Annotated in this window: 52 protein-coding genes and 1 riboswitch (2 of these 53 only partly in view); of the genes, 29 read left to right on the top strand and 23 right to left on the bottom strand. The window is 72.5% G+C overall.

The window, feature by feature from the left end:
- Positions 1-642, top strand: the 3' portion of a protein-coding gene (locus ABT369_RS41000; protein ID WP_350620875.1) for an ATP-dependent DNA ligase. The gene continues 897 nt to the left of window position 1, outside the view; only the last 642 of its 1,539 coding nucleotides appear in the window; its start codon lies off the left edge, out of view; the stop codon is at positions 640-642.
- Between the two features lie 20 nt (positions 643-662).
- On the opposite strand, the gene ABT369_RS40995 is transcribed toward ABT369_RS41000, so the two are convergent.
- Positions 663-1,472 carry an SURF1 family cytochrome oxidase biogenesis protein gene (locus tag ABT369_RS40995; protein ID WP_350620873.1) on the bottom strand — a complete coding sequence of 270 codons (810 nt, stop codon included), beginning with the start codon at positions 1,470-1,472 and terminating at the stop codon, positions 663-665.
- A 96-nt stretch (positions 1,473-1,568) separates the two neighbouring features.
- Between ABT369_RS40995 and ABT369_RS40990 the strand changes: the two genes are divergently transcribed.
- Entirely contained in the window at positions 1,569-4,874 is a 3,306-nt protein-coding gene (locus ABT369_RS40990; protein WP_350620871.1) for a cobyrinic acid a,c-diamide synthase CobB, read from the top strand.
- A 14-nt stretch (positions 4,875-4,888) separates the two neighbouring features.
- A complete protein-coding gene (locus ABT369_RS40985; RefSeq protein WP_350620869.1) occupies positions 4,889-5,449 on the top strand; it encodes a GNAT family N-acetyltransferase in 561 nt (186 codons plus the stop codon).
- Between the two features lie 353 nt (positions 5,450-5,802).
- Here ABT369_RS40985 and ABT369_RS40980 read toward each other — a convergent pair whose 3' ends face one another.
- On the bottom strand, positions 5,803-8,004 hold the full coding sequence (locus ABT369_RS40980) for a transglycosylase domain-containing protein (RefSeq protein ID WP_502891883.1): 2,202 nt from the start codon (positions 8,002-8,004) through the stop codon (positions 5,803-5,805).
- A gap of 47 nt (positions 8,005-8,051) precedes the next feature.
- On the opposite strand from ABT369_RS40980, the gene cobC reads away from it, so the two are divergent.
- From cobC to ABT369_RS40955, 5 genes are read left to right on the top strand one after another with little or no spacing between them, the layout of a single operon-like run.
- Positions 8,052-9,068 (top strand): Rv2231c family histidinol phosphate aminotransferase CobC, encoded by a 1,017-nt coding sequence (gene cobC, locus ABT369_RS40975; protein ID WP_350620867.1) that lies wholly within the window; start codon positions 8,052-8,054, stop codon positions 9,066-9,068.
- A 2-nt stretch (positions 9,069-9,070) separates the two neighbouring features.
- The gene (gene cobT / locus ABT369_RS40970; RefSeq protein WP_350620865.1) at positions 9,071-10,114 is read left to right on the top strand and encodes a nicotinate-nucleotide--dimethylbenzimidazole phosphoribosyltransferase; all 1,044 of its coding nucleotides are present in this window, start codon (positions 9,071-9,073) and stop codon (positions 10,112-10,114) included.
- Positions 10,111-11,325, top strand: coding sequence for a uroporphyrinogen-III C-methyltransferase (cobA, locus tag ABT369_RS40965; RefSeq protein ID WP_350620863.1), 1,215 nt, complete (start codon positions 10,111-10,113; stop codon positions 11,323-11,325). The genes cobT and cobA overlap by 4 nt, the downstream gene beginning before the upstream one ends.
- A 51-nt stretch (positions 11,326-11,376) precedes the next feature.
- On the top strand, positions 11,377-11,643 hold the full coding sequence (locus ABT369_RS40960; RefSeq protein WP_350620861.1) for a type II toxin-antitoxin system TacA family antitoxin: 267 nt from the start codon (positions 11,377-11,379) through the stop codon (positions 11,641-11,643).
- A complete protein-coding gene (locus ABT369_RS40955; protein WP_350620859.1) occupies positions 11,640-12,365 on the top strand; it encodes a hypothetical protein in 726 nt (241 codons plus the stop codon). The genes ABT369_RS40960 and ABT369_RS40955 overlap by 4 nt, the downstream gene beginning before the upstream one ends.
- A gap of 65 nt (positions 12,366-12,430) precedes the next feature.
- Here ABT369_RS40955 and otsB read toward each other — a convergent pair whose 3' ends face one another.
- Both otsB and ABT369_RS40945 read right to left on the bottom strand, forming a co-directional pair.
- Positions 12,431-14,989: a trehalose-phosphatase gene (otsB, locus tag ABT369_RS40950; RefSeq protein ID WP_350620857.1), complete on the bottom strand. Its 2,559-nt coding sequence runs from the start codon at positions 14,987-14,989 to the stop codon at positions 12,431-12,433.
- Positions 14,990-15,103: 114 nt separating this feature from the next.
- Positions 15,104-16,504: an alpha,alpha-trehalose-phosphate synthase (UDP-forming) gene (locus ABT369_RS40945; RefSeq protein WP_350620855.1), complete on the bottom strand. Its 1,401-nt coding sequence runs from the start codon at positions 16,502-16,504 to the stop codon at positions 15,104-15,106.
- 272 nt (positions 16,505-16,776) lie between these two features.
- On the opposite strand from ABT369_RS40945, the gene ABT369_RS40940 reads away from it, so the two are divergent.
- The 8 genes from ABT369_RS40940 (at position 16,777) to ABT369_RS40905 (ending at position 23,830) form a co-directional block, all read left to right on the top strand.
- Complete coding sequence (locus ABT369_RS40940) at positions 16,777-17,187, top strand: hypothetical protein (protein ID WP_350620853.1); 411 nt, start codon at positions 16,777-16,779, stop codon at positions 17,185-17,187.
- Between the two features lie 83 nt (positions 17,188-17,270).
- Positions 17,271-18,950 (top strand): energy-dependent translational throttle protein EttA, encoded by a 1,680-nt coding sequence (gene ettA, locus ABT369_RS40935; protein WP_350620851.1) that lies wholly within the window; start codon positions 17,271-17,273, stop codon positions 18,948-18,950.
- 15 nt (positions 18,951-18,965) lie between these two features.
- Entirely contained in the window at positions 18,966-19,367 is a 402-nt protein-coding gene (locus ABT369_RS40930) for an acyl-CoA thioesterase (protein ID WP_350620849.1), read from the top strand.
- A complete protein-coding gene (locus ABT369_RS40925; protein ID WP_350620847.1) occupies positions 19,367-19,987 on the top strand; it encodes a DUF8185 domain-containing protein in 621 nt (206 codons plus the stop codon). Before ABT369_RS40930 ends, ABT369_RS40925 begins: the two co-directional genes overlap by 1 nt.
- A 169-nt stretch (positions 19,988-20,156) precedes the next feature.
- A complete protein-coding gene (locus ABT369_RS40920; RefSeq protein ID WP_350620845.1) occupies positions 20,157-20,711 on the top strand; it encodes a type III secretion system chaperone family protein in 555 nt (184 codons plus the stop codon).
- Between the two features lie 361 nt (positions 20,712-21,072).
- Positions 21,073-22,950, top strand: coding sequence for a translation elongation factor 4 (gene lepA / locus ABT369_RS40915; protein ID WP_350620843.1), 1,878 nt, complete (start codon positions 21,073-21,075; stop codon positions 22,948-22,950).
- Between the two features lie 14 nt (positions 22,951-22,964).
- Positions 22,965-23,480, top strand: a complete 516-nt coding sequence (locus tag ABT369_RS40910; protein WP_350620841.1) for an NUDIX domain-containing protein — start codon at positions 22,965-22,967, stop codon at positions 23,478-23,480.
- Positions 23,481-23,551: 71 nt separating this feature from the next.
- The gene (locus ABT369_RS40905; RefSeq protein ID WP_350620839.1) at positions 23,552-23,830 is read left to right on the top strand and encodes a GlsB/YeaQ/YmgE family stress response membrane protein; all 279 of its coding nucleotides are present in this window, start codon (positions 23,552-23,554) and stop codon (positions 23,828-23,830) included.
- 76 nt (positions 23,831-23,906) lie between these two features.
- On the opposite strand, the gene ABT369_RS40900 is transcribed toward ABT369_RS40905, so the two are convergent.
- The 3 genes from ABT369_RS40900 to ABT369_RS40890 form a co-directional block, all read right to left on the bottom strand.
- Entirely contained in the window at positions 23,907-24,827 is a 921-nt protein-coding gene (locus ABT369_RS40900; protein ID WP_350620837.1) for a phytanoyl-CoA dioxygenase family protein, read from the bottom strand.
- Positions 24,828-24,974: 147 nt separating this feature from the next.
- Positions 24,975-25,868, bottom strand: coding sequence for a VldE C-terminal domain-containing protein (locus ABT369_RS40895; RefSeq protein ID WP_350620835.1), 894 nt, complete (start codon positions 25,866-25,868; stop codon positions 24,975-24,977).
- 57 nt (positions 25,869-25,925) lie between these two features.
- On the bottom strand, positions 25,926-26,702 hold the full coding sequence (locus ABT369_RS40890) for an enoyl-CoA hydratase-related protein (protein WP_350620833.1): 777 nt from the start codon (positions 26,700-26,702) through the stop codon (positions 25,926-25,928).
- Positions 26,703-26,719: 17 nt separating this feature from the next.
- Between ABT369_RS40890 and hemW the strand changes: the two genes are divergently transcribed.
- The gene (gene hemW, locus ABT369_RS40885) at positions 26,720-27,916 is read left to right on the top strand and encodes a radical SAM family heme chaperone HemW (protein ID WP_350620831.1); all 1,197 of its coding nucleotides are present in this window, start codon (positions 26,720-26,722) and stop codon (positions 27,914-27,916) included.
- A gap of 43 nt (positions 27,917-27,959) precedes the next feature.
- On the opposite strand, the gene ABT369_RS40880 is transcribed toward hemW, so the two are convergent.
- The gene (locus tag ABT369_RS40880) at positions 27,960-28,589 is read right to left on the bottom strand and encodes a DUF4870 domain-containing protein (RefSeq protein ID WP_350620829.1); all 630 of its coding nucleotides are present in this window, start codon (positions 28,587-28,589) and stop codon (positions 27,960-27,962) included.
- Between the two features lie 184 nt (positions 28,590-28,773).
- Here ABT369_RS40880 and hrcA point away from each other — a divergent pair, with 184 nt between their 5' ends.
- From hrcA to ABT369_RS40865, 3 genes are all read left to right on the top strand, one after another.
- Positions 28,774-29,796, top strand: a complete 1,023-nt coding sequence (hrcA, locus tag ABT369_RS40875; protein WP_350620827.1) for a heat-inducible transcriptional repressor HrcA — start codon at positions 28,774-28,776, stop codon at positions 29,794-29,796.
- A gap of 26 nt (positions 29,797-29,822) precedes the next feature.
- Positions 29,823-30,947: a molecular chaperone DnaJ gene (gene dnaJ / locus ABT369_RS40870; RefSeq protein WP_350620825.1), complete on the top strand. Its 1,125-nt coding sequence runs from the start codon at positions 29,823-29,825 to the stop codon at positions 30,945-30,947.
- 163 nt (positions 30,948-31,110) lie between these two features.
- Entirely contained in the window at positions 31,111-31,809 is a 699-nt protein-coding gene (locus ABT369_RS40865) for a 16S rRNA (uracil(1498)-N(3))-methyltransferase (RefSeq protein WP_350620823.1), read from the top strand.
- Positions 31,810-31,870: 61 nt separating this feature from the next.
- Here ABT369_RS40865 and ABT369_RS40860 read toward each other — a convergent pair whose 3' ends face one another.
- Complete coding sequence (locus ABT369_RS40860) at positions 31,871-32,596, bottom strand: SDR family NAD(P)-dependent oxidoreductase (protein WP_350620821.1); 726 nt, start codon at positions 32,594-32,596, stop codon at positions 31,871-31,873.
- A 187-nt stretch (positions 32,597-32,783) separates the two neighbouring features.
- Between ABT369_RS40860 and ABT369_RS40855 the strand changes: the two genes are divergently transcribed.
- Positions 32,784-33,137 carry a histidine triad nucleotide-binding protein gene (locus tag ABT369_RS40855; RefSeq protein WP_350620923.1) on the top strand — a complete coding sequence of 118 codons (354 nt, stop codon included), beginning with the start codon at positions 32,784-32,786 and terminating at the stop codon, positions 33,135-33,137.
- Positions 33,134-34,483 (top strand): serine hydrolase domain-containing protein, encoded by a 1,350-nt coding sequence (locus tag ABT369_RS40850; RefSeq protein WP_350620819.1) that lies wholly within the window; start codon positions 33,134-33,136, stop codon positions 34,481-34,483. Before ABT369_RS40855 ends, ABT369_RS40850 begins: the two co-directional genes overlap by 4 nt.
- A 1-nt stretch (position 34,484) precedes the next feature.
- Here the strand turns inward: ABT369_RS40850 and ABT369_RS40845 are convergent, their stop codons facing one another.
- Positions 34,485-35,270, bottom strand: coding sequence for a VOC family protein (locus ABT369_RS40845; protein ID WP_350620817.1), 786 nt, complete (start codon positions 35,268-35,270; stop codon positions 34,485-34,487).
- Positions 35,271-35,510: 240 nt separating this feature from the next.
- Here ABT369_RS40845 and ABT369_RS40840 point away from each other — a divergent pair, with 240 nt between their 5' ends.
- From ABT369_RS40840 to ABT369_RS40825, 4 genes are read left to right on the top strand one after another with little or no spacing between them, the layout of a single operon-like run.
- The gene (locus tag ABT369_RS40840; RefSeq protein WP_350620815.1) at positions 35,511-36,584 is read left to right on the top strand and encodes a PhoH family protein; all 1,074 of its coding nucleotides are present in this window, start codon (positions 35,511-35,513) and stop codon (positions 36,582-36,584) included.
- Positions 36,585-36,598: 14 nt separating this feature from the next.
- Positions 36,599-37,054 carry an rRNA maturation RNase YbeY gene (gene ybeY / locus ABT369_RS40835; protein WP_350620813.1) on the top strand — a complete coding sequence of 152 codons (456 nt, stop codon included), beginning with the start codon at positions 36,599-36,601 and terminating at the stop codon, positions 37,052-37,054.
- Positions 37,055-37,058: 4 nt separating this feature from the next.
- A complete protein-coding gene (locus tag ABT369_RS40830) occupies positions 37,059-38,381 on the top strand; it encodes a hemolysin family protein (protein WP_350620811.1) in 1,323 nt (440 codons plus the stop codon).
- 47 nt (positions 38,382-38,428) lie between these two features.
- Complete coding sequence (locus ABT369_RS40825) at positions 38,429-38,767, top strand: cytidine deaminase-like protein (protein ID WP_350620809.1); 339 nt, start codon at positions 38,429-38,431, stop codon at positions 38,765-38,767.
- Between the two features lie 390 nt (positions 38,768-39,157).
- Here the strand turns inward: ABT369_RS40825 and ABT369_RS40820 are convergent, their stop codons facing one another.
- From ABT369_RS40820 to ABT369_RS40805, 4 genes are all read right to left on the bottom strand, one after another.
- Positions 39,158-39,955, bottom strand: coding sequence for an isoprenyl transferase (locus ABT369_RS40820; protein ID WP_350620807.1), 798 nt, complete (start codon positions 39,953-39,955; stop codon positions 39,158-39,160).
- Complete coding sequence (gene recO, locus ABT369_RS40815; RefSeq protein WP_350620805.1) at positions 39,952-40,869, bottom strand: DNA repair protein RecO; 918 nt, start codon at positions 40,867-40,869, stop codon at positions 39,952-39,954. Before recO ends, ABT369_RS40820 begins: the two co-directional genes overlap by 4 nt.
- A gap of 181 nt (positions 40,870-41,050) precedes the next feature.
- A complete protein-coding gene (gene era, locus ABT369_RS40810; protein ID WP_350620803.1) occupies positions 41,051-41,944 on the bottom strand; it encodes a GTPase Era in 894 nt (297 codons plus the stop codon).
- Positions 41,945-41,959: 15 nt separating this feature from the next.
- Complete coding sequence (locus ABT369_RS40805) at positions 41,960-45,313, bottom strand: type VII secretion EssC family protein (RefSeq protein ID WP_350620801.1); 3,354 nt, start codon at positions 45,311-45,313, stop codon at positions 41,960-41,962.
- Positions 45,314-45,512: 199 nt separating this feature from the next.
- Here ABT369_RS40805 and ABT369_RS40800 point away from each other — a divergent pair, with 199 nt between their 5' ends.
- On the top strand, positions 45,513-46,229 hold the full coding sequence (locus ABT369_RS40800; protein WP_350620799.1) for a sulfotransferase-like domain-containing protein: 717 nt from the start codon (positions 45,513-45,515) through the stop codon (positions 46,227-46,229).
- Here ABT369_RS40800 and ABT369_RS40795 read toward each other — a convergent pair.
- The 8 genes from ABT369_RS40795 to ABT369_RS40760 all read right to left on the bottom strand — a co-directional run bounded on the left by ABT369_RS40795 (position 46,195) and on the right by ABT369_RS40760 (position 53,301).
- Positions 46,195-47,031, bottom strand: a complete 837-nt coding sequence (locus tag ABT369_RS40795) for a sigma-70 family RNA polymerase sigma factor (RefSeq protein WP_350620797.1) — start codon at positions 47,029-47,031, stop codon at positions 46,195-46,197. The two genes, ABT369_RS40800 and ABT369_RS40795, sit on opposite strands and share 35 nt — an antisense overlap.
- Positions 47,015-47,902 carry an aminotransferase class IV gene (locus ABT369_RS40790; protein WP_350620795.1) on the bottom strand — a complete coding sequence of 296 codons (888 nt, stop codon included), beginning with the start codon at positions 47,900-47,902 and terminating at the stop codon, positions 47,015-47,017. Before ABT369_RS40790 ends, ABT369_RS40795 begins: the two co-directional genes overlap by 17 nt.
- Positions 47,903-47,904: 2 nt before the next feature.
- The gene (locus tag ABT369_RS40785; RefSeq protein WP_350620793.1) at positions 47,905-48,408 is read right to left on the bottom strand and encodes a MarR family winged helix-turn-helix transcriptional regulator; all 504 of its coding nucleotides are present in this window, start codon (positions 48,406-48,408) and stop codon (positions 47,905-47,907) included.
- A 52-nt stretch (positions 48,409-48,460) separates the two neighbouring features.
- Entirely contained in the window at positions 48,461-48,844 is a 384-nt protein-coding gene (locus tag ABT369_RS40780) for a hypothetical protein (RefSeq protein WP_350620791.1), read from the bottom strand.
- Positions 48,844-50,574 (bottom strand): PHP domain-containing protein, encoded by a 1,731-nt coding sequence (locus ABT369_RS40775; protein WP_350620789.1) that lies wholly within the window; start codon positions 50,572-50,574, stop codon positions 48,844-48,846. Before ABT369_RS40775 ends, ABT369_RS40780 begins: the two co-directional genes overlap by 1 nt.
- 79 nt (positions 50,575-50,653) lie before the next feature.
- Positions 50,654-51,367 carry an energy-coupling factor transporter transmembrane component T family protein gene (locus ABT369_RS40770; protein ID WP_350620787.1) on the bottom strand — a complete coding sequence of 238 codons (714 nt, stop codon included), beginning with the start codon at positions 51,365-51,367 and terminating at the stop codon, positions 50,654-50,656.
- A gap of 32 nt (positions 51,368-51,399) precedes the next feature.
- The gene (locus ABT369_RS40765; RefSeq protein WP_350620785.1) at positions 51,400-52,728 is read right to left on the bottom strand and encodes an ABC transporter ATP-binding protein; all 1,329 of its coding nucleotides are present in this window, start codon (positions 52,726-52,728) and stop codon (positions 51,400-51,402) included.
- A 3-nt stretch (positions 52,729-52,731) separates the two neighbouring features.
- Entirely contained in the window at positions 52,732-53,301 is a 570-nt protein-coding gene (locus ABT369_RS40760; RefSeq protein WP_350620783.1) for an ECF transporter S component, read from the bottom strand.
- A 78-nt stretch (positions 53,302-53,379) separates the two neighbouring features.
- Positions 53,380-53,494: riboswitch (TPP riboswitch) on the bottom strand.
- 52 nt (positions 53,495-53,546) lie between these two features.
- Between ABT369_RS40760 and ABT369_RS40755 the strand changes: the two genes are divergently transcribed.
- Complete coding sequence (locus ABT369_RS40755) at positions 53,547-54,371, top strand: alpha/beta fold hydrolase (RefSeq protein ID WP_350620781.1); 825 nt, start codon at positions 53,547-53,549, stop codon at positions 54,369-54,371.
- Between the two features lie 38 nt (positions 54,372-54,409).
- A complete protein-coding gene (locus ABT369_RS40750) occupies positions 54,410-56,314 on the top strand; it encodes an acyl-CoA dehydrogenase family protein (protein ID WP_350620779.1) in 1,905 nt (634 codons plus the stop codon).
- Between the two features lie 61 nt (positions 56,315-56,375).
- On the opposite strand, the gene ABT369_RS40745 is transcribed toward ABT369_RS40750, so the two are convergent.
- A protein-coding gene (locus ABT369_RS40745) for a hypothetical protein (protein WP_350620777.1) crosses the window boundary here: on the bottom strand, positions 56,376-56,691 show its 3' portion. 281 nt of this gene lie beyond the right edge of the window; the window shows 316 of its 597 coding nt (coding positions 282-597); its start codon lies off the right edge, out of view; its stop codon occupies positions 56,376-56,378.

The raw sequence follows: 56,691 nt of genomic DNA, 5'->3' as shown, positions 1-56,691 counted from the left end.
GACGTGCTCCACCTCGACGGCGAGGACCTGCTCGACCGGCCGGCCGGGGAGCGCTGGGCGGCGCTCGAACGGGTCGTCCCCGAGCCGCTGCGGGCCGGGCGCACCGTGATCGACACGCCCGAGGCGGCAGAGGCGGCGTTCGCCGCGGCGGTCGCGGCCGGGCACGAGGGGCTCGTGATCAAGTCGGCCGCGGCCCCCTACGACGTCGGGCGGCGCGGCTCGGCCTGGGTCAAGGTCAAGCCCCGGCACACGCTCGACCTGGTGGTGCTGGCCGTCGAGCGCGGTCACGGCCGCCGCCGCGGGTGGCTGTCCAACCTGCATCTGGGCGCGCGGGACCCGGAGACGGGCGGGTTCGTGATGCTCGGCAAGACGTTCAAGGGCATGACCGACGAGATGCTGCGGTGGCAGACCGAGAGGCTGCGGGCGCTGGCCGTCGAGGAGGCCGAGGAGTCCGAGTGGGTCGTGAAGGTGCGGCCCGAGCTGGTCGTGGAGATCGCGTTCGACGGGGTGCAGACCTCGCCGCGCTACCCGGGCGGGATGGCGCTGCGGTTCGCGCGCGTGCTGCGCTACCGGGAGGACAAGCGCCCCGACGAGGCCGACACCATCGACACGGTGCGGGCGATCCACCGGGGCGGCTCGTGAACGCGCTGCTCGCGGACGGTTCACAAGGGGGCTTTGTGCACCTGCTGAGCGTCGGTCTCCTCGTCGTCGTCCAGCAGGTTGTCCGGGCGCGGACCCCTCGCCTCGCGGCGGGCCAGGTAGCCGAAGCCGTAGAGGGTCATCGCGGCGAAGAGCCACCATTGCAGGACGTAGCCGGCGTTCTGCAGCGCGTTCTGCTTCTCGGCCGGCACGGCGGTGAACCCGGGCGCGGGCTCGTCCGCGCTCACGTAGGCGTCGAAGAGGGCGTAGGGCACGGCCGGGGCGATCGCCGAGGGCGTGATGCGGCGGATCTCCGCATGGCCGGAGACCTCCTGGGGCCGCCCGCCCCGGCTCTCCGACGGGCGCAGCCGGCCGGAGACGGTCACGTTGCCGGAGGGGGCCACGGGCACATCGGGCGTGGTCATGGCGCCGGCCGCGGCCGGGCGCACCCAGCCCCGGTCGACGAGGACCGCGGTGCCGTCGCGCAGCACGAGCGGGGTGAGCACCTCGAAGCCGACGGCGCCCTCGACCGTGCGGCCGCGCACGAGGATCTCGTGGGCCGGGTCGTAGGTGCCGGTCACGGTCACCCGCGTCCACTCCGTGTGCTCCGCCGGCGCCGGTCCGACCGTCCCGGCGCCCCCGTCCGGCGCGCCGACGATGTCCGTCAGCGGCACCGGCGTCGCCGAGGTGCCGGCGTCGATCCGGGCGTTGATCTCCGCCCGCTGGTCGTAGCGGTCGAACTGCCACAGGCCGAGCAGCACCATGACCGTCGCCGCGGCCAAGGTCAGCGCGGCGTAGCCGAGCCACCGGGGCGTCGCGAGAAACCGGTACACAACCATGCACGGTAGCCCGTCCCCTTCCGGACGGTCATGGTGGCGCCCGTTCGGTATCGTCCGGGACACACGTATGCCTCAGCGCCGGAGGAGCACATGAGCACGATCCCGCGGCTGGTGATCAGCGCCCCGTCGTCCGGTCACGGCAAGACGGCCGTGTCGGTCGGGCTGCTCGCCGCGCTGTCCGCCCGCGGCTACCGCGCCGCCGGCTTCAAGATCGGGCCGGACCACGTCGACGCCGCCTACCTCGGGCTGGCCGGGGGGCGTCCGGGCCGCAACCTCGATCCGCGCATGGTCGGCGCGAAGCGGATGGGGCCCCTGTTCGCGCACGGGGCCGCGTCGCTGGACATCGCCGTGGTCGAGGGCACGATGGGCCTCTTCGACGGGCTCGCCGGGCGCACCGACAGCGAGTCGACCGCGCAGATCTCCGGCCTGCTGCGCGCGCCGGTGATCCTGGTCGTCGACGTCGGCGCCATGGGCCAGTCGGTGGCCGCCCTGGTGCACGGGTTCCGGGCCTACGACGAGCTGCTCTGGCTCGGCGGCGTGATCCTCAACCGGGTCGCCTCGACCCGCCACGAGCAGCTGCTGCGGGAGGCGCTCGACGACATCGGGGTGCCGGTCCTGGGCGCCCTGCGCCGCCACGCGCTCACCGACGCCGGCGAGGCCGGGGCCCCGCTGCCCTCTCGCCACCACGGGGTCGCCCCGGTGGTGCACAACAACCTCGACGCCGTGCGGGCCGTGCGCCGCCTCGGCGAGGTCATCGCCGGTGCCGTCGACATCGACCGCACGATGGCCCTGGCCCGCTCCGCGCCCCGCCTGACCTCCGACCCGTGGAGCGCCGAGGCCGAGATCGCCGCGGCCGCCGAGAGCCAGTCCTCGATCGCCGCCACGCGCATCGGCCGCCGCCCGATCATCGGCGTCGCCTTCGCCTACCCGGAGACCGCCGAGCTGCTCACCGCGGCCGGCGCCGAGGTCGTCCCGTTCGACCCGCTGCGCGACGAGGTCCTCCCGTCCGGCGTCGACGGCCTGGTCATCGGGTCCGCGCTGCCGGAGTCCTACGCCGAGGAGCTGACCTTCAACGGCCGGCTGCGCACCGCCGTCGCCGCCCACGCCGCGGCCGGCAAGCCGATCGCCGCCGAGGGCACCGGCCTGGTGTGGCTCTGCCGCGACTACAACGGCCGCCCGATGTGCGGAGTCGTGGACGCCTCCGCGCGCGAGACCGACCTCGTCGTGCTCGGCTACCGCGAGGCCACCGCCCGCTCCTCCTCGGTCCTGCTGCCGGTCGGCGCCCAGGTCATCGGGCACAAGATGCACCGCACGAGCATCAGCCCGCGCGCCGGCCTGCAGGCCGCCTGGACCTGGGCCGGCGGCCCGGCCGAGGGCTTCGTCCAGCGCGGCGTGCACGCGTCCTACCTCGGGCTGCACTGGGCCGGCACGCCCGCGATCGCGTCCCGCTTCGTGGCGGCCGCGGGGGCCACGGCGGCACCGGCGCCGGGGCAGTGGAGCACGCCGTCGACCAGCCCCTACGGCCGGCCCTCCGTTCCCGTCATGAACTTCCCGACCGCGCCGGTGCTGCCCGCCTCGCCGGTGACGGCCGTGCCGGCGGCCCCCGTGACCGCCCCGCCGGCCGCTCTGGCCCCGTCGGCCGCCTTGGCCCCGTCGGCCCCGCCGGCCGCTTTGGCCCCGCCGGCCGCTCCGGTCACCGGGTCGCCTTCGCCCGCCGTGCCCGTCATGCCCGTCATGCCTGCCGCTGCGGTGCACGCACCCTTTGCGCCCTCGAACGACGAGGCGCTCAGCTACGTGTCTGACTACACGACGCCGGAGGCGCCGGCGCCCCGTGTGCCCGCCGCGATCCCGGGGTCGATCCTGGCCAGCCCGGGCGGGGCGGGGACCATCGCGGCCGCAGCGCCTGCCGCGTCGCCTGCCGTGGCGCCGGCCACGGGGTCGTATCCGGTGCCGGGGCCATCGCTGGCGAGCCCGCCGCCGGTGACTGGGACCTATCGGTCGGAGGTTCCGGCCAGCGCGCCGACCTCGCCGGGGGCTTCGTCGCCGTTCGGGCCGGCGCTGGGGCCGGCGATGCCGACGCCGTGGACCTCGCACTCGCTCTCGTCCTCGTCTTCCTCGTCGGTTTCGGGGGCGGCCTCGTCCGTGTCCGGGGCGCCGCCGGTCGCGGCTGAGTCGGTTTCCGAGGCTCCCGCCGCGTCGGTTTCGGGGGCGCCTTCCGGGGCGGTCTCCGGGGTGCCTTCCGCGCCGGGTGAGTCGGAGTCGGTCGGCGGGTCCGAGGCGACGACGGTGCTGGCCGTGCCTCCCGCTGGTGGTGCGGCGGCCGCGACGGATGAGGCGAGCGTTGGGGTGCCTTCCGGGCCGAACGGACCCGCGGGGGCGCCGGGGCTGCCATCGTCTGGGGTTGTGCCCGTCCAGTCCTCCGCTCAGCCGGTGTCGTCGCCTTCGGTGACGGGGCCGATCACGGCGTACGGCCCGGGAGCCGCCTCGCCGTCCGCCGCCCGTCACGCACCGGGCGCTGCCGACTCGTTCTCCTCGCCCGCCGCCGCTCCGGTGTCCTCGCCGGTGCCTGCTTCGGTGTCGTCACCCGTTGGTGGTCAGGGTGTGCCGGCGGCCGCTCCGGTGTCCTCGCCGGTGCCTGCCTCGGTGTCGTCACCCGTTGGTGGTCAGGGCGCCTTGGTCGGGTCGCCGGTGTCGTCGCTTCCCGCGGGGCAGGGTCCGTCCGCTGCCGCTTCGGTGTCCTCGCCTGTCGCCGGGCCCGTCTCGTCGGCGGCGGCCGGGGCGCTGTCGCCGGGTGACGGGGGGCCGGCGCTCTCGGCCGCGATGCCGGTGTCCTCGGCGCCGATGCCCGTGTTCTCCGAGGCGATGCCGGCGGCCTCCTCGGCGCCCGTGTCCGCGGCGCCCGGCGGGGTGACCGCGATGCCGGCGGGGGAGTCCGAGGCGGTGCAGTCGGGGGAGGCCGGGTCGTACCCGTCGCCGGGGATCGCCGGCGGTGAGATCGCGGAGCAGGCACCGGTGTCGGCGCCGCCGGTCTCGGCCCCGCCAGCGGTCGGGCGTTCGGTCGGAACCGCATCGATTCCCGCCGCGCCCGTGTCGGCGCCGGTCTCCGGGCCTCCCGGTTCGGTAGTGTCCGGTTCCGTGCCTGCTTCGCCAGTTTCGGGAACATCGTCCGGTAGTCCCGCCGGTGCCGTCTCCGCCCCGCCGCTCGGGGGTGCCGCCTCCGCCGCCGCGAGCACGGGAGGCGCGGACCTGAGCTCGGGGTTCGAGAGTGCGCCGAGTGCCGGTTCGAGCGTGGGGTCTGAGGGCCCTTCGAACGCCCAGGGTGGAAGCCCCGAGGGTGGCTCGGACGGTGACGGGGGCGGGAAGCCGCCCGCCGGTGGGTCCGGCGAGGCGGCCTAGTGTCGACCTGGTCGGTGGCGCTGCGGCGCTTTCCCTCGCTGCTGGTCGAGACGCCGCGGCTCACAGTGCGGCCGCTCGGTGCCGATGATGACAAGCGGGTCGCGGAGATCTTTGCCGACCGGCTCGTCCGGCGCTGGCTGCCTGTCGCGGCGGACGAGCTCGAGGAGTTCGACGGCTACGCGTGGTGCACCGAGCTCGCGGTCGAGCGGCGGGACAGCGGGGCCGGGGACCATTACGGCATCGTGCGGCGCGAGGACGAGCGGCTCGTCGGGTGCCTCTGGACGAAGAACACCGACTGGCTGACGCGGTCCACGGAGATCGCCTATGCCGTGGCCGCGGATGCTCGCGGATACGGTGTCGCGCCCGAGGCCGTTGACGTGCTCGCGTTGTCGCTGTTGCTCGAGCACCGGTTCCAGCGGATCGAGCTGCGGGTGGCGCCCGGGAATGTGGCGTCGCGCAGGGTGGCGGAGAAGGCTGGGTTCACCTACGAGGGGCTGTTGCGCAACGCCGGGTCGTTGGCCAGCGGGCGGGTCGATCTCGAGAGCTGGTCGTTGCTGCCGTCCGACATTCGCTGAGCGGTGGTTCGCAAAGGAGCCGTCGCGGGCAGGACTTCGAGCCTTCCGTGGAAGAGCGGCGCCAAGTAACCCGCCCCAAACAGCCGACACAAAGCGGCCGCATCAAAGTGGCCCGCTCGGATTGGCCCGCGTGAATCAGCCCGCGCGGGTCGGTCGCGCGGGTCGGTCGTGCGGATCGGCCCGCGCCAAGCGCGCTGAGTGGGTTACTGGAGGTGCTGGGCGCAGCCCGCGCTGATCGGCCCGCGCGAATCCGCCCGCATCAAAAAGTGGACCGCGCGGAATGGCCCGTGCCAAGCGCGCTGAGGTTTGAGCGGCCCGCGTGAGCGACGCCCGCGGGAATCGGCTCGGTGGTGTCAGGCGCGGGGCGGAGTTGTGGTCTTTGGCCGGGCCTTCGCGGCCGGGGGCTTCTTGCCCACGATCTGCGGGCTCGGGGGCGTGAAGCCGCGCACGGGGGTGCCCGCCAGGGCGTCGCGCAGCGTCTCCGCCACCGCCTCGCGAGGCTTCCCGGCGTTGCCGGCCCCGACTCGGTGCAGCGGGTTGTCCGGGTCGGCGATGAAGCCCGCCACCGTCAGGCCCGGCGTCATCCCCACGAACCAGGCCGCCCGGTCGTCGTCCGTGGTGCCCGACTTGCCGGCGACCGGGCGGCGTACCGTCGGAAACACCCGAGGCGCCGTGGACCACCCGCCGCAGTCGCCCATCGCGGCCTTGTAACCCGTCACGCACCGGGCGGCGTCGACCGCCCCGCGGGCCACGTCGGCCGAGAGGACCTGGGCGCAGCGCGGCTTGGCGACCTCCACGCCCTTGTCGTCGACGGCCGGCTTGCCGCTCGCGTCGGTGATGGAGGTGACCGGGATCGGCTCGCAGTGCACGCCGTCGGCCACGACGGTGGCGAATGCGCCCGCCATCTCCAGCGGGGTCGTGTCGGCCACGCCCAGAGTGAACGCGCCCCAGCCCTTCGCCTTGGCGGGGGAGGCCTGGGTCTTGTCGATGCTGGTGCGCCAGTGCAGCCCCAGGCGCTCGGCCATGCGCACGGCCGCGTCGGCGCCGACGCGCTGTTCGAGCTGGACGAAGTACGTGTTCACGGACTTGCCGAAGCCGGACCACATCGTCTGCCGGCCGGTCATCGAGTCCGACGCGTTCGACGGGCACCAGAAGTCGTTGCCGCAGTGGGCGGAGCTGCTGCGGCCCGTCTTGTACTTCGTCTGCACCGTCTTCGGCGAGTAGATCGCGGTCGACAGCGGCAGCCCCTGCTCCAGCGCCGCGAGCATGGTGAACATCTTGAACGTCGAGCCCGCCTGGTAGCCGGCCATGTCGTCGCCACCGCCCAGCAGCGGGTTGACCGTGTTCGGATAGTTGCCGCGCAGCCGCTTGCGCTGCCGCGGGTCCGAGTGCGGGCCGTTGCTCGCGCGGTCGAGGGAGTACGCCCGGTTGACCGCCATAGCCCGGATGAGGCCCGTGCCCGGCTCGATCGCGACCTGACCCAGGGCGTAGGGGCTGCGCGCCTGCTCCCGCTTGAGGATCTGCGCCTGCGCGACGTCCTGTACGCGCGGGTCCAGCGACGTGACGATCTTGTACCCGCCGCGCCGCAGCGCCTCCAGGCGCTCGGTCGAGTTCGCGCCGAACGCGGGCTGGTTCGCCCACCAGGAGCGGAACATCGCGCAGAAGAAGCCGTACCCGGGCTTGGTCGCCAGGCAGTCGTTGGGCGGATTGGTGAGCTTCAGCGCGATGGGCTCGGCGTGGGCCGCGGTGGCGTCGGCGGCGCTGAGGTACTTGAGGTCGACCATGCGGTCGATCACGTAGTTGCGCCGGGTGGTCGCGGTCTTCGCGTCGCCGACCGCGGGGTCGTAGGACGAGGGTGCCTGCACCAGGCCCGCGAGCAGGGCCGCCTCCGGCACGGTGAGATCGGCGGGCTTCTTCGAGAAGTAGACCTCCGCGGCCGCCTGGACGCCGTAGGCGCGATGGCCGAAGTAGGCGACGTTGAGGTACCGCTCCAGGATCTCCTGCTTGCTCATGTGCTTCTCGAGCTCGATCGCGAGCTTCATCTCCCGCACCTTGCGCGCCCCGGTCTGCTCGGTGGCCGCGTTGACCTCGGCCGGCGTGCGGGCGGTGTCGCGCAGGACGTTGCGCACGTACTGCATGGTGATCGTCGACGCGCCCTGCGACACGCCGCCGGCCTTGTGGTTGGCCACGAACGCGCGGGCGACCCCCTTGAAGTCCACGCCGTGGTGCTCCCAGAACCGGGCGTCCTCGGCGGCGACGATCGCGTGCTGCACGTTGACGGACATCGAGTCCAGGGAGGTGTACGTGCGGTACTCCTCGTAGAACTGGGCGAGCATCGTGGTGCCGTCGGCCGCGTAGACGTGCGTAGTCTGGGCCGGCAGCGCCTGCCGTAGTGCCTCCGGGGGCATCGCGAGCTCGTCCGCGCCCTTCTTCACGCCCATTCCGCTGACCGCGGCCAGGGGGTAGACGAGCGCGGCCACGGCCAGCCCCACGATGAGCCCGGTCCGCAGGAGCGCGAGGAAGCCGCCGGCCACTCGCATCGTGCGCGCGATCACATTCTTAAGCTAGGACAAATCGGTTCGCCGTACGCGACGATCGCCTGATGCTGCGGTTCCACGGCGACGCTGAGATCGCGCCGGGCCTCGTCGACCTCGCCGTCAACGTCCGCACGGCGGCGCCGCCGTCGTGGCTCATGGGACCGGTGACGGCGTCGCTGGCCCACCTCGCGCGCTACCCGGACCCGGCCGAGGCCACCGCGGCGATCGCGGCGCGGCACGGGCGGCCCGCCGCGGAAGTGCTGCTCACCGCCGGGGCGGCCCAGGCGTTCGTGCTCATCGCGCAGGCCTTCGCGCCCGAGCGGGCGGTGGTGGTACACCCACAGTTCACCGAGCCCGAAGCGGCGCTGCTGGCCGCGGGCCACGCCGTGGAGCGGGTGGTGCTGCGCGCGGCGGACGGGTTCGTGCTGGGCGGGTCGGATGTTCCGGATGACTCGGACCTCGTGGTGGTGGGGAATCCGACAAATCCCACCTCGACGCTGCATCCCGCCGAGTTGCTGGCAAATTTGACGAAACCGGGGCGGATCACCGTCATCGACGAGGCCTTCGCCGACACGGTGCCCGGGGAGCCCGAGTCCCTGGCCGGGAACCGCGACCGGCCCGGCCTGCTGGTCATCCGGAGCCTGACCAAGACCTGGGGGCTGGCCGGGCTGCGGATCGGCTACGTGCTCGGCCCCGAGCCGCTGCTCGACCGGATGCGCGAGCACGCCCCGCTGTGGAGCGTCTCCACGCCGGCGCTGGCCGCCGCGATCGCCTGCGCCTCGCCGCGGGCCGTGGACACGGAGCGTGAGATCGCCATCCGGCTCGCGGCCGACCGCGATCACCTCGTCGACGCCCTCGCTCGGGCCGGCGTGGCCGTGGCCGGGCGCCCGGCGAGCTCGTTCGTGCTGATCAGGGTCCCGGACGGCGAGCGGGTGCGCGCCGCGCTGCGCGAGCGCGGGTTCGCGGTCCGACGTGGCGAAACCTTCCCGGGACTGGGCCCGGACTGGTTACGTATTGCCGTGCGGGACACTGCCACGAGTGACGCCTTCGTCGCGGTGTTGTCGAACGTACTGGGAGGGTGAACATGCTGCACGAGACAATTGCCGCGATCCGGCCGCTGGACGACGAGGCCATCGCGGCCGCCCGGGCCCTGCAGGCCCGCCTCACGAAGCCGATGGGATCGCTCGGGGCGCTGGAGACGTTGGCGGTACGGCTGGCGGGGCTCGCCGGCACGTGCCCGCCGCCGATTCCCGAGCCGGCCGCGCTCGCGATCTTCGCCGGGGACCACGGCGTGCACGAGCAGGGCGTGACCCCCTGGCCGCAGGAGGTCACCGCGCAGATGGTGGCGAACTTCCTCGCCGGCGGCGCCGTGGTCAACGCCTTCGCGCGCCAGGCCGGGGTCTCGGTCACGGTCGTGGACGTGGGCGTGAAGGCCGCGCTCGACCCGGCCGAGGGTCTGCTGGACCGCAAGGTGCGGGCCGGGACCCGCGACCTGAGCACCGAGCCGGCGATGACCCGCGACGAGGCCGTCCAGGCGCTCGAGACCGGCATGCGGGTCGCCGCGGACCTGGTCGACGGCGGCGCCCGGGCGCTGCTCACCGGCGACATGGGCATCGCCAACACCACGCCGTCGGCGGCGCTCATCGCGGCGTTCACGCACGCCGACCCGGCCGCCGTGACCGGGCTCGGCACCGGCATCGACAGCGAGACGCACGCCCGCAAGGTCGCCGTGGTCACCTCCGCCGTCGTCGGGCTGAAGGCCGAGGACCCCATCGAAGTGCTGGCCGCGATCGGGGGCTATGAGCACGCGGCGCTGGCCGGGTACATCCTCAAGGCGGCCGAACTGCGCGTGCCGGTCGTGCTCGACGGCGTGATCGCCGCCTCGGCCGCCCTGGCCGCCCACGCGCTCGCCCCGGCCGCGACCACCGCGATGATCGCCGGGCACCGCTCGGCCGAGCCGGGCGCGTCGGTGGCCCTGGGCTATCTTGAGCTCGAACCGCTCGTCGACCTGGGCCTGCGCCTGGGCGAGGGCACCGGCGCCGTGCTGGCGCTGCCGATCGTGGCCAGTGCTGTCCGCGTGTTGCACGAGGTTGCCACTTTCGATTCCGCTGGAGTAGCCCACAAGTGAACCCCTACCCCCTCGGTTTACGGCTCGACGGGTTACGCGTCCTGGTGGTCGGCGGCGGCGCGGTCGCCACCAGGCGCGTGCCCGCACTGCTCGACGCGGGCGCGGACGTCGTGCTCGTCTCCCCGCACATCACCCCCGCCCTGCGCGCCCACCTCGACGCCGGCCGGCTCACCTGGCGCGAGCGCCGCTTCGAGCCCGCCGACGTCGACGACGTGTGGCTCGTCCACGTCGCCGTCAGCGACCCGGAGGCGGCCCGCGCGATCAGCGAGGTGACCGCCGCGAAGCGCATCTTCACCGTGCGCGCCGACGACCGGCACGCCGCGACCGCGTGGACGCCCGCGGTGACCCGGCACGGCCCGCTGACCGTGGCCGTGCTGGCCGGCGGCGACCCGGCCCGGGCGGTGGCGGTGCGCGACGCGATCGGCGAGCAGCTGGCGACGGCCGGCGTCGTCGCGGGCGCCGACCTGGCCGGGACCGTCGCGCTCGTCGGGTCCGGGCCGGGCGACCCCGAGCTGCTGACCGTGCGCGGGCGGCGGCTGCTGGCCGCGGCCGACGTGGTGGTGATCGACCGGCTCGCGTCCGGGCTCCTGCTGGACGAGCTGCGGCCGGAGGTCGAGCTCGTGGACGCCTCCAAGATCCCCTACGGGCCCTCGGCCGCGCAGGAGGAGATCAACCGGGTCCTCGTCACGCGCGCCCAGGCCGGCAAGTTCGTGGTGCGCCTGAAGGGCGGGGATCCGTACGTCTTCGGCCGCGGCGGCGAGGAGGTGCTCGCGTGCGCGGCGGCCGGGGTGCCGGTCGTCGTGGTGCCGGGGATCACAAGCTCGATCGCCGTGCCGGCCGCGGCCGGGATTCCGGTGACCCATCGCGGGATCGCGCACGAGTTCACGGTGGTCTCGGGGCACCTCGCCCCGGGGCACGCGGAGTCGCTCGTGGACTGGGCGGCCCTCGCCCGGCTGCGGGGAACGGTGTGCGTGCTGATGGGGCTGAAGAACCTGCCCTCGATCGCCGCGGTCCTGCTGGAGCACGGGCGGGCCCCCGACACGCCCGTCGCCGTCGTGCAGGAGGGGACCACCCGGGATCAGCGGACGGTACGGGCGACGCTGGCCACGGTCGCCGACGCCGCGAAGTCGGCCGGCCTGCGCCCACCGGCCGTGATCGTGATCGGCCCGGTCGTCGACGCGCTGTCCGCCGCCCCGCCCGCCGAGTCGTGACGGCTGGAGGGGTGCCGTACAACTGCCGTACAATTGCGCCGGGAGGCGAACATGCCAAAGACCGAGCGCATCGAGATGCGAACGACGCCCGAGGAACACGAGCTGATCCTCCAGGCCGCCAGCCTGACCCACACCAGCGCGTCGGCGTTCGTGCTCGAAGCCGCCCGGGCCGCCGCGAACAAGGTGCTTGCCCGGGCGGACGTCACGCTCATGCCGGAGGACCAGTACGAAGAGTTGCTGGCGGCGCTGGACCGGCCCACCGAGATCCCGAATCTCGCCGGCCTCGCGGCCAAGCCGCGGAGGTTCCACCGGCGATGACGACGTGGGAATCCGGCCCGCTGAGACCGGAGCACGAGCTGGAGGGTTTCGACTGCACGGACGAGGTCCTGAACAACTGGCTCGTGCACGCGGCCAGGCGCGTCAACGATGACGGCCTGCTGAGGGTTTGCGTTTGGACGGCTCCGGGCTCTCCGGCCGTCAAGGCCTACTACGCGGTCATGCCGCACGCGGTGGCCAAGGCGGACCTGACGAGCAGGCAGGCGAAGGGCTCGGACCCGGTGCCGGGCTACCTGATCGCGAAACTTGCGCTGCACCGCGACCTGCATGGCGACGGTCTCGGCGGCGAGCTGCTCCTGGACACACTCGAGAACGTGGTGCAGGCCGCCGGCACGGGCGGTGGCCGGCTGATCGTGGTCGACGCCATCAGCGACAAGGCCGCGGGGTTCTATCGCCACTACGGCTTCAAGCCGGTCAAGCTGACCGAGCGGCGCCTGGTCATGACGATCGCCGACGCCCGGATGAGCCTGGGGATGTCCTCGCTGACCGTGTCGGGCGACCGCCGGCTCGCCCTGGCCACGGTTATGTACAGAAGGCCTGACGGCCAGGAGTTCCCCTTCGTCGGCGACGCGGACGATCTGCGCCGCATCGCCGACCGGATCGAGGAGATCGCCGTCGCGCGCGAGGCGAGCGGGGGCGAGGGGGCGATCGATCTCGTCGCCGTCATGGTCGACGTGCTCGGTCGCGATCCGTTCAAGCCCTAGATTCCGGCACACATGCGAGCGGGGCGCCCCTTCGGATCGAAGGGGCGCCCCGGTTCGTTTGGGTCTTACGCGCGGTCGAGCTCGAGGGCGCAGCGGATCAGGCCCAGGTGCGAGTACGCCTGCGGGTGGTTGCCCAGGGCGCGCTCGGTCATCGGGTCGTACTCCTCCGGGATGAGCCCCGTCGGGCCGGCGCACTCGATGAACTGGGCGAAGAGCTCCTCGGCGTCGGCGCGGCGGCCGGTGCGCAGGTAGGCCTCGATCATCCACGTCGTGCACAGGTGGAAGCCGCCCTCGACGCCCGGCAGGCCGTCGTCCCAGCGGTAGCGGTACACGGTCGGGCCCTCGCGCAGGTCGGCCTCGACGGCCAGGACCGTGGCCAGGAACCGCGGGTCGTCGTCGGTGAGCAGGCCGGACAGGCCGATCCACAGCACCGAGGCGTCCATCTCCTCGTAGCCGTAGGCGACCGTGTACGCGCCGACCTTCTCGTTCCAGCCCTTGTCGAGCACGTTGCCGGCGATGGTCTCGCGCAGGGCGTGCCAGCCCTCCGGGACCGGGCGGCCCTGGCGCTCGAAGAGCTGGATGCCGCGGTCGACGGTCATCCAGCACATGACCTTCGAGTAGACGTAGTGCCGCGGGCGCCGGCGGGCCTCCCAGATGCCGTGGTCCGGCTCGTGCCAGCGGCGCTCGACGGCCTCGACCATCGCGTTCATGAGCGCGAAGTCGCCATCCTCGGGCGGGCGTACGTCGGCGAGGGCGCAGATGAGGTCGGCGACGGGGCCGAACACGTCCAGCTGCACCTGGCCGTTGGCCGCATTGCCGATGCGCACGGGACGGGAGCCCGCGTAGCCGGGCAGCGCCTCGATCACGGCCTCGGGGCCGAGCTCGGTGCCGTCGAGGGTGTAAAGCGGGTGGAGCCGCTCCGGGTGCCCGTCGGTGTTGTCGGACACCCGCAGCGTCCAGCGCACCAGGGACTCGGCCTCCTCGGTGGAGCCGAGGTCGACGAGTGCCTTGGCGGTCAGCGAGGCGTCGCGCAGCCAGCAGTACCGGTAGTCCCAGTTGCGGGAGCCGCCGATCTCCTCCGGCAGCGAGGAGGTCGCGGCGGCCAGGATCGCGCCGCTGGGCTTGTGCCACAGGCCGCGCAGGGTGAGCGCGCTGCGCCGGACCAGGTCCTTGGCGATCGAGGGCAGCTTGAGCGACTCCGACCAGTCGCGCCAGGCGGCCTCGGCCGCGATCTGCCGCTCGGTCAGCGCCACCCGCGGCGCCTCGATCGAGTCGGTGCCGAGCCGCAGCTCCAGCATGGCCGTGCCGCCGACCGCGCTGAGGTCGACCGTCGCGCGGGCCATGTCGCTGTGGCCGTCGGAGCTGATCTCCCATTCGATGCCGGGGGAGTACAGCGCGATCGGCTCGTTGGAGCCCAGCACCAGCAGCCCGTCGCCGCCGAGCGGCTGGAGGCGGATGTGCACCTGGCCGAAGTCCGGGCGCGGGACGAAGTCGATGCGGGCCCGGGAGCTGCCCGACAGCACACGGATCAGCGAGTTGCCGGTGCGGTGGTGGTCCAGCCAGTCGGTGACGGTCAGGCCCGACCAGCGGGTCTCCACGGTCATGGTGCCCGGCCGGTAGCGCTGCCCGAGCGGGGTGCCGCCCTTCTCCGGCTGCACCGTGAAGTGCCCGGCCGCCGTGTCGCCGAGCAGGTCGGCGAAGACCGCGCCCGAGTCCGGCTTCGGGTGGCACAGCCAGGTGACCCGGGCGGCCGGCGTGAGCAGGGCGACGGTGTGGGTGTTGGAGAGCATCGAGTGCCGCTCGATCGGCACCGCCTGCTCGCCGAAGAGCCAGCGCCGCCGGGTGAACAGCAGCAGCTCGAGCACGGCCACCGCCGCCTCCGCGCCGTCGATGCGGAAGCGGGCCTGCGTCTCCTCGTCGGCCGTCCCGACCTTGATGCCGAGGTCGGGGCCGTGCAGGTGGGCGAAGGCCTTCTCGTCGGTGGCGTCGTCGCCGAGGTAGACCACCGCGCTCGCCGACACCTGCATGCGCAGCGCGTCGACGGCCAGGCCCTTGTCGGTCGGGACCACCGAGAGCTCGATGACCTCCTTGCCGGTGGTCACCTCGATGTCGGGCCACAGCGCCGCCCCGCTGCGCACGGCGTCGAAGACCCGCTGGGCCACGTCCCGCGGCGCGGCCCGGGTGTGCACCGCGATGCTCGCGGGCTTGCTCTCCAGCCGGACGCCCGGCTGGTCCCGGCAGATCGCGTTGAGCGCGGCCTGCAGCTCGCCGCGCCGCTGCTGGCGCTCGGGCGGCAGCTCGTCGACGAAGCCGACGTCGAACTCGGAGCCGTGGCTGCCGACGAGGCGCACCTCGGCGGGGAGGCGGGACAGGGCGGCAAGGTCACGCAGGGCCCGGCCGCTGATTACGCCCACCGTCGTCTGCGGCAGCGACGAGAGGGCGCGCACGGCGGCTACGGACTCGGCGGTCGGAGTCGCCTTGGTGGGGTCCGCGACGATCGGCGCGAGGGTGCCGTCGTAGTCACATGCCACCAAGAGGTTGGGCACGCGGGCGACGCGTAGCACCGCCGCGCGGAGGTCCGGGTCGAGCGAGAGGCCGTTGCCTGTCGCCGAGGTCTGGTTCATGTCCGGCCTGTTCGTGGAAGTCGGTTGTGCATTCAGGGTGTTCGACAGGGTGTTCAGCAGGGTGCCGAGCGGTTGGGGCTGTGCGGTCGGGCAGGCGCCGTGCCGACGGGCGGGTCATGATGCGGCGCCGAGCGCGTCCAGGAACGAGTCCGCCCAGGTTCGGACATCGTGGGCGCGCAGGTGGGAATGCATAGCATGCATTCGCTTGCGGCCCTCGACCGGGTCGACATGGATCGCACGCATGAGTGCGTCTTTCACCCCGTCGAGGTCGTGCGGATTGCACAGGTACGCCTGGCGCAGCTCGGCGGCCGCGCCCGCGAACTCCGAAAGCACGATGGCGCCCCGGCCGTCGGCGTGGGCACCGACATACTCCTTGGCCACCAGGTTCATGCCATCCCTCAGCGGAGTCACCATCATCACGTCGGCCGCAACATACAACGCGGCCAACTCAGCCCGACTGTACGACTGATGGAGATAGTGCACGGCCGGTTGGCCAACTCGTCCGTACTCCCCATTGATCCGCCCGACCTCACGCTCGACGTTCACCCGGAGCGTCTGGTAGTGCTCCACCCGCTCCCGGCTCGGCGTAGCCACTTGTACCATCACCGTCTCGGGCGCCGTGAGTCGTCCATCCGACAGCAGTTCCCTGAATGCCTTGAGGCGCCTTTCGATGCCCTTGGTGTAGTCGAGCCGGTCCACGCCCAGGATGATCGTGCGGGGCTCGCCCAGCTCGGTGCGGATCGCGGCCGCCCTGGCCTGCACTTCCGGCGAGGCGGCGAGACGCCGCATCTCCTCGACGTCGATCGAGATCGGGAACGCCTCGGCGCGCACGGTGCGGCCCTCCCACTCCACGATTCCGCGGCGCACGCGAGTGCCGAGCAGATGTCGGGCCAGTTGGACGAAGTTCTGCGCGCCGAGTGGCCGCTGGAAACCAACCAGATCGGCACCGAGCAGACCCTTGAGAATGTCCGCGCGGCGCGGTAGTTGCATGAACAGTTCGACGGGTGGGAATGGGATGTGCAGAAAAAACCCGATCTTGAGATCGGGCCGGGACTCGCGCAGCAGGGCCGGCACGAGTTGCAACTGGTAATCCTGCACCCACACCGTGGCACCCGGCGCGGCATCGTCGGCGACCGCCTTCGCGAATCGCTCGTTGACCAGACGGTACGACTCCCACCATCGTCGTTTGAAGATCGGCGTCTCCACGGCGTCGTGATAGAGCGGCCAGAGGCTGGAATTGGAGAAGCCCTCGTAGTAGCGCTCGATCTCGCCCGCGCTGAGCGGCACGGTGTGCAGATGAATCCCGCCGGCCTCGAACGTCTCCTCCTGGGTGTCGGTGTCCCCGCTCCCGCCGGGCCAGCCGACCCAGGTCCCGTTGCGCTGTTCGAGCACGGGCTCGAGCGCCGTCACCAGCCCGCCCGGGCTCCTGCGGTAGCTGACCTCACCGTCCGGGCCCACCACCTTGTCGACGGGCAACCGGTTGGCGACCACTACGAATGCACTGTCTCCAGCCACGTGTCGAGTCCTCCCCCTGGGTGATCCACCCTCGTACTTTCAGCCTACTGATCCCGGGTGCGACCTGGCAGCATGCGGAGTGCTGGCTCACAGGTGCGATCCTGCTGTGCATGTCGCGTATCGATGTCGAACCCGTACGGGAGTCGAGCCGGACCGTCACCGTCGTCGGTCTCTCGTTGCTCATCCTCACCGTCATCGGCGCCCTCTTCGGGTACGTCCTCGGCTTACGTGACATTGATGAGAATAAGTCAACCGCCGGTGACGGTCCGTTGGTGGTGCCCTCCGGAGCCGCGACCAGCGCCGCCAACCCGGCGCGGCCGCGCGCCTGCCCGCAGTTCGTCAGCGCGGGCGCCCTCAAGCAAGACCCGAGCGCGGCGGTGCCGATGCAGCTGGTGCAGTACGTGCGGACCGGCAACAACAAGGAGGCCTGGATCTGCCGCGAGAGGGACGGCTCCGGGCTGTGGTATCAGGGCCACGACCGCCTCGAGAACTGGGCCGACGAGGACGGCGGCGAGATCCCTGAGGAGGGCAAGAACGGGCTGCTGCGCCCCGGCGCCACCGAGGACGCCAAGAACCGGTCGTACTCCGTCACCAATGACGGGACCACCTACACCGTCACGCCCCGGAGCCTGGCGATCGGCTCGAAGACCTACGGAGTGATCCAAGCCTACCCGCCCGCCTGAGGGGTGGGTTGGGCACTCGGCGCCGGGCCTGGAAAGATTGGGGCGATTCCCGTACGCAAGCTGACCGGAGGTAGGGGCGCACCGTGGCGCAGTACATCTACGTGCTCGAGAAGGCGCGCAAGGCGCACGGCGACAAGGTCGTGCTCGACAACGTCACGCTGTCGTTCCTGCCCGGCGCGAAGATCGGTGTCGTCGGCCCGAACGGCGCCGGCAAGTCGAGCCTGCTCAAGATCATGGCCGGGCTGGACAAGCCGAGCAACGGCGAGGCCCGGCTCATGCCCGGCTACACCGTCGGCATGCTGCTGCAGGAGCCGCCGCTCAACGAGAGCAAGACGGTCCTGGGCAACATCGAGGAGGCCGTCGCCGACACCAAGACCAAGCTCGCGCGGTTCAACGAGGTCGCCGAGCTCATGGCGACCGACTACACCGACGAGCTGATGGAGGAGATGGGCCGCCTCCAGGAGGAGCTCGACCACGCCGACGCGTGGGACATCGACTCCAAGCTGCAGCTGGCCATGGACGCCCTGCGCTGCCCGGCCCCCGACGCCGACGTCACCCAGCTCTCCGGGGGTGAGCGCCGCCGGGTCGCGCTGTGCAAGCTGCTGCTCGAGGCGCCCGACCTGCTGCTGCTGGACGAGCCCACCAACCACCTCGACGCCGAGAGTGTGAACTGGCTGGAGCAGCACCTGCAGAAGTACGCGGGCGCGGTGCTGGCCGTCACCCACGACCGGTACTTCCTCGACCACGTGGCCGAGTGGATCGCCGAGGTCGACCGCGGCCAGGTCCACGGCTACCAGGGCAACTACTCGACCTACCTGGAGAAGAAGGCCCAGCGGCTGGCGGTGGCCGGACGCAAGGACCAGAAGCTGCAGAAGCGCCTCTCCGAGGAGCTCGAGTGGGTCCGCTCCAACGCCAAGGCCCGCCAGACCAAGTCCAAGGCCCGCCTCGAGCGCTACGAGGAGATGGCCAACGAGGCGGAGAAGACCCGCAAGCTGGACTTCGAGGAGATCCAGATCCCGCCCGGCCCGCGCCTGGGCAACATGGTCATCGAGGCCAAGAACCTGGTCAAGGGCTTCGACGAGCGCGGCGTGCTGATCGACGGGCTGTCGTTCTCGCTGCCGCGCAACGGCATCGTCGGCATCATCGGCCCGAACGGCGTCGGCAAGACCACGCTGTTCAAGACCATCGTCGGGCTGGAGACGGCGGACGACGGCGTGGTGCGGGTCGGCGAGACGGTCAAGCTGTCCTACGTCGACCAGAACCGGACCGGCCTCGACGGCGACAAGACCGTCTGGGAGGTCGTCTCCGACGGCCTGGACCACCTCATGGTCGGCAAGGTCGAGATGCCCTCGCGGGCCTACGTGGCCGCGTTCGGCTTCAAGGGCCCCGACCAGCAGAAGCCGACCAAGGTGCTCTCCGGCGGCGAGCGCAACCGGCTCAACCTGGCGCTGACGCTCAAGATCGGCGGCAACGTGCTGCTGCTGGACGAGCCGACCAACGACCTCGACGTCGAGACGCTGTCCTCGCTGGAGAACGCGCTGCTGGAGTTCCCCGGCTGCGCCGTGGTCATCTCCCACGACCGGATGTTCCTGGACCGGGTGGCCACGCACATCCTGGCCTGGGAGGGCGACGACGAGAACTCGGCCAAGTGGTTCTGGTTCGAGGGCAACTTCGAGTCCTACGAGAAGAACAAGGTCGACCGGCTCGGCCCCGAGGCGGCCCGGCCACACAGCGTGACCTACCGCAAGCTCACCCGCGACTGACGGCAACCGACAGTAGTGGCCCGCTTCATTTACCACTGCGCCCTGCGCTGGTCCGATCTGGACGCGTACGGGCACGTCAACAACGCGCGCTTCCTCACGCTCTACGAGGAGGCGCGCGTTGCGCTGATGTTCACCGCCGCCCGTGCGGCCGGCCTGGAGTCGTTCGAGAACGGCATCGTCATCTCACGTCATGAGATCGACTATCTCCGGCCGATCGACTACGGCGACCCGGTGCGCATCGAGCTGTGGATCGAGGAGATCAAGGCGTCGCGGCTGATCGTGGCGTACGAGCTCTTCGACGGCGACGAGCTGGCGTCCCGGGCGCGGACCGTCTGCGTGCCCTACGACCTCGAGGCCGGGCGCCCCCGCCGGGTCCGCGACATCGAGCGCGAGTTCCTCTCGCCCTGGCTCGGATAGTGGCCTGGCTGGCCGAATCCGGCCGCTCCGACGCCTGCGCGTTCGCCGCGCGGGTGGCCCGGCTCGACCCGGCCGCCGTCGTGCGGCTGCGGCCCGCGGGGGAGCGGGTGGCGCTGTGGTCGCGGCTGCCGTGGGGGGTGCTCGTGACCCGTGGCATCGCCGCCGCGGTGTCCCGGGACCGGACCGTCTCGGCCCGCGATCTGCTCGCGTCGGTCGATGGCGAGCTTCCCGCATCGCGGGACACGGATTGGCGCTGGTCGCTGCCGCCGATCCCCGGGACGGTGGTCGAGCGCATCCCGGCGGCCGACGTCCTGCGGATCGGCGCGGCGGCCGCGGAGACGCTGCGGACCGCCGCCGCCGAGGGGGTCGGCGGCCGCGCGGTCGGCTCGCGGGTCCTGCGCGACGCGCTGCTCGATCATGAGCCCATCGTGGTCACCACGGAGACGGGCCGGCGTATACCCGTCACGCAGCGTCTCGTCCAGGCGGTCATCCGCATGGGGTTCGTCGGCGGCGGCCCGCCAGACTTGGTCGATGTCCGGATTTCGGGCCCGTGGACGGCCCTGGCCTGCGCATATGGCTCTGCCTGGCATCGGGCGGGCGGATCACTGCTCATCGGATAGACGGCTGTAAGACCCTCACCCGAACGGGTGGTGCGAGGGTGAAATTGGGGGCTGCTGAAACTCGACCGAACGGGTACCGTCCTCTTTCGGGTCCACCGCCGAGCGAATTCGGTTGGCGACGGACCGCACATGCGGGTGGAGGCGCACGGGGGAGCAGGGAGCCGGGACGATGCCAAGGTGGCCATGGCGGGCCGAGCAGGCGAGTGGGTCGAAGACCGACTCGATCGTGGCTCAGCTGCCGCGGGAAGACGCAACCCCGACGATCGACGGAGCGTGCGAGAAGTCGCAGGAGGACGGCGCCGGCGGGATCGCGCCGGTGACACTGCCACGGGTCGCGGAGGCCCTCGAGAAGCTCGACATCCGCTACCTGACGGACGGCGACGGCAGCCTGCTCGCGCTCTGGGAGCGCCACGCGGTGCTGTTCGCGCTGGAGGGGCCGGCGGACGAGATCCTGGTCATCCGGGCGCGGCCGCACGCGACGGTTCCGCCGGACTGGGCCGATCGGGCCTACCGGGTGATCAACGAGTGGAACCACACCCGGCGCTTCTACAAGGCCTACGTCGGTGACGCGACCGACCGCGGCCAGCTGCCCATCTACGCCGAGATGCAGGTGCCGCTGCTGTCGGGCGCGCACGAGGCGCTCGTCGCCGAACTCGTCGACTGCGCGGCCGTGGTGGCCCTCGGCTTCGTGGACTGGCTCCACGACGAAGGCGCGCTGCTCTAACGCTGCCTATGGAGTTGGACCCGCTCCGGAGCGTGCCTGTTCCGGTCCCCAAGTGACGCCCGCTCGGCGAGGTCGGTTGCGCAGCCGGTCTCGCCGACCCCCGTTTCGGACGTGATCGGGGGACCGCGATCCAGTATTCGATGCAGGCCTCTCGATGTCCTCTCGGTCGGCTCTCACGGGTCTCTCGGGTGGGGCATGACTCCGAGTTCGTACCCCATGGTGCCCGGTTCATGCGCCGAACGTCCGGTTTTCCCCGAAAGTGCCGGCCGGGGAGATTGCCGCAGGGTACGGCCGTGAGCCGGTTTCGCGGCGGGCGTGGGACGATAGTTGCGATCCCCAGCCCGATGGAGAACGGACGCCTGTGCCACCGACGATCGACCCCGGCGCGAACCGCCCCGGCGCCACCGTGCCGGACCGGATCCGCAACTTCTGCATCATCGCCCACATCGACCACGGGAAGTCGACGCTGGCCGACCGGATGCTGCAGCTGACCGAGGTGGTCGAGGCGCGGCAGATGCGGGCCCAGTATCTCGACCGCATGGACATCGAGCGCGAGCGCGGCATCACGATCAAGAGCCAGGCCGTGCGCATGCCGTGGAAGGTTCGCGAGGGCGGCCTGGCCGGCGACTCGTTCGTGCTGAACATGATCGACACGCCGGGGCACGTGGACTTCACCTACGAGGTCTCGCGCAGCCTGGCCGCGTGCGAGGGGGCCGTCCTGCTCGTCGACGCCGCGCAGGGCATCGAGGCGCAGACGCTGGCCAACCTGTATCTCGCGCTCGAGAACGACATGCAGATCATCCCCGTGCTCAACAAGATCGACCTGCCGGCCGCGCAGCCGGAGAAGTACGCGGAGGAGCTGGCCCACCTCATCGGCTGCGAGCCGGACGACTGCCTGCGCGTCTCGGGCAAGACGGGCGCTGGCGTCGCGCACCTGCTGGACGAGATCGTGCGGCAGCTGCCGGCCCCGACGGGCGACTCCACCGGCGCGGCCCGGGCGATGATCTTCGACTCCGTCTACGACGTGTACCGGGGCGTGGTCACCTACGTCCGGGTGGTCGACGGGCGGATCGAGGCCCGCGACCGCATCCGCATGATGTCCACCGGCGCGGTGCACGAGTTGCTGGAGATCGGCGTCATCTCGCCCGAGCCGATCAAGAGCACCGGGCTCGGGGCGGGCGAGGTGGGCTACCTCATCACCGGCGTGAAGGACGTGCGCCAGTCGCGGGTGGGTGACACGGTCACCATCAACGCGAAGCCGGCGACCGAGGCGCTGGGGGGCTACAAGGACCCCAAGCCGATGGTGTACTCGGGCCTGTACCCGATCGACGGCTCGGACTACCCGCTGCTGCGCGACGCCCTCGACAAGCTCAAGCTCAACGACGCGGCCCTGGTCTACGAGCCCGAGACCAGCCTCGCGCTCGGCTTCGGCTTCCGCTGCGGCTTCCTCGGCCTGCTGCACCTGGAGATCATCCAGGAGCGGCTGGAGCGCGAGTTCAACCTCGACCTGATCTCCACGGCGCCCAACGTGGTGTACCGCGTGATCATGGACGACGGCTCCGAGCACATGGTCACGAACCCCAGCGAGTTCCCCGACGGCAAGACCGGCCAGATCTACGAGCCGACCGTCCGCGCCACGGTGCTGACTCCGAACGACTTCGTCGGCGCGGTCATGGAGCTCTGCCAGGGCCGCCGCGGCTCGCTGCTGGGCATGGACTACCTGTCCGCCGACCGGGTCGAGCTGCGCTACACACTGCCCCTCGGCGAGATCATCTTCGACTTCTTCGACCAGCTCAAGAGCCGCACCAAGGGCTACGCGAGCCTCGACTACGAGCCCTCCGGCGAGCAGCAGGCCGACCTGGTCAAGGTCGACATCCTGCTGCACGGCGAGCCGGTCGACGCCTTCAGTGCCATCGTGCACAAGGACAAGGCGTACAACTACGGCGTCAGCATCGCCGGCAAGCTGCAGAAGCTCATCCCGCGCCAGCAGTTCGAGGTGCCGATCCAGGCCGCCATCGGCAGCCGGATCATCGCCCGCGAGACGATCCGCGCCATCCGCAAGGACGTGCTCGCCAAGTGCTACGGCGGTGACATCAGCCGCAAGCGCAAGCTGCTGGAGAAGCAGAAGGAAGGCAAGAAGCGGATGAAGATGGTGGGCCGCGTCGAGGTGCCGCAGGAGGCGTTCATCGCCGCCCTGTCGACCTCGGACGCGCCCGCGGCGGACAAGCCGAAGAAGTGACGGTCCCGGGACAGGTGACGGCGCCCGGGAGCCGGCACTGCCCCCGGTGCGGCGCGCCCACGGGTGAGCTGCCCGCCAGGTGCGCCGCGTGCGGCTACGAGACCTACCTCAATCCGCGCCCCACCGGCACCGTCGTCATCCTGCGCGACGAGACGTTCCTGGCCATCCGGCGGGCCCGCGAACCCCGCAAGGGCTACTGGGACCTGCCCGGCGGCTTCTGCGACGGCTTCGAGCACCCCGCCGAGGCGGCCGTGCGCGAGGCCCGCGAGGAGCTGGGCGTGACCGTCGAGCTCGGCGAGTTCGCCGGGATGTTCATCGGGTCGTACGACTTCCAGGGCGAGCGGCTGCCGGTGCTGGACTGCTTCTGGCTCGCCACCATCACCGCGGGCGAGATCGTGCTCGATCCGGGGGAGGGCAGCGAGTACACCTGGCTGTCCCTGGACGATCCGCCCGAGATGGCTTTTCCGTCAATGGACTCGGTATTGCGCAATCCCGTCGTTCGTCGATCTTCCGTACGTTTGGCCCCCTGAGACCGGGGGCAATACAAGTTCAACCGCAAAGCAATGCCCCCTGGTTGAGCTTGGTACAAGGAGGAAGACCAGTGACTGTCACCGGAATCATTACCGCGCTGATCGTCGGTCTCATCATCGGCGCCCTCGGCCGGCTGGTCATCCCCGGCCGTCAGAACATGCCGATCTGGCTGACCATCGTCGTCGGCATCATCGCCGCGTTCCTCGGCACCCTGATCGCGAACGCGATCGGCATCGCCACCGACACCCCGGGTGTCGACTGGGGCGAGCTGCTGGTCCAGGTCGTCGTGGCCGCCATCGGCGTGGCCCTGGTGGCCGGTTTCGCGGGCCGCGGTCGCCGCGCCCTGTAAGTTTCACCATCAGCTGAACGCGAATGGCCCCCGGATTCCGAATCCGGGGGCCATTCGCGTGTATGCCGAGATTTGATTATCGCAGCCAGGGAATAGAACGGTCGAGCAGGCCGCGGGTCTTCAGCTCCTTGCGGAGCGGAATCTCCTCGTCGATGTAACCGTTCCAGTTGATGCCCCAGTAGTTCGCGGTGTGACTCGCCTCACCGAGCAGCTGGCGCTGCACCGGCGTGCGGTTGTTCCACCACTCGCCCTGGAAGTCGATCGGCATGTCGTCGAGGATGCGGATCCACCGGTAGGTGTAGCCCACGAACAGCATCTTGCGGGTGATGTCCGAGTAGTTGGGCGACCGCGAGTGCCAGAGGCGCCGATCGAAGATGAAGCAGTCACCGGGGTTCGCCGTGATCTCGACGGTGCCCTCGGGGTCGGGGTTGTGCACCGTGGTGTCGGCCGGGCGGGGCAGGGAGTTCCACAGGTGGCTGCCCGGGATGACCTTCGTGGCGCCACGGCCGGTCTCCGAGAGGTCGGAGATGACGTAGGCGACCTTCAGCGAGAACATGGGCCGCGGCAGGTTCGGGTCCATGGTCTCCGGGTCGGAGTTCTGGCGATACCCGTCCTGGTGCCAGCCCCACGAGGGCGGCTCCTCCTCGGAGGTGGGCGGCGTGACGTCCAGGTGGTTGTGGTGCGTGTAGATGTTCCACCCGGCCAGGCCCCACATGTAGGGGAAGATGGTCGGCTGGGTCAGCAGGTGCCCGAAGAGCTCGTCGCGGTTGAGGAAGCCCAGCAGATGCAGCGTGCCGTCCTTCTTCATGCTCTTGGAGCCGGCCGCCTTCTCCTCCTCGTAGACCCGGTCCATCGCGGCCTCGAGCGCGGCCCGGTGGTCCTCCGTGAGGACGTTGCGGACCAGCAGGAAGCCGTTGTCCAGGAACTCCTTGCGGTCGGTCTCGCTGATCGGCTCGTAGCCGGTGAGATCGCCGTAGTCGGGTGCAGCGGACGTCATGTCCTCCCCTTACTTTGGTCTTTCGCTCGCGTGGTCTCGAACGACCCGATGGTAACGCGAGGTGTATATGGGGCCGACTCGGGAGTTGGCCACCTGACAATGTCCGAAAGGGCGACAACCCGCTGCTCGCGAGCAACGTCAAGGTCTTCAGTAGACCTCGGCGACGACCCGCTCCCCACCGGGACCGGCGTCGATGCCGCCACGCTCCGTCACGTGCGCCCACGCTCCGCTCGTGGCCGTCCACTGCATGTCGCCGTAGACGACGCGCTTCACCCCGCGCTCCTGGGCGTGGGCGACCAGCCAGTGCGCGTACTGCCAGCCGGTCTTCTTCTCGCCGACCTTCAGGGCCACCCCGACGAGGTTGTTCACGTCCGCGGTCTTGACGCTGCCCCAGTCCAGCTTCAGGTCGGCGCTCAGGGAGCGGGCCGCCTCCGGGCCGCGGCTGGACTCCTCGGTGACCGTGCACGCGACCGCGCCCGGCACCTCGCCGCTGAGGGCGTTGACCATCGTCTCGGACTCGTCGGCCCACTTCTCGTAGGCCTCGGGGTGCGCGCTGCGCTGCACCTGCTGGGCCGCGTCCGTGACCCGCATCTGCTCCCAGCCCTTGACCTTGAGCAGCGCGGTGAAGAACTGCCCGGCCGCGTAGCGCGGGTCGGCGATCTGCTCGGGCTTGCCCCAGCCCTGGCTCGGCCGCTGCTGGAACAGCCCGATCGAGTCCCGGTCGCCGCCGGTCAGGTTCTCCAGCTTCGACTCCTGCCAGGCGGTGGCCAGCGCGACGACCAGGCCGCGGTGCGGGATCTTGCGGGTCAGCCCGACCGCGGTGATGGTGGCCGCGTTGGCCAGCTGCTCGGCGTCGAGCTCGACCTCGGAAGCGTCCCCCGTCGCCCCGACGGCCGCGTTGCCGGCGCTCACCACGCAGGCGCGGCCGGTGGCGACGGTCAGCGGGATGTTCGCGCTGATGCGGTTGATGACGACGTACGCGCACAGCGCCACGGCCACGGCCGCCAGGGCCGCGATCGTCACCAGTCGTCGCGCACGCATGTCCACCTCCCAGTCGTCAGGTCGAACAGCGTACGTGGCAGATACCAGCCGACCCGGTCAGGCGGCGCCGTCGGGTACCCAGTTCGGGTCCCTTTTCTCGCGGAATGCGGCGATTCCTTCGACGCCCTCGGGCGAGCCGAAGTAGGCGACGGACAGCTCGGTCATCGCCCGGATCTCGTCGCGGAAGCTGTCGGATTTCGGCGTCCGTAGCAGCTCCTTGGTGCCGGCGAGGGCCCCGGGGGCGCCCCGGACCAGGTCGCGCACGTAGGCGTCTACCGCGGCGTCGAGCCCGTCGGGGTCCACCGCCGCGGTCACCAGCCCGATGCGCTCGGCCCGGGCCCCGTCGAACGTGGCGCCGGTGAGGAACAGCTCGGCCGCGGCCCGCCGGTCCAGCCGCGGGAGCACTGTGGCCGAGATCACCGCGGGGACCACCCCGATGCGCACCTCGGAGAACGCGAACGTGGCGGTGCTCGCGCACACCGCGATGTCGGCGGCGGCGATCAGCCCCAGGCCGCCGGCCCGGGCCGGCCCCGCGACCCGCGCCACGACCGGCTTGCGGCCCTCCCAGATCGCGGCGAGCACGTCGCCGAGCCTGCTCACCGGCGGTTTGCCCGAGCCGAACGCGGCCGCCGTCTCCTTCAGGTCCGCGCCGGAGCAGAAGACCGGGCCGGTGTGGGTCAGCACGATCGCGCGGACCGACGGGTCGGCGTCGGCCGCGGCCAGCGCCGCGAGCAGTTCCTCGATCAGGGCCGTGGACAGCGCGTTGCGGTTGGGCGGGCTGTCCAGGGTGAGCGTCGCCACGCCCCGTGCGGTTTCCGAGAGCACCAGAGACATGCGGGCACACTAGTGGGATGCCCGGATCACTGCCAGAAGGCGAGCCGATTCCCCGCGACGGTTCGCTGCCCGACGGGGTCGCGGACGCGGCCGGTCGCGAGGGTTTCGGGGTGTACGTCCACGTGCCCTTCTGCGCCACGCGGTGCGGGTACTGCGACTTCAACACCTACACCGCGAGCGAGGGCGTGCTCAGCGCCGGCTACGCCGAGCAGGTGCTCGACGAGCTGGCCCTCGCCGCCAAGGTCGTGCGCCCGCCCCGGGTCGACACCGTCTTCTTCGGCGGCGGCACCCCGACGCTGCTGCCCCCGGCCGAGCTCGGCCGCATCCTGGAGGGCATCGACCGCGCCTGGGGCCTGGCCGCCGACGCCGAGGTGACCACCGAGGCCAACCCCGAGTCCGTCGACCTCGCCGGGCTGCGGCAGCTGCGGGCGGCCGGCTTCAACCGCATCTCCCTCGGCATGCAGTCGGCCGCGCCGCACGTGCTGGCCGTCCTGGACCGCCGGCACACGCCCGGCCGGCCCGCCGCGGCCGCCGCCGAGGCCCGCGCGGCCGGATTCGAGCGGGTCAACCTGGACCTGATCTACGGCACGCCGGGGGAGCGGCCCGAGGACTTCGCGGGGTCCCTCGCGACCGTGGTCGACGCCGGGGTCGACCACGTCAGCGCGTACGCGCTCATCGTCGAGGACGGCACGCGCATGGCCGCCCGGATGCGCCGCGGCGAGCTGCCCTACCCCGACGACGACGTGGCCGCCGACCGCTACCTCGCCGCCGACGAGGCCCTGCACGCCGCGGGCTTTACGTGGTACGAGGTCTCGAACTGGTCGAAGGACTCGCCGTGCCGGCACAACGAGCTGTACTGGCGCGGCGGGGACTGGTGGGGGCTCGGGCCGGGCGCGCACAGCCACGTCGGCGGGGTGCGCTGGTGGAACGTGAAGCACCCGCACACCTATGCCGCGCGGCTCGCGGACTCCGCGTCGCCGGGGCAGGCCCGGGAGGTACTGACGCCGGACGAGCGGCACCTGGAGGACGTGCTGCTGCGCATCCGGCTCGCGGACGGCCTGCCGCTGGAGGTGCTCGACGCCGCCGGGCTCGCGGGCGCGCGCGACTGCCTCGCCGACGGGCAGCTGGACCCGGACGCGTTCGCGGCGGGCCGCGCGGTGCTCACGCTGCGTGGCCGTCTGCTGGCCGATGGCGTGGCCCGGGCGCTGACGTAAGAAGGGGCGGCCCGATGGGCCGCCCCTTCTGGAAAACTGGGTCCTACTTGAGGAAGCGGAACGTCATCGGGTAGCGGTACAGCTCCCCGTTGTTCGCCTTCATGCCACCGAGGATGGCGAAGACGATGATGACGATCCACACCAGGAACGGCAGGAAGAACAGGATCCCGAACGAGCAGATCGAGACGATGACCGCCACGATCATGGCGATGCCCCACGTGATCTGGAAGTTCAGGGCCTCGTTCGCGTGGGCCTTGACGGTCGGCGACTCGTTGCCCTTCGCCAGGAGCGCGACGAGCGGGGCGATGAAGCCGACGACGATTCCGCCGAAGTGGGCGATGAGCGCCCACGTCTTCTCGTCGCTGTTGGCGTAGCCGGCCGGCGCGCCGGGCTGCCCGTAGGCGCCGGGCTGCTGGTAACCGGGCTGCTGGTACCCACCCGGCTGCTGGTAGCCGCCGGGCTGCTGCTGCTGATAGCCGGGCTGCTGGTAACCCGGCTGCTGGTAGCCGGACTGGTCGTACCCGGCGCCCGACGTGGGCGGGGTGCCATAGGCCCCGCCGCCGCTCGACGGCGGCGGAGCGTACCCACCACCCGACACGGGCGGCTGGGGCGGGTACCCGGAGTTGGGGTCCGACGGCATGCCGTATTCCCCGGGGCGAGGTGGTTCACTCATGGGGGCCACGGTAGGTGCACCGATCAAGTGGCGCCAGCGACACGACATGACTTCTTTTGGACAAGTTTTACCCAGTACAACGGCCGCAGCGTCTATCGTGCGCCAAACGATCATCGCGTGCCCCCGCGCGACTGACGTAGACTGGCACTCACGAGTTGGGAGTGCCAGTCCTCGAGGAGGTGCCATGGGCCTTGACGAGCGGAAGCTCGAAGTGCTTCGTGCCATCGTCGAGGACTACGTCGCCACCCAGGAACCGGTCGGGAGCAAGTCGCTCGTCGAACGGCACAACCTGCGGGTCTCCCCGGCGACCGTCCGCAACGACATGGCGGTGCTGGAGGAGGAGGGATATATCCGACAGCCGCACACCAGTGCGGGCCGGGTGCCCACCGACGCCGGCTATCGCCTCTTCGTCGACAAGCTCTCCCGGGTCAAGCCGCTGAGCCAGGCCGAGCGCCGGGCCATCGAGCGGTTCCTGATCGGGGCGGTCGACCTCGACGACGTGGTCCACCGCACCGTGCGGCTGCTCGCGCAGCTCACCCGGCAGGTGGCCGTGGTGCAGTATCCCAGCCTGTCGCGAGCGAGCGTGCGGCACTTCGAGCTGGTGCCGATCTCCACGACGCGGCTCATGGTGGTGATGATCGCCGAGACCGGCCGCGTCGAGCAGCGCCTGGTCGACCTCCCGGGGCCGATCCTGGCCGACGACGTCACCGAGCTGCGCCGCATGATCAACGAGAAGCTGGTCGGCAAGCGGCTGGCGGACACGCCTCCGCTCGTGGTGGCCCTCGTCGAGGAGACCGCGCCGAGCCTGCGGCCGCCGATGACGACGCTGTCCACCGTCCTGCTGGAGACGCTGGTCGAGCGGTCCGAGGAGCGCATCGCGCTCGCCGGCACCGCCAACCTGGCCCGCGGCGGCCTGCTGGACTTCCAGGGCTCGCTGCGCCCGATCCTCGAGGCGCTCGAGGAGGAGGTCATCCTGCTCAAGCTCTTCGGCGAGGTCGAGCCCAGCATGACCCGGGTGCGCATCGGCGACGAGAACGAGATCGAGGACCTGCGGACCGCGTCGATCGTGGCCACCGGCTACGGACCGGGCACCATGGTGGTCGGGGGGATGGGCGTGCTCGGGCCGACCCGCATGGACTACCCCGCAAACATCGCGACCGTGCGGGCCGTGGCACGCTACGTCGGCGACCTGCTGGCACAGAGTTGACATCTATCTCAGGGGCATAGGACTCAGTGGCGAAGGACTATTACGGGATTCTCGGTGTCAAGCGGGACTCCACAGCCGATGAGATCAAGCGGGCCTACCGGCGGTTGGCCCGCGAGTTCCACCCGGACGTCAATCCCGACCCGGCGGCGCAGGAGAAGTTCAAGGAGATCAACGCGGCCTACGAGGTCCTGTCCGACCCGCGCAAGCGGGAGATGGTCGATCTCGGCGGCGACCCGCTCGCGCCCAGCGGTGGCGGGGGCGGCCCGGCCGGCGGGGCGTTCGTGGGCTTCCAGGACATCATGGACGCTTTCTTCGGCACCCAGTCCGCCCGCGGGCCCCGCCCGCGCGTGCGTCCGGGCGCCGACGCGATCCTGCGGCTCGACCTCGACCTGCACGAGACCGCGTTCGGCGTCGAGGCGCCGATCCAGGTCGACACCGCGATCGTCTGCGGCACCTGCCAGGGCGCCGGCACCGCGGCGGGCACCCACCCGCAGACCTGCGAGATCTGCCAGGGCCGCGGCGAGGTCCAGTCGGTCCAGCGCACGTTCCTCGGCCAGGTCGTCTCGGCCCGCCCCTGCTCGGCCTGCCAGGGCTTCGGCACCGTGATCCCGCACCCGTGCGCGACCTGCGGCGGCGACGGCCGGGTCCGCACCCGCCGCTCGCTCACCGTCAAGATCCCGTCGGGCGTCGAGGACGGCATGCGCATCCGGCTCGCCCAGCAGGGTGAGGTCGGCCCCGGCGGCGGCCCGCCCGGCGACCTCTACGTCGAGATCCACGAGCGCCCGCACGACGTGTACTCGCGCAAGGACGACGACCTGCACTGCCGCGTCACCGTGCCGATGACCGCGGCGGCGCTCGGCACCCGGCTGACCATCAAGACTCTCGACGGCGAGGAGACGGTCGACGTGAAGGCCGGCACCCAGCCGACCTCCACGCTGCGCATCCGCGGCAAGGGCGTGCCCCACCTGCGCGGCGCGGGCCGCGGCGATCTCTACGTCCACCTGGACGTGCGCACGCCGACGCGCCTCGAGCCGGAGCAGGAGCGCCTGCTGCGCGAGTTCGCCCGAAGCCGGGGCGAGGAGGTCGCCGAGCTGTCGAAGCAGGGCGGCTTCTTCTCGCGGATGCGCGACGCGTTCAACGGGCACGCGTGAGCGGTCCGGAGCGGAGCGGAGGGGCCGCTCACCGGGGGTGCAGGGTTTGGCTCGCGTCGCCGGAGCGGAGCGGAGGCGGCGTGAGCGGTCCGGAGCGGAGCGGAGGGGCCGCTCACCGGGGGTGCAGGTTCGGCTTGCGTCGCCGGAGCGGAGCGGAGGCGGCGTGAGCCTGCCGCTTTTTCTGGTTCCAGCGCTGCCTGAGGGGTCGTCTTTCGTACTTGACGGCCCCGAGGGGCATCACGCGGCCGATGTGCAGCGGATCACGCCGGGCGAGGCGCTGCTGCTCGCCGACGGGCGCGGCGGCGTGGCCCGGGCCGTGGTCACCGCGGCGCGCAAGGGTGCCCTGACGCTGGAGCTGGACGAGCCCACCTTCGAGCCCGCGCCCGACCCGGCCCTCACCGTGGTGCAGGGCATCGCGAAGGGGGAGCGGGCCGAGCTCGCCGTACAACTCCTGACCGAGGTCGGCGTCGACCGCATCGTGCCGTGGCAGGCGGCGCGCAGCATCGCGCGCTGGAAGGACGAGCGGCCCCTCGAACGGTGGCGCTCGACCGTGCGCGAGGCGGCCAAGCAGGCCCGCCGCTCGTGGATTCCCGAGGTCGCGCCGGCGTGCACGACGCGGCACCTGGCGCTGTCCGGCACCGTGCTGGTGCTGCATGAGGAGGCCGCGCTGCCCCTGTCGTCGGTGCCGCTGCCCGCGTCCGGGTCGATCACGCTGGTCGTCGGGCCGGAGGGCGGGGTGGCGCCGGAGGAGCTGGACGCGATCGGCGGGACCGCGGTCCGGCTCGGCCGGGAGGTGCTGCGGACCTCGACCGCCGGGGCGGCTGCGGTGGCCGCGTTGTCGGTGCGGCTCGGGCGCTGGTGAGGTCGCCGGCGACGGCGCTGGTGAGGTCGGCGGCGACGCACGCCCTCCGCGGGCGGGCCGGTCAGCGGAAGTAGCTCGCGCCGTTCAGGTCCAGCACGGCGCCCGAGGACCACTCGGCCTGCGGCGACGCCAGGTACAGCACCGCCGCCGCGACCTCCTCCGGTGTCGCGACGCGTCCGAAGGGGCTCTGGGAGCGGATCGCGTCGCCCTCCGGCGAGGCCAGCAGGTCCGCGACCAGGTCGGTGGCCACGAACCCCGGGGCGACCGCCGACACGGCGATGCCCCGCGGCGCGAGCGCCCTCGCGAGGCTCTGGGTCATCGAGTTGAGGGCGGCCTTCGCCGCGCCGTACGCGGGATGGTCCGGCTCCCCGCGGTAGGCTCCCCGCGAGCTGACGTTGACGATCCGCCCGCCCGGGGGCAGGTGCCGGGCCGCGCACCAGCACACGTTCGCGGGGGCCAGGAGGTCGACGGCCAGGGTGTCGCGCCAGGCCGTCTGCCACTGCTCGTACGAGGTCTCGGTGATCTTGTGCTCGAGGTACACGGCGGCGTTGTTGACCACCACGTCCAGGCCGCCGAGGGCTTCGGCGGCGGCGTCGACCATCGCCCGTACGGCATCCGGATCCGCGAGATCGCCCGTCACCACGGCGTGGCCGTCGCCGGGGAGGTCGAGCGGGGCGGGGGCGCGCCGGTGCACGGCGACACGCGCGCCGGTGGACGCGAAGGCGTGCGCGATCGCGGCGCCGATGCCGCGCGCCGCGCCGGTGACGAGGACCCGTTGAGCAGCCATGCGCGCAGCCTAGGCCCCCACTGCTGGTGCCGTGCGCCGCGCCGGGTGGCGGCGGCGTGCTGAGCGGCCGTGTGCGTGCGCCGCGCCGGGTGGCGGCGGCGTGCTGAGCGGCCGTGTGCGTGCGCCGCGCCGGGTGGCGGCGGCGCGCTGAGCAGCCTTGTGCGCGGCCGGCGGCCCCTAGGATGCACTGGTGACGAGTGACTGCCTGTTCTGCCGCATCGTCGCGGGCGAGATTCCGGCGACGGTGGTGCACGAGACCGCCACGACGCTGGCGTTCCGCGACATCGATCCCAAGGCGCCGGTCCACGTGCTGGTGATCCCGAAGGCCCACCACGGCGACGTCTCCGCGCTGGCCGGGGCCGACCCGGGGCTGGCCGGCGAGGTGCTCGCCACGGTCGCGGCCGTGGCCGCGGCCGAGGGGGTCGCCGCGAGCGGGTACCGGCTGATCTTCAACAGCGGCGCCGACGGCGGCCAGGAGGTCTTCCACGCGCACGGGCACATCCTCGGGGGTGCGCCGATCGGGCCGATGGTGTCGCGATGAAGGCGACGCAGCGGTACGAACGCATCACCCGGCAGGTGCAGGCGGACGCCCGGGTGCCGGCCCTCAGCGTCGCGGTCCACCGCGCCGACCGTCCGCTGTGGACGTTCCAGGTGGGCGAGGGCGTCGACGCCGGCAGTCAGCTGCGGATGGGCTCGGTCACCAAGACCTTCACGGCCGTGCTGGTCATGCAGTGCCGCGACGAGGGGCTGCTCGAGCTCGACGACCAGATCGCCCGCCACCTGCCCGTGAAGGCCCACGGCGAGCTCACCGTCGGCCGGATGCTGTCGCACGTGTCGGGCCTGCAGCGCGAGCCGTTCGGCGACGTCTGGGACACCATGCGGGCGCCCGACCTGGAGGGGATGCTGGCCCAATTGGACCGGGCCGAGCAGGTGCTGCGCCCTGGCCGGCGCTTCCACTACTCCAACCTGGCGATCGCGCTGCTCGGGCACCTGGTCGGACGGCTGCGCGGCGGGACGTGGGCCGAGGTGCTGCAGGAGCGCATCCTCGACCCGTTCGGGCTGCACGACACCGCCGTCACCCCGCAGCGACCGGTGACCGGATACCAGGTCGACGCCTGGTCCGACTACGCGCACCCGGAGCCGTCGACCGACTTCGGCGCGGTCGGGCCGGCCGCGCAGCTGTGGACCACCGCGGCCGACCTGGCGCGCTGGGCCGCCTTCCTCGCCGACCCGCGCGAGATGGACCCCAACGGCACCGTGCTGTCCGCGGCGACCGTGGAGGAGATGCGCGCGCCGCAGACGGTCACCGAGGAGGTGCTCTGGGCCCGCGGCTTCGGGCTCGGCCTGATCCTGCACCCGCGGCCGGGCGCCGAGCGGGTCGTGCACGTCGGGCACGACGGGGCCATGCCCGGGTTCCTCGCCGGCGCCTACGGACGGGTCGGCGGGGCCGGCACGCCGCGGGCGCTCGGGGCGGCGGCGCTGGGATCGTCCGGCACGGCCCGGGACATCTGCGAGCTGCCGCACGAGCTGCTCGCGGCCGTGGTCGAGGAGGACCCCGCGGCCATCGCGCCCTGGGTGCCCGGGCCGCCGGCGCCGCCGCAGTACCGCAGCGTGCTCGGACGGTGGTGGAGCGAGGGGTTCGAGTACGGCTTCAGCTGGCGCGACGGCACCCTGCACGCCCGCGCGGTCGACGCGCCCGGCAAGCTGCCGCCGGCGGTGTTCGCGGCCGTCGAGGGCTCGCCGGACCTGTTCCGCACCGTGTCGGGCCGGGAGGCGGGCGAGCTGCTACGGCTCACCCGCGACGCCGACGGGACCGTGGTGCGGATGCACTGGGCGACGTACCGCCTCAGCCGGGGCCAGGAGGCCTTCGACGGGCACCGGTTCTGACTCAGCGGCTGATCATCGTGAACACGGCCCCGTTGGGGTCCTCGATCACGGCCAGGCGGCCGTGCGGGGAGTCGAACGGGCCGTGCTGCACGCGGCCGCCGGCCGCCACGACGCGCTCGGCCGCGGCGTCGGTGTCGTCGGTGGCGAAGTAGACGCTCCAGTGGGCCTGGACCCCGTCCCACTCCGAGTCCATCGTGAGGCGGCCCGCGACCGGGTCGGCGTCACCGAGACTCCACGAGGAGTAGTCGAACGACTCCTCCCCGGCGTCGGCGGTCCCGGCGATCCGGGTCTGGCGGTATCCGAAGAGGCCGTGGTAGAAGAAGTCCGTCACGGTGGGTTCCCGCGTCGTCACCTCGGCCCAGCACAGGGCGCCGGTCTCGTCGAACAGCTGCGAGCCGGTGTGCCGGCCCGGCTCCCAGGCGCCGAACGCGGCGCCGGAGGGGTCCATGGCGAAGAGCATCCGGCCGTTCTCCGGGATGTCCATGGGCGCGACGAGCATCTTGCCGCCGTGCTCCTCGATGCGCCTCGACGTCTCGGCGAGGTCGTGCGACATGAGGTACAGGCTCCAGGCCGCCGGCAGCTGCTCCGAGCCGGGCATCGGCGGGCTCATCCCGGCCACGATCCGCCCGTTCTTCGTGCACATGACGTAGTTGCCGAACTCGGCGCCGGTGTCGGCGTACTCCCATCCGAACACGGACGAGTAGAAGTGCTGCGCGGCCGGGACGTCCGCCGCCACGACATCCGCCCAGCAGGGCTCGCCGTCGATGTATCCGGTGCGCTCGACCATGGCTCCGGCCCCCTTTCGTGAATCGGTCAACTGCCTCCCTACCAGCCCAGCCGGGTGGTTCGTGGCCGAATCGGCGCAGACGGAATGTTCGGCCGAACGCGTTCGGGGCAGCGCAGCGCGCCGTGGAAAAAAATGAGGCCGGTCGCTCGCGCTCGCAGCCGATACCATGAAGAGCCTGGACATGAGCCCAGGCTGGAGCGAGCCCGGAAGCAGGTGCTAGAGGCCCAACGCGGCCAAGGTATGACCGAGACCCCAAACCCCGTGCCGGCAGCAACGTCGGAGCAGCCCGTGCGGGCCATCAGCAAGATCACCGTTCCCGACCCGCACGTCATGGTCAGGCTGCTCGGGGCCGGCGACGAGATCCTCAAGCTCGTCGAGCGGTCGGTCAGCAGCGATGTGCACGTGCGGGGCAACGAGATCACCATCACCGGCGCGGCCGCGGACAACGCCATGGCCGAGCGCATCTTCAGCGAGCTCATCGAACTGGTGCGCAAGGGCGAGACCCTCACCCCGGACACCGTCCGGCGCACCGTCGGCATGCTGCAGCAGAACACCACCGAGCGCCCGGCCGAGGTGCTGACCCTCAACATCCTCTCCCGGCGCGGCCGCACCATCCGGCCGAAGACGCTGGGCCAGAAGCGCTACGTCGACTCGATCGACCAGCACACGATCGTGTTCGGCATCGGCCCGGCCGGCACCGGCAAGACCTACCTGGCCATGGCGAAGGCCGTCCAGGCGCTGCAGGCCAAGCAGGTCAACCGGATCATCCTGACCCGGCCCGCGGTCGAGGCCGGCGAGCGGCTGGGCTTCCTGCCCGGCACGCTCTACGACAAGATCGACCCGTATCTGCGCCCGCTCTACGACGCCCTGCACGACATGATCGACCCGGAGTCCATCCCGAAGCTGATGGCCGCCGGGACGATCGAGGTGGCGCCGCTGGCGTACATGCGCGGCCGGACGCTCAACGACGCCTTCATCATCCTGGACGAGGCCCAGAACACCACGCCCGAGCAGATGAAGATGTTCCTGACCCGGCTCGGCTTCGGCTCGCGGATCGTCGTGACCGGTGACGTGACCCAGGTCGATCTACCCGGGGGGACCCGCTCCGGTCTCCGGGTCGTCCGTGAGATCCTCGACGGCGTCGAGGATGTCCACTTCGCCCAGCTCGGCAGCGCCGACGTCGTGCGCCACCGGCTGGTCAGTGACATCGTCGACGCCTACGCCCGCTGGGACGAAGCGCAGGAGGCTCAGCAGCCGGTGCGCGCCGTCCCGGATCGCGCCGCACAGGGCGGCCGGCCCGGGCGACGCAGATAGCCACGGGAGCGCTGTTGTCCATCGAGATCGCCAACGAGTCCGGCGTCGACGTCAACTCCGACACCATTCTCGCGGTGGCGCGACACGCCCTCGACGAGATGGGGGTCCACCCCCTCGCCGAGCTGTCGATCCTGTGCGTCGACGTGGAGTACATGACGGAGCTCAACCACCGCTGGATGGACGGCGACGGACCCACGGACGTGCTGGCCTTCCCGATGGACGAGGGCAGCGTCGACCACGGGCCCGGGGAGGGCGCCGGCGAGCCGGCGCTGCTCGGCGACATCGTGCTCTGCCCGGAGGTGGCCGCCAAGCAGGCCGCCGCCGCCGGGCACGCGGCGATCGACGAGCTGGCCCTGCTGACCGTGCACGGCATCCTGCACCTGCTCGGCTACGACCACGCCGAGCCCGAGGAGGAGGCCGAGATGTTCGGCCTCCAGGCGAGACTGCTGGAGAGCTGGCGAAAGTCGTGAATCCGTGAGCGATGTCACACTGCTGACAACTGCGGCCGGACTCGTGGTCCTCGCGGGGCTGTTCGCGATGACCGATGCAGCGCTGAATGTCGTCTCGCCCGCTCGCGCGCACGAACTGGCCCGGGAGAACAAGCCCGGCTCCGGGGCGCTCGAGGTGATCGCGGCGGATCCGGCGCGGTACATCAACCTGTTGTTGCTCCTGAGGCTCCTCTGTGAGCTGACCGCGACCACGCTCGTGGCGCTGGAGACCGCGGCGGCCGTCGGCGGGCACCGGGACTGGCTCGCCGCGCTGATCACGGCCGGCGTCATGACCGTCATCAGCTTCGTCGTCGTGGGTGTGGCCCCGCGGACGATGGGGCGCCAGCACGCGTACCACGTCGCCCGCTTCGCCGCCCCGCCGGTGCGCTGGCTCGGCACGGCCCTGGGCCCGCTCGCCCGGCTGCTGATCCTCATCGGCAACGCGGTGACGCCCGGCAAGGGGTACCGCGAGGGCCCGTTCGCCACCACCATCGAGCTGCGCGAGCTCGTGGACCTGGCCGAGCAGCGCGGCGTCGTCGAGCACGGCGAGCGCGACATGATCCACTCCGTCTTCGCGCTCGGCACGACCATCGCCCGCGAGGTCATGGTGCCGCGCACCGAGATGGTGTGGATAGAGGCCCACAAGACCGTGCGCCAGGGCCTGATGCTCGCGATGCGCAGCGGCTTCTCGCGCATCCCCGTCGTGGGCGAGAACGTCGACGACGTGCTCGGCATCGTGTACCTCAAGGACCTCGTGCGCCGCACCGCCGGCAACGAGACCGGCGCGGGCGAGATGCCCGTCGCGCAGGTCATGCGCGACGCGACCTTCGTGCCCGAGTCCAAGCCGGTCGACGACCTGCTCCGCGAGATGCAGGCCGCGCGCACGCACATGGCCGTGATCATCGACGAGTACGGCGGCACGGCCGGGCTCGTGACCATCGAGGACATCCTGGAAGAGATCGTCGGGGAGATCACCGACGAGTACGACGTCGCTGAGCGGCCGCCGATCGAGGAGCTGCCGGACGGGGCGGTACGCGTCACGAGCCGCCTGCCGATCGAGGACCTCGGTGAGGTCTTCGACGTCGAGCTGCCCGCCGACGAGGTCGAGACCGTCGCCGGCCTGCTGGCCCAGGCCCTCGGGCGCGTCCCGATCCCGGGCGCGACCGCGGTGGTGGGCGGGCTGGTGCTGGTGGCCGAGGGGACCGCCGGGCGGCGCAACCGGATCGACACGCTGCTCGTACGCCGCGCCGACCCCGACGACGAGGACCAGCTCAGTCACGAGTCCGAGCGGCAGCACGCGGATGCCTAGGCCCTCTTCCCGGACCGTTCACGACACCATCGAGAGGCAGCACGCCGATGTCTGACCTGTCCGCCGAGGACGCCAAGCTGGTGACCCTGGCCCGCGCGGCGCGCGCCCGCACCGGGGCGGTCGAGGGGGCCGCGGTTCGCGATCAGGACGGGCGCACGTACAACGCCGCCTCCGTCGCGCTGCCGTCGCTCTCGCTCACGGCTCTGCAGCTCGCGGTGGCGTCGGCGGTCTCGTCGGGCGCGACGAAGCTGGAGGCGGCGGCGGTGGTGACGGAGGCGTCGACGGTGGACGGGCTCGGCCATGCGGCGGTGCGCGACGTCTCGCCGGCGGCGCCGATCCACCTGGCGGCACCGGACGCGACGGTCTTCGCCACCGTCACCGACTGAGGGGCCGGGCGACGCCTCGCCGGCGGTTAGCGACCCGGACGCCACCTGGGCGACGCCTTTCCGGCGGCGCTGATCCGCTTAGCGGCCCGGACGCGACCTCTTCGCCACTGAGACCCGGGCGGCGCCGATCCGCTTGGCGGCCCGGACGCGATGGTCTTCGCCACCGTCACCGACTGAGGGCCGAGCAACGCCGGTTCGCGGTCGCCTGACGCTGTTACGAAAAGTCCGACGCTCCGCGATCGGACTTTTCGCTTATTTCACGATGTAACGGCTGGTGCCGTGCTGTGCGGGTTCCGCTCAGGCTCCCACAGACCGGTAAATGCTGAAATAACCGAAATGTCCGGCGCGCCAACGCCGGACATTTCGGGAGAACGAGGTCGTAGGAGCGGCTCAGGTGGTGAGAGTCGGGACCACCGGGTTCGGGATGGCCCCTCCGAAGCGCCGGTCCCGCTTCGCGTAGACCTCGCAGGCGTACCAGAGGTGGCGGCGATCGAAGTCGGGCCACAGGGCGTCGACCGAGACGAACTCGGCGTACGCGGCCTGCCAGATCATGAAGTTCGACGTGCGCATCTCGCCCGAGCTGCGGATCATCAGGTCCACGTCCGGCAGGTCGGGCTCGTCCAGGTAGCGGGCGAACGTCTTCTCCGTGATGCGGTCGGCCTTCAGCCGGCCCGCCTTCACGTCCGCGGCGATGCGGGCCGCGGCGTCGGCGACCTCGGCGCGGCCGCCGTAGTTGACGCACATGGTGAACGTGAGCAGGTCGTTGTGGCGGGTGAGCTGCTCGGCGTACTCGAGCTCGCTGATCACCGAGCGCCACAGCCTCGGGCGGCGGCCGGCCCAGCGGACACGGATGCCCATCTCGTGGAACTCGTCGCGGCGGCGGTGGATCACGTCGCGGTTGAAGTTCATGAGGAAGCGGACCTCGTCCGGGGAGCGCTTCCAGTTCTCGGTCGAGAAGGCGTAGGCGCTGACGTACTTGACGCCGAGTTCCAGCGCGCCCTCGATCACGTCGAAGAGGGCGGCCTCGCCGGCGGTGTGGCCCGCGGTGCGGGGCAGGCCGCGATCCTTGGCCCAGCGGCCGTTGCCGTCCATGATGATCGCCACGTGCTGCGGCACGGCCTCCTTCGGCAGCGCCGGCGGGCGGGCACCGGTGGGGTGCGCGGACGGCGGGCGGAAGTTCCTGCTCACGGACGTTCCTTTCCAGCGTGACCAAGGGGTCCGGGCGAGCCGTCGAGCGGCTCCACCGGGGCGAGCGATCCGGCCGGCCCGTCGAGCGGCCCGGCCGGGGCGAACGGGGTAGGCGGCGCAATGGGGCCGGTCGGTTGCGAGGGAAACCGGCGGCGCTCCTCGCGATCGACCAAGGGTAGAGAGCGCAGGGAGCGTTCCAGGTGCCATTGCAGGTGCGCCGCCACCAGGCCGCTCGCCTCGCGCTGGTGGACCGGGGACGCGTTGTCCGCGATCGTCCAGTCGCCCTCGACCAGCGCTGCCATCAGGTCGATCGTCGCCGGGGCGGGGTGGGCCGCGCCCGGCGGGCGGCAGTCGGGGCAGACCGCGCCGCCCGCCGCGATCGAGAAGCCGCGGTGCGGGCCGGGCGTGCCGCACACCGCGCACTCGCGCAGCGCGGGGGCCCAGCCGGCCGAGCTCATGGCGCGCAGCAGGTACGCGTCCAGCACGAGGCTGCACGCGTGCTCGGCCACGGCCAGCGCGCGCAGGGCGCCGAGGGTCAGCTGGAACAGCCGCAGCGACGGCTCCTGCTCGACGGGCGTCAGGCGCTCGGCGGTCTCGGCGATGGCGCTGGCCACCGTGTACCGCGAATAGTCGTCCAGGAACCGCCGCCCGAACAGGTCGACGCCCTCCACCTGGCTGATCACGTCGAGGCTTCGACCCTCCAGCAGCTGTACGTCCACATGCCCGAACGGCTCCAGCCGCCCTCCGAACTTCGAGGTGGTGCGGCGCACGCCCTTCGCGACGGCCCGGATACGGCCGTGGTGCCGCGTGAACAGCGTGATGATCCGGTCCGACTCGCCCAGCTTCTGCACCCGCAGCACGACGGCGTCGTCGCGATAGAGCTTCCCCCGGAAACCCGAGCCGCCCCCGGACATCAGCGGCGGCCCTCGGGCAACGCCGCGCCGCCCGCCACGCGCGGTGCGGGGCCGGGTGCGACGAGGGCGGAGCGCGGTGCGGGGCCGGGCGCGACGAGGGCGGAGCGCGGTGCGGGGCCGGGCGCGACGAGGGCGGAGCGCGGTGCGGGGCCGGGCGCGACGAGGGCAGAGCGCGGAGCCATCAGAAGCCCAGGCGGCGCAGCTGCTTCGGGTCGCGCTGCCAGTCCTTGGCCACGCGCACGTGCAGGTCGAGGTAGACCCGGCCGCCGATCAGGTCCTCGATCTCGCGGCGGGCGCGGGTGCCGACCTCCTTGAGGCGGCTCGCCTGGTGGCCGAGGACGATCGCCTTCTGGCTGGAGCGCTCCACGTAGATGTCGGCGTAGATGCGGGTCAGGCCGTCCTCCGGCAGGACCTCCTCGACGAGCACCGCGATCGAGTGCGGCAGCTCGTCGCGGACCCCGTCCAGGGCCGCCTCGCGGATGAGCTCGGCCATGAGGATCTGCTCGGGCTCGTCGGTGAGCATGCCGTCCGGGTACAGCTGGGGCGAGCGGGGCAGGTGCGAGATCATCACGTCGACCAGGGTCTGGACCTGCTCGCCGGAGACGGCGCTCACCGGGACGATGTCGGCGAACTCGCCGAGCTCCTGCACGGCCAGCAGACGCTTGGCCAGCGTCGCGCGGTCCACCAGGTCGGTCTTCGTCACGACCGCGACGAGGGTCGCCTTGAGCTCGGCGATCTCGCCGCTGATGAACCGGTCGCCGCGGCCGATCTCCTCGTCGGCGGGCAGGCACAGGCCGATCACGTCCACCTCGCTCCAGGTGGAGCGCACGAGGTCGTTGAGGCGCTCGCCGAGCAGCGTGCGCGGGCGGTGCAGCCCGGGCGTGTCCACGAGCACGAGCTGCGAATCGGGCCGGTGGACCACGCCGCGCACGGTGTGGCGGGTGGTTTGGGGCTTCGGCGACGTGATCGCGATCTTCTGACCGACGATCGCGTTGGTCAGCGTCGACTTGCCGGCGTTGGGACGGCCGACGAAGCAGGCGAAGCCCGCACGGTACTCACCAGGATTGTGCTGCACGATGGTTCAGCGTACTCAGACCTCCAGCTGCAACTGGCGGGGGCGCTGTGAAGGAGTCGTGCTCCTTCCCTTCGCTTTCCCGCCCGGCGCGGCCGGCGTGGCCGGCTCGGCGTGCCCGACGGCCCCGGTGGAGGCCGAACGCGACGCGGCTTCGGCCTGGGCCACGACCGCGGGAGAGTCACCCGGACGGGCGGCAGCGGCGGCTGCTGGCCGACCTCGTCTGGCGATCTGCAGCTCCACAGTGCTCTCCACCACACCGCGCCCGGCCGAGCGCAGCACGATCCGCCCCGGCATCAGCCGCGACAGCGACGTCGGCACCGCGCTGCGCTGCTCGGTCGCGAGCACCAGGTGCACCCCGGCCGCCTTCCCGCCGGCGGCCACCGCGGTCAGCGCCTCGTTGAGCAGCGGGTCGTGCCCGTCGACGAGGACGAGGACGCGGGGCTCGTCGTCCCCGGCGCTCGCGGCCCGCTCGGCCACGAGCTCGCCGATGGTGCCCAGCAGCTTCGCGGCCGCGGGGGCGTCGGTGCCGTCGACGCGGTACACCCGCAGCGCCGCGGCGTCGTAGCGCCGGGCGAACGCGGCCGCCACCGTGTCCAGCAGCGTCGTCTTGCCCGCCCCGGTCGGGCCGAAGACCAGCAGGTGCCCGAGCTCGTCGAGGTCCAGCGGCCAGACCTGCACCGCCTGGGAGTTGGGCAGGTCCACCATCCCGATCGGCGCGGCGAAGGCGTCGCGGCCGGTCTCGGGCGGCTCCGGCAGCGCGTCGAGGTCGTAGGCGGCGTCCAGCGGGGCGTGCCAGGCCTTGGGCTGGTCGGGCACCCGCGCCTCCCGGTGTGCCCCGGTGATGGCCGCGACCAGGCGCTGCAGGTCGGTGACCTCGCCGTCGTGGGCCGGCGCGGGGAGGGGGATCGCGGCGTCCGGCTCATCGAGGTCGGGCACCGGGGTGTGCAGGCCGGACTCGAAGCGCCACTCGGTGACCAGGGTCGGGCCGGCCGAGCGGTCGGCGGGGGAGCGGGCCCCGCCGTAGGCGATCTGCACCGCGTCCGGGTCCGACGTCACCGTGCGCACGAACGCGCGGCCGGGCAGCAGCGGGGAGAGATGGGCGGCGTCGGGGCGCTCCAGCACCTCCAGGCTGTCCTGCTCCTCCTCGACCCGCAGCGCGATGCGCAGCGGCGCCTCGGCGCGCAGGTCGTCGTCGACGGCGGCGTGCGGAAACGCCGTGGACAGCAGCAGGTGTACTCCGGCCGAGCGCCCGCGCCGCGCGAGCTCCCGCAGCCCGGTGACGAACTCGGGCGGCGCGGTCGTGAACTCGGCGACGACGATGAGCAGGTTGGCCGGGGCCGCGGCAGGGTGCTTGCGCTCCATCTCGACGATGTCCTTGACCCCGTGCCGGCGCAGCACCCCCTCCCGCCGGCGCACCTCGGCGCCGAGCGAGACCAGGATCCGCCGGGCCATGTAGCCGTCGTCCCCGGTGAACAGCCCGACGGTGTGCGGCAGGTCGGCGCACTCGGCGAACGTGGTGCCGGCGGCGTCCACGAGCACGAAGGTGAGCCGGTTGGCCGGGTAGGTCGCGGCCAGCGCGGCCAGGTAGGAGCGCAGCAGCCAGGCCCGGCCCGAGCCCGGCGCGCCCACGACGATGCCGTTGGGGCCGTCGCGGCGCAGGTCGACCACGAGCGGGCCGGTGCCGCCGAAGCCGATCGGCGCGGCCAGGCCGCGGTCGCGGGTGGACGGCACCCAGCGCTTCACGATCGCACTCGGCGCCGGCTCCCCGCCGAGGCCGAGGACCTCGCCGAGCGGCGCGATCCGCGGCGCCGCGCCGCCGGCCGCGTCCCGGTTGGCGGCCAGGGCGTGCGCGACCCGGTCGGCGACCGCCGCGTCGATCCCGTCGCCCTCCAGCGCCACCACCCCGGCCGGCAGCGCACGGGCGCTCCCGGCCGCCGTGAGCAGGCTGATCCCGCCCCGGGGACCGTCCTCGACCAGGCGGGCGAGGGCCTCGGGCGGTACGGAATCGGCGTCTGGAAGCACCACCACCACGTGCGGGACGAACTGCTCGGCGATCGCGTGCCGGCCCAGCCGTCGCTGCCGCAGCAGCGCCTCGACCAGGGCGAGCACCCGCCGGCGGTCTTCCTCCTGGGCCGCGACGGTGCGGGCGCCGGGCGCGAAGGCCGCGGTCAGCGTGCGGGTGTGCGGCAGCCAGCCGGTCCAGCGCCAGTGCTCGGCCTCCTCGGGGGTGGCGAGCACGACCAGGGCCAGGTCGTTCGGGCCGGCGAGGGTGGCCAGCTGCACCACCCAGGAGCGCAGCACCGCCCGGCGGGTCTCCTCGTCGCCGTGCGCGCCGAGGGCACCGAGGGTGCGCAGGTCGGCCTCGACGGGGACGTCGGGGTCGGTCGCGTACCGCTGCCGCAGCGCGCCGATCCGTTCGGTGTGCGCGGGGTCGAAGTCCCCGGTGGTCGGCGCCTGCTCGAAGCGCAGCCGGCTCGGCTGGTCGGCGGTGGCGATCCGCAGCGTGAGGAAGTCCCGGTCGTCGGGGCGGCGGGCCGGCTTCTCCTGCCGGTCGGCGGCCCGCGCCAGGTGGGCCACGCTGGGCGCCTCGGCCCGGCGCGCCTGCACGACGGCCCGATGCTTGATGGCCGCGTCCGCCTCGGCCCGCTCCATGGCGGCCTCGAACTCGGCGGCGGGATCGGCGGCCCGGCGGCGCAGCGTCAGACGACGCCGTTTGGGCGGCTGCGGTACGACCGGCAGCCACACCGCCGGCGGGGGACCCTTGGGCGCGGGCGCCTCCACGGGGACCTCCTCGACCGTGACGAGCGTGGCCCCGAGCCGCAGCAGCTGCCCGCCGGTCAGCGTCGCCGTCCCGGTCAGCGGCTCCCCGTCCAGCCGGGTGCCGCCCGGAGAGCGCAGGTCCGTGGCCGCCACCTCGTGGCTGCCGATGCCCAGGTGCAGGTGGCGCCGCCCGGCCGTCGGGTCGGTGAGCACGAGGTCGCTGGCCGGGTCGGTGCCGAGGACGAACTCGCCCGGCGGCAGCGGCACCCAGATCCCGGCGTCCGGGCCGGCCAGCACCAGCAGCTCGAAGCGGTGGCCCTCGGCCCGCTGCGGCCGCTCGGGGCGCTGCTCGGGCGGGGCCAGCAGGACCATGTCGCCGCAGCGCAGCCCCTGGTCGCCGAGCGGGCGGTTCGGGTCGAGGCGGCGGCCGGTGCGCGCGAGCCAGGCCCACGTGGTCTGCTGCGGCCGCTCGGCCGGGTCGAGCAGGCCCAGCAGCGCGGCGATCAGGTCGGCCACCGCGCCACCCGGGTCGGCCCGCAGCCGGACCGTGCGGTCCAGGGTCGCGCCCGAGTCGCGCCTCGCCACTCGCACGTCGATCAGCAGGTCCATCGACCGGCCCCTTTCTTGCCGCGCAGCATGGTTCGTCGTCGGTCTCCAAGAAAGCCTGGTGCGGGGCGGGCGCTCGGTAAGGCTCCGTCCTCGACAGTAAGCGCCGCGACGCCGAGTGGATCGCATCGACGCGCGCCAGGATTTCGTGCTATTCGCGTGTAAAACGGGCGGAACGGCACGTGGGTTACCCTCCTGGACCATGACGGTGCGAGTCGCGATGTGGTCAGGCCCCCGCAACATCTCCACGGCGATGATGCGCAGTTTCGGCGCGCGGCCCGACGCCGTGGTCGTCGACGAGCCGCTGTACGCGCACTATCTGGCCGAGACCGGGCTCGACCATCCGGGCCGCGAGGCGATCCTCGGCTCCCAGCCGCGGCGCTGGCCGGACGCGGTCGCCGGGCTGCTCGCGCCCGTGGACGCCGCGGTGTTCTACCAGAAGCACATGACCCACCACCTGCTGCCGATGATCGGGCGGGACTGGCTGGCCGAGGTGAGCAACGCGTTCCTGATCCGCGACCCGGCCCACGTGGTCGCGTCCTACGCCAAGGTGCGGGGGGAGCCGACGCTCGAGGACCTCGGGTACCCGCAGCAGGTCGAGATCTTCCGGGCGTTCGGCGGCCCGGTGGTCGACGCCGCCGACGTGCTCCGCGACCCGGCCGGCACGCTGGGCGCCCTGTGCGCGGCGCTCGGCCTGGCCTGGGACCCGGCGATGCTGGCCTGGCCGGCCGGGCGGCGCGACACGGACGGGGTGTGGGCGCCGCACTGGTACGCCGCCGTCGAACGCTCCACCGGCTTCGCGCCCTACGACCCGCGGCCCGCCGAGGTCCCCGCCCACCTGGAGCCGCTCGTGGCGCGGGCCCGGCCGCTGTACGAGGAGCTGGCTACGGTGGCGCTGCGGGCAGGCCGAACGCGGTGAGGTCGGCCTCGAGGAAGGACACGACCTCGGCCACCAGCCCGCCGCGGAAGTCCAGCACGTCGAGCCCGCTCGGCACCCAGGCCCCGTCGACCAGGCGGTAGGTGCCGAACGCGAGCTGCCCGTTGGCGCTGGTGGGCAGGAACCGCCAGCCGGTCCGCAGCGGCCCGCGGAGCAGGAACGACCGGATCGCGCCCCGGCCGGTGTAGCGCTCCGGCAGCGGCGGCATCGAGTAGCGCGCGTCCTCGGTCAGCATCGCGATGATCGCGTCGGGGTCGCCGGACTCCCACGCCCGCGCGTAGCGGGCCGCCTGCTCGCGGACCTCGTCGTCGAGCGGGGCGTCCACCGGCTCGACGCGCTTGGCCCGCTGCAGGGCACTGTTCACGGACGCGACCGAGGTGCCGAGCATCTGCGCCGTCTCGGCCGCGCTGTAGCCGAGCAGGTTGCGCAGCAGCAGCACCGCGCGCTGGCGGGGCGTGAGGCGCTGGAGCGCGGCCACGAACGCGAGCTGGATGCCCTCGCGCGCGACCACGGTCGCCTCCGCGGCCGGCGTGGGCAGCGGCTCGGGCCACTCCACGGACCGGCGGCCCTTGAGCATCGTCAGGCAGCGGTTGGTCGCGATGGTGAACACCCACGGGCGCACCGACTCGGCGTCGTAGCGCCCGGCGCTCTTCCAGGCCCGCAGCAGGGTCTCCTGCACGGCGTCGTCGGCGTCGTGGACGCTGCCGAGCATGCGGTAGCAGTGCGCGCGCAGCTGCGGCCGCAGCGGGCCGACGAGCGCCTCGAACTCAGAGGGCGACGGCATGGGCGCGGGCGTGGGCGCGGTACAGCTCCGCGATCTGCCGCGTCACCGGGCCGACCTTGCCGTCGCCGACGGGGCGGCCGTCGATGGTGACCACGCCGGCGATCTCGCCCATGGTGCCGGTGCAGAAGACCTCGTCGGCGGTGTACATCTCCACCTGCGCCAGATCCCGCTCCCGCACCGGCAGCGGCGCGATGCGCAGGACGGTGTCGCGGGTGATGCCCTCCGGGCAGGCGATCGCGCGCGGGGTCAGCAGCTCGCCGCCGGCGACCGCGAACAGGTGGGTGGCGTTGGTCTCGGCGACGAACCCGCGCGCGTCGAGCATCATCGCGTCGTCGGCCCCGGCCACGTTCGCCTCGAGCTTGGCCAGGATCGAGTTGAGCAGGTTGTTGTGGTGGATGCGCGGGTCGAGCACGTCCGGGGCGGGGCGGCGCACGCTGCTGGTCACGAGGGTGAGGCCGCCGGTGTCGTACACGGGGGCCTTGAACTCGGCGAGCACGATCAGCGTGCAGCCGGAGCGGTTGAGCCGCGGGTCCATGCCGCTGGTGACCTTCACACCGCGGGTCAGCGTGAGCCGGACGTGCACCCCGTCGCGCATGTCGTTGGCGGCCAGCGTCTCGCGCAGGGCCGCGATGATCTCGGCGTCGGCGGGGACGTCCTCGAAGCCGAGCGAGACGGCCGAGCGCCGCAGCCGCGCCAGGTGCTCGTGCAGGCCGTAGATGCCGCCGTCGTACAGCCGCAGCCCCTCCCACACCGCGTCGCCGCCCTGCACGACGGCGTCGAACGGGGAGATGCCCGGCTCGTCCCGGTGCCGGAGCGTGCCGTTGACCCAGTACTTGAGCTCGGCGTTGCGTTCGTCGTACCGCTGCAGCATCTTCAGTCCTTTGCGATGTCACCGAGGGCGATGAGCACGTCGCGCAGCCGGTCGGCGGCCTGGGCGACGAGGGCCGGGTCGGCGCCGGCGAAGAGCCGGGCCTGCGCGCCGGTGACCGCCCGCACGACCTTCTCGGCCGCGGCCACGCCGGACTCGCTCAGCCGCACCCAGGCGACCCGGGCGTCGGCGGGGTCGGCCGCGCGCTCGATGAGCCCGTCCTGCTGGAGCCGGCGCAGCACGTTGCTGATCCCGCCGGAGGTCAGCAGGAGGCCGGAGGCGAGGTCGGAGGGCTTGCGCGCATACGGCGGGCCGGCCCGGCGCAGCGCCGAGAGCACGTCGAACTCGGCCGGGGTGAGCCCCAGGGCCGCGGTCTCGTTGCGCACCGCCTCCTGGAGCCGTCCGGCGAGGCGGTGGACGCGCTTGCCCAGCTCCATGGACGGGGAGACGACGTCGGGCAGCTGCGCGCGCCACTCGTCGACGACCTCGTCGATCTGGTCCCTGGGCATGCCCCGAGACTAGCCGGGGCCCGCTGGAATCCCGGCGGGCCCCGGCGTTGTGCTAGTGGTCGGCGCAGCAGGGCCGGTTGTTCGGCGGCTCGAAGGGCACCAGGACCCCGCCCCGGCCGAACTGGGTGACGAGCGTCAGCACGCCGTCGCGCCAGATCGGCCGGACGAAGTCGCGGGTGTCCACGAGCATCTCCGGCACCGCCGTCATGCCGCCGAGGATCACGACCTTCTCGATCGCCGAGCCGTCGATGATCGCCGACACCGCGATGGTGCCCTTGAGCCCCTCGTGGCCCTCGAACACCACCTGGCGAGCCCCCTCCGGGGGCGTCTCCGCGTCAGCGCCGACGGCGACCTGCCCGCCGGAGAAGTACGTGAACGCGGGGCGGCCGGCCGTCAGGATGTGATGGTCGGCCGCCTGGACGTCGGGGAACTGCATTACCGGGGGAGGACCCAGATCGGGTTCGCGTAGAACCAGAGGTCCTTCCACGGGTCGGCGTCGCCGAGGACGTCGATCGCCGGGCCGGCCGGGTCGATCGACGCGCCCAGGTAGCCGGGGGCGGTGCGGTTGCCGTCGGTGCCGCGCACGCGCACGTAGAACGGCTGGTCGGCCACGCCCAGGTCGTAGGTGAACGACACGGTGCCCTTGGACTGGGTCACCTCGAAGGACTTGACGACCTTGGTGTCCGGGGACTTGAACGTGTCCTTGTCGGACACGGCGCCCGTGACGGCACCGCGGATGACGTCGACGCGGGCCAGCTTGGGCACGAAGTTCGCCCAGTTCGCCTTGTCGGCCAGCGCGATCTTGATGACCAGCTCGGCGCGCTGGCCGCGGCGCAGCTGCAGCGAGCCGCCCAGGGTGGTGCCGACCGGCGAGCCCTTGACGCGCACCTGCACGTCGAGGCCGTCGATCAGGTGGCCGTGGTCGACCCACACGCGACCGGCGCGCAGGCCGGCCATGACCGCCGCGTAGCTGAAGTTGCTCGAGCCGACGTGGGTGCGGCTGTAGTAGCCGGGCCAGAAGTCACCGGGGGTGAGGTTGGCCGGCTGGCCGTACACCGGGTCGAAGTGGTAGCCGTTGGTGGCGAAGTCCGTGTTGTCGGGGCGCTTCGACGTCTCCTCGTAGACGACGTGCGAGTCCGAGTTCGCGGTGATCCACCACGCCTTGCCCTCGGCCAGGAGGCTGTCCCAGAGGCCGCCGACGGTGGAGGTCATCCAGTCGAAGCCGCCCCAGGTGCGGTAGCTCTCCGGCGGGTAGCCGGCGAACGAGTTCGCGTTGGGGGCGTTCTCGTAGAAGCCGCGGCCCGCGCCGCCGCCGAGCGGCTTGGCGATGCCGGCGGCCTGGTGGCCGGGCGCGCCCTCGAAGCCGATCGCGATCTGCGGGTTGGCGTCGCGCCAGTTGCGGATCTCGTGCGGCGAGTCGATGCCGTTGCGGGCCGGGTGGTTGGCCAGGAACAGCGCGTCCTGGACCCGCCGCTTGGCGACCTGGTCGCCGAGGAACTTGATGCCGGCGACCGCGAGGGCCTCGGTGACGTTGGCCGGGTTGACCGCGCCCTGCACCGAGCCGTCGAAGGTGCCCTCGAACTCCTTGAGGACCGCGACCTCGTTGGCGCCCGGGTGCACGAAGACCGTGCCGTGCTCGGCGGCCGGGATGTTCCACTCCAGGCCCTGGAAGACCAGCATGTCCTTGTAGTCGTCGCGGGCCCCGCGGATGAGCGGGTTGACCTTGTCGACGCCGATCTTCGAGTGCTGGACGGTGCCGTGGTCGGTGATGACCATCCAGTCCAGACCGAAGGCGGAGGCGTGCTTCACGTGGTCGTCGACCCGGTACATGCCGTCGCTGGAGAACTGGGTGTGGATGTGGTGGTCGCCCGCCAGCCACTTGTAGTTGTTGTTCGACGGGCGGCTGTGGCCGTGGCGGTCCCAGCCGTCGAAGTCGTGGTTGTGGTCGTCGTCGCCGTGCGCGTGCGCGACGCCGGCGTTCGCCAGCGCGCCGCCCGCGGCGGCAGCCGCACCGAGCAGGCCCGCGCGGCGAAGGAACCCGCGGCGGGAGACGTCGCCGGGCGAGAGCTCGCTGTCCGGGATCGACGCGTCGAGCACCGCGGGGACGTCGCCGGCAGCCTGCGGCATGTCCTCGTGGTGATGGTGGTGGCCGTGGCCGTGGCCCATGAAGGCTCCTCAGCTGGAATCAGGGTGGTTCTCACCGCCGACCCTCGACGCCGTGGGCAAACAACAGGTAGCGATATACCTATGTCCGCGCGAACTTCAGCATGATCACCGCTACCGCGAGGGTCAGGCCGAGGGCCACTACCAGCGCGTCCATCCACCCGAATCGGGTATCCCGGGCGATCGTGCGCGGCTCGCCCCGGTCGAATCCGCGGGCCTCCATGGCCGTTGCCAGCCGGATGCCGCGCCGGATGGCGGCGACGAGCAGGCCGAAGAGCGTGGAGAAGGGCCCGGCCTTGGTACCGCGGGCGCGCCGCGCGAGCCGGATCAGCTGATACTCCCCGGCGAGCAGCGGCGCCAGGCGGAGCGCGGCCAGGGCGCCGATCGCGAACCGGGGCGGGACCCGCAGGTGCGCGACGAGCGAGTCGGCGAGGTCGGTCGGGTCGATGGTCGCGAACACCACGAAGCCGGGCAGCCCGACGGCGAGCAGCCGCAGGGCGTAGCCGACCGCGTTCTCGCGCACGTCGAGCCCGGCGACGTGCGCGACGACCGGCGAGTCCTGCGCCCCGAGCAGCACGGTGAAGCCGAAGATGCCGGCCGCGGAGACCAGGATCGGCCAGCCCCGCCGCCACAGCGTGCCCAGGCCGAGCCCGGTGAACGGCAGCAGCACCAGCAGCACGCCGATGACGGTCAGCGAGGCGGCCGGGTCCAGGGTGGTGACCACCGCCGCGGTCACCAGCAGCGCGGCGAGCAGCTTGGCCACCGCGTCGCGCCGCCCGAGCCAGGTCCCGTTCATCGGCGAAGGTCCAGTCGTCGGCGATGGTCCGGTCATCGGCGCAGCTCCAGCCGCCGGTCGCCGATCGCGGCCACGAGCTGCGGGTCGTGGGTGACCAGCACCAGCGCCCGGCCCTCGTCGCGCAGGTCGGCGAGCAGGGTCACCAGCTCCCGCCAGGTGCGCAGGTCCTGCCCGAACGTCGGCTCGTCCAGGACCAGCACCCGGGGCGCGGCGGCGAGCGCGGTCGCGACGCTGAGCCGGCGCTGTTCGCCGCCGGAGAGCGTGAAGGGGTTGGCGAGGGCCAGGCGGTCGAGGTACAGCCGCTGCAACAGGTGATCGACCGTCGCCTCGGACGCGCCCCCGAGGGCCAGCTCGGCGCGGACGGTGTCGGTGACGAACTGGTGCTCGGGGTTCTGGAACACCGAGCCGATCCGCGTGGCCAGGCTCCGCGCCCGCCAGCGGTGCGGCGGGCGGCCCGCGTCCCGCCCGGCCAGCGCGGCCGAGGCCGTCACCCGCCCGGCCCGCGGCTTCGTCAGGCCGCCGAGCAGCAGCGCGAGGGTCGTCTTGCCGGCGCCGTTGGGGCCCTCGACCGCGAGGGCCTGCCCCGCGCGCACCTCCTCGTCGACGACGGCGGCGGTGTGCGGCAGGGCCAGGCGCTCGGCGGTGAGCAGCGCCTCGCCCGGGGCGGTGACGGCCCGGCGGGCCGGCAGCGGGGCGCCGGGGCTCCAGACCGCGTCGGGGTCGTCGCCGATCACGACGGTCCGGTCGACCAGGGGGAGGGCCTCGTCGACCCGGTGCTCGACCAGCACCAGGGTCGCGTCGAGGTCCTGGATGACCTTGGCGATGGCGGTACGGACGAGCTGCGCCCCCTCCGGATCGAGGTTCGCGGTCGGCTCGTCGAGCAGCAGCAGCCCGGGCCGCAGCGCGATCACGCCGGCGATGGCCAGCCGCTGCTGCTCGCCGCCGGAGAGCGCGGCGGTGCTGCGGGCGCGGTCGTACGGGAAGCCGACGGCGCTCAGCGCGGCGTCGACCCGCGGCCAGATCTCGGCCCGGGGCACGCCGCGGTTCTCCAGGCCGAAGGCGACGTCGTCGCCGGCCCGGCTCATCACGAGCTGGGTCTGGGGGTCCTGGAACACGATCCCCGTCGTGTTGCGCTGCCGGCGCGCGTCGCGGCCGTCGACCAGGACCTCGCCCTCCTGCTCGCCGGAGTCCTCGGCGAGCAGGCCGGCCAGGGCGGCGAGCAGCGTGGACTTGCCGGCCCCGGAGGCGCCCAGCAGCAGGACCCGCTCGCCGTGCTCGATGCGCAGGTCGAGGTGGCGGATCGCCCAGGCCTTGCGCCCGGCGTGCCGCCACCCGAACCCGCGGAATTCGACGGTGCTCAACGCTTAGACGGCAACCCGCTCCCGGCCGGACGGGAAGCGGTCCAGCACGCCCGTGCGCGACAGCGCGCGCTGCAGGGCCCAGCTGCCGCCGCCGGCGACGATCGCGCCGCTGGCCACGACGAGCGCCGCGTAGGTCCACTTCTGGCCGGCCGTGAACGTGTCGCCGTAGTAGACGCTCAGGTCGAACAGCGCGGCGCCCACGCCGGAGAGGGCGCCCGCGACCAGGGCGTTGACGAGTTTGTACCCGCGGTAGCCGGTCGCGGCGAAGCCGAACTCGCCGCCGATGCCCTGCACCAGGCCGGACACCACGACGGTGAGCCCCCACGCCGAGCCGAACAGCGCGGAGACGGTCGCGGCGACGAGCTCGGTGTAGAGGCCGGCGCCGGGCTTGCGGATGACGAGCGGCCCGAGGACCGCGGGGATGAGCCACACGCCGTAGATCACCGCGCGCCAGGGCAGCGCGAAGCTCTCCAGGGCGTTCCACAGGTTGTTCCAGGCGTAGAACACCCCGGCGAAGGCCACGGCGATGATGGACGCGACGACGATGTCGACGGTCCGCCAACGGGTCTGCATGGTTGAACCTCCCAGTTCGTGCGAACCAGAAGGAGACGCGACGTCACGCCGGCCCTTGGATAGGCCGACGTGACGGCTGGCGTGAGGTGACCGAGCTCCCTGCGCTGGCATTACCCAGATCAGGTTCGAGGGTCTGCGGGGCCGTCGGACGGCCGTCGCACTCTCAGCGCTGTGCGCTCCCCTGTCGGATGTGCAGTTGTTTCCCGACGGTAACAGTGATCGTCGCCAACTCGTAGTCTCGGGTCATGAAAATCACGGCGCGCTCGCTCACGTTCGATGTGTTCGACGGCGGCCCGGCCGACGGGGAGCCGGTGCTGCTGCTGCACGGATTCCCGCAGCACAGCGGCGAGTGGGCGGCGGTCACCCCGCTGCTGCACGCCGCTGGCCTGCGCACCTACGCCCTCGACCAGCGGGGCACCTCGCCCGGCGCCCGTCCCGCGCCGGTCGAGGCCTACCGGATCACCGAGTGCGCGCTGGATGTCGTGGCGGTCCTCGACGCGCTGGAGATTCCGGCGGTACACCTGGTGGGCCACGACTGGGGAGCGATCTGCGCCTGGCACGTGGCGCTGCGGCACGCCGCCCGGGTGCGCACGCTCACGGCGGTTTCGGTGCCGCACCCGCACGCCTCGGCCTACGCCTACGCGAACGACCCGGACCAGCGGGAGCGCTCGGCGTACATCAAGCTCTTCCGGCAGCCGGGCAAGGCCGAGGAGGTGCTGCTGGCCGACTCCGCGCGACGGCTGCGCGGGCTGTTCGCGCCGCTGGAGGACGTCGAGGGGTACGTGCGGCCGCTGCTCGAGCCGGGGGCGCTGACGGCGGCGCTGAACTGGTACCGGGCGATGAGCTCGCTCGACCTCGTCGGGCTGGGGCCCGCCACGGTGCCGACGACGTACGTGTGGAGCGACGGCGATGTGGCCATCGGCCCGACGGCGGCCCGCGCCTGTGCCGAGCACGTCGCGGCCGGCTACCGGTTCGTGCCGCTGGCCGGCGTCAGCCACTGGATCCCCGACGAGGCACCCGCCGCGGTCGCGGCCGCGATCGTTGGCATAGCCGACGCTACTCGTGGGTAATAACCTGGAGGTTCGGGAGCGTCTACCTGGGGGTGTCCATGGTTGCGACGTCGGTGCGCGCGGAACGGGAGGCGCGCAAGGTCATCGAGGAGAACCGCGAGACCGAGTGGCGCAAGCCGAGCTTCGGCAAGGAGCTCTTTCTCGGCCGGCTGCGCCTGGATCTCATCGACCCGCTGCCGGAGCTCGATCCGGCCGCCGAGGCGCGCGGCGCCGAGTTCCGCGCCAAGCTCGCCGCCTACCTGAGCGCGGAGGTGGACGGCCAGCAGATCGAGCGCGACGCCCACATCCCGGACGAGGTGCTGCGCTCGCTCGGGGAGCTGGGCGCCTTCGGGATGAAGATCGACGAGCGGTACGGCGGGCTGGGCCTGACCAATCTCGACTACTGCCGCGCGCTCATGCTCGTCGGCTCGGTCAACCCGTCCATCGGCGCGCTGCTGTCGGCGCACCAGTCGATCGGCGTGCCGCAGCCGCTCAAGCTGATCGGCAACGACGAGCAGAAGCAGCGCTTCCTGCCCCGCCTGGCCGCCGGGGAGGTCTCCGCGTTCCTGCTCACCGAGCCGGAGGTCGGTTCGTTCCCGGCCGGGATGCGCACCGCCGCGGTGCCCACCGAGGACGGCGACTACCTGCTCAACGGCGTCAAGCTGTGGGCCACCAACGGGACCTTGGCCACCCTGTTCGTGGTCATGGCGGTGGTGCCCAGGAGCGAGGGGCACAAGGGCGGGATCACCGCGTTCGTGGTCGAGGGCGACGCGCCCGGCGTGACCATCGAGCGGCGCAACGCGTTCATGGGCCTGCGCGGCCTGGAGAACAGCGTCACCCGCTTCCACGACGTGCGCGTGCCCAAGGAGAACGTCATCGGCGGCGAGGGTCAGGGCCTGCGCATCGCCCTGAGCACGCTCAACACCGGCCGGCTGTCGCTGCCGGCGATGTGCGTCGGGGCCGGCAAGTGGTGCCTCGGCGTGGCCCGCGAGTGGGCCGCGGAGCGGGTGCAGATGGGCCGGCCGATCGGCACGTACGAGGCGATCGCCAAGAAGATCGCGTTCATCGCCGGCACCACCTACGGGATGGAGGCCATGCTCGAGGTCTCCTGCCGGCTCGCCGACGACAACCGCAACGACATCCGCATCGAGGCCGCGCTGGTCAAGCTGTACGCCTCGGAGCTGGCCTGGAAGGTCGCCGACGAGCTCGTGCAGATCCGGGGCGGCCGCGGCTACGAGACCGCCGACTCCCTCGCCGCGCGCGGCGAGCGGGCCATCCCGGCCGAGCAGATCCTGCGCGACGTGCGCATCAACCGGATCTTCGAGGGCTCGACGGAGATCATGCACCTGGCCATCGCCCGGGAGGCCGTCGACGCGCACCTCTCGGTCGCGGGCGACATCATCGACCCCGAGGCGGGCCTGGGCCGCAAGGCGAAGGCGGCCGGGAAGGCGGGCGGCTTCTACGCCAGGTGGCTGCCGACCCTGGTCGCGGGCAAGGGCCAGCTGCCGGGCGGCTTCGCCGAGTTCGGCGCCCTGGCTCCGCACCTGCGCTACGTCGAGCGGGCCTCGCGCCGGCTGGCCCGCGAGACCTTCTACGCGATGGCGCGCTGGCAGGGCAAGCTGGAGCACAAGCAGGGCTTCCTCGGCCGCGTGGTCGACATCGGGGCCGAGCTGTTCGCGATGTCCGCCGCGTGCGTGAAGGCGCGCACGGAGCGGGCCGACCGGCCCGAGGGCCTGGAGCTGGCGGACCTGTTCTGCCGGCAGGCCACGCTGCGGGCGGAGGCGCTGTTCGGCTCGCTGTGGGCCAACGCCGACTCGGTGGAGGTCTCGGCGGCCAAGCGCGTGCTGGCCGGGCGGTACCTCTCGCTCGAGGAGGGCATCGTGCCGGTCGTCGCCGACGGTCCCTCCACCGCCGACTGGTCGCCGGGCCCATCCACGGCCGAGGACGTGCGCCGGCGCTTCTGAGGGTTCGGTTCGGCGTTGGATTCGAGGAGCCCCGGTCTGACCGCCGGGGCCCCTCGGGCGCTCAGCGCAGGCCGAGCGAGCGCAGCTCGAGCTGGGCCAGGGCCTCCACCGTCTCCGGATCGCCGCGGCGCCACCGGGCGGCCACCTCGGGGTCGACCTTGATGAGGCGCTTGAGCGGCTGCGTCGCCAGCGCGCGCAGGGCCAGCAGGTCCCGCCCCGCCGTCACCGTGCGCAGCCTCGCAGCCGACGCCGCCCGCCGCGCCCAGCGGACGCGCAGCGGCAGCCAGACACCGACGACAAACAGCACCGGCACCACCACGACGACCACGGACAGGATCCAGGCCAGGTCGTTGACGATCTCCTGCTGGTCCTTGCCG

It is taken from the genome of Dactylosporangium sp. NPDC000244 (genome assembly GCF_040300725.1).
Classification (GTDB): domain Bacteria; phylum Actinomycetota; class Actinomycetes; order Mycobacteriales; family Micromonosporaceae; genus Dactylosporangium.
Note: the sequence above shows the minus strand (reverse complement) of the source record. Positions and strands in the feature narration are given on the sequence as shown.

Coding starts and splice junctions, on each gene's coding strand:
- ABT369_RS40895 (WP_350620835.1), bottom strand. CDS start 25,868: ATGCGTGCGCGACGACTGGTGACGATCGCGGCCCTGGCGGCCGTGGCC.
- ABT369_RS40840 (WP_350620815.1), top strand. CDS start 35,511: ATGACCGAGACCCCAAACCCCGTGCCGGCAGCAACGTCGGAGCAGCCC.
- cobC (WP_350620867.1), top strand. CDS start 8,052: ATGCTGCGGTTCCACGGCGACGCTGAGATCGCGCCGGGCCTCGTCGAC.
- ABT369_RS40805 (WP_350620801.1), bottom strand. CDS start 45,313: ATGGACCTGCTGATCGACGTGCGAGTGGCGAGGCGCGACTCGGGCGCG.
- hemW (WP_350620831.1), top strand. CDS start 26,720: ATGCCCGGATCACTGCCAGAAGGCGAGCCGATTCCCCGCGACGGTTCG.
- ABT369_RS40955 (WP_350620859.1), top strand. CDS start 11,640: ATGACGACGTGGGAATCCGGCCCGCTGAGACCGGAGCACGAGCTGGAG.
- ABT369_RS40990 (WP_350620871.1), top strand. CDS start 1,569: ATGAGCACGATCCCGCGGCTGGTGATCAGCGCCCCGTCGTCCGGTCAC.
- ABT369_RS40825 (WP_350620809.1), top strand. CDS start 38,429: ATGTCTGACCTGTCCGCCGAGGACGCCAAGCTGGTGACCCTGGCCCGC.
- recO (WP_350620805.1), bottom strand. CDS start 40,869: ATGTCCGGGGGCGGCTCGGGTTTCCGGGGGAAGCTCTATCGCGACGAC.
- ABT369_RS40790 (WP_350620795.1), bottom strand. CDS start 47,902: ATGCTGCAGCGGTACGACGAACGCAACGCCGAGCTCAAGTACTGGGTC.
- otsB (WP_350620857.1), bottom strand. CDS start 14,989: ATGAACCAGACCTCGGCGACAGGCAACGGCCTCTCGCTCGACCCGGAC.
- ABT369_RS40860 (WP_350620821.1), bottom strand. CDS start 32,596: ATGGCTGCTCAACGGGTCCTCGTCACCGGCGCGGCGCGCGGCATCGGC.
- ABT369_RS40780 (WP_350620791.1), bottom strand. CDS start 48,844: ATGCAGTTCCCCGACGTCCAGGCGGCCGACCATCACATCCTGACGGCC.
- ABT369_RS40795 (WP_350620797.1), bottom strand. CDS start 47,031: ATGCCGTCGCCCTCTGAGTTCGAGGCGCTCGTCGGCCCGCTGCGGCCG.
- ABT369_RS40760 (WP_350620783.1), bottom strand. CDS start 53,301: ATGCAGACCCGTTGGCGGACCGTCGACATCGTCGTCGCGTCCATCATC.
- cobT (WP_350620865.1), top strand. CDS start 9,071: ATGCTGCACGAGACAATTGCCGCGATCCGGCCGCTGGACGACGAGGCC.
- ABT369_RS40960 (WP_350620861.1), top strand. CDS start 11,377: ATGCCAAAGACCGAGCGCATCGAGATGCGAACGACGCCCGAGGAACAC.
- ABT369_RS40850 (WP_350620819.1), top strand. CDS start 33,134: ATGAAGGCGACGCAGCGGTACGAACGCATCACCCGGCAGGTGCAGGCG.
- ABT369_RS40880 (WP_350620829.1), bottom strand. CDS start 28,589: ATGAGTGAACCACCTCGCCCCGGGGAATACGGCATGCCGTCGGACCCC.
- ABT369_RS40800 (WP_350620799.1), top strand. CDS start 45,513: ATGACGGTGCGAGTCGCGATGTGGTCAGGCCCCCGCAACATCTCCACG.
- ABT369_RS40900 (WP_350620837.1), bottom strand. CDS start 24,827: ATGACGTCCGCTGCACCCGACTACGGCGATCTCACCGGCTACGAGCCG.
- hrcA (WP_350620827.1), top strand. CDS start 28,774: ATGGGCCTTGACGAGCGGAAGCTCGAAGTGCTTCGTGCCATCGTCGAG.
- ABT369_RS40920 (WP_350620845.1), top strand. CDS start 20,157: ATGCCAAGGTGGCCATGGCGGGCCGAGCAGGCGAGTGGGTCGAAGACC.
- ABT369_RS40770 (WP_350620787.1), bottom strand. CDS start 51,367: ATGAACGGGACCTGGCTCGGGCGGCGCGACGCGGTGGCCAAGCTGCTC.
- ABT369_RS40775 (WP_350620789.1), bottom strand. CDS start 50,574: ATGGGCCACGGCCACGGCCACCACCATCACCACGAGGACATGCCGCAG.
- ABT369_RS40750 (WP_350620779.1), top strand. CDS start 54,410: ATGGTTGCGACGTCGGTGCGCGCGGAACGGGAGGCGCGCAAGGTCATC.
- ABT369_RS40785 (WP_350620793.1), bottom strand. CDS start 48,408: ATGCCCAGGGACCAGATCGACGAGGTCGTCGACGAGTGGCGCGCGCAG.
- ABT369_RS40755 (WP_350620781.1), top strand. CDS start 53,547: ATGAAAATCACGGCGCGCTCGCTCACGTTCGATGTGTTCGACGGCGGC.
- ABT369_RS40845 (WP_350620817.1), bottom strand. CDS start 35,270: ATGGTCGAGCGCACCGGATACATCGACGGCGAGCCCTGCTGGGCGGAT.
- ABT369_RS40890 (WP_350620833.1), bottom strand. CDS start 26,702: ATGTCTCTGGTGCTCTCGGAAACCGCACGGGGCGTGGCGACGCTCACC.